At 72.3% G+C, this 57,671-nt stretch carries 50 protein-coding genes and 1 tRNA gene (1 of these 51 running past the window's edge); 24 read left to right on the top strand and 27 right to left on the bottom strand.

The window, feature by feature from the left end; genetic code table 11:
* On the bottom strand, positions 1–409 hold the 5' end (the start) of the coding sequence (locus LADH09A_RS19025; RefSeq protein ID WP_238646814.1) for a sensor domain-containing diguanylate cyclase. It extends 1,001 nt beyond the left edge of the window; 409 of the gene's 1,410 nt are visible here — the first part of the coding sequence; its start codon is at positions 407–409; the stop codon falls past the left edge of the window.
* 219 nt (positions 410–628) lie between these two features.
* Between LADH09A_RS19025 and LADH09A_RS19020 the strand changes: the two genes are divergently transcribed.
* A complete protein-coding gene (locus LADH09A_RS19020) occupies positions 629–1,408 on the top strand; it encodes a phosphodiesterase (protein ID WP_238646813.1) in 780 nt (259 codons plus the stop codon).
* Positions 1,409–1,419: 11 nt separating this feature from the next.
* Entirely contained in the window at positions 1,420–2,235 is an 816-nt protein-coding gene (locus LADH09A_RS19015; RefSeq protein WP_238646812.1) for a histone deacetylase, read from the top strand.
* Between the two features lie 78 nt (positions 2,236–2,313).
* Here LADH09A_RS19015 and LADH09A_RS19010 read toward each other — a convergent pair whose 3' ends face one another.
* Positions 2,314–3,111, bottom strand: coding sequence for an alpha/beta fold hydrolase (locus LADH09A_RS19010; protein ID WP_238646811.1), 798 nt, complete (start codon positions 3,109–3,111; stop codon positions 2,314–2,316).
* Between the two features lie 278 nt (positions 3,112–3,389).
* On the opposite strand from LADH09A_RS19010, the gene LADH09A_RS19005 reads away from it, so the two are divergent.
* Positions 3,390–5,096, top strand: coding sequence for a bifunctional metallophosphatase/5'-nucleotidase (locus LADH09A_RS19005; protein WP_238646810.1), 1,707 nt, complete (start codon positions 3,390–3,392; stop codon positions 5,094–5,096).
* Positions 5,097–5,614: 518 nt separating this feature from the next.
* Here LADH09A_RS19005 and LADH09A_RS19000 read toward each other — a convergent pair.
* On the bottom strand, positions 5,615–6,898 hold the full coding sequence (locus tag LADH09A_RS19000; protein ID WP_238646809.1) for an MFS transporter: 1,284 nt from the start codon (positions 6,896–6,898) through the stop codon (positions 5,615–5,617).
* A gap of 153 nt (positions 6,899–7,051) precedes the next feature.
* Between LADH09A_RS19000 and LADH09A_RS18995 the strand changes: the two genes are divergently transcribed.
* Complete coding sequence (locus tag LADH09A_RS18995; RefSeq protein WP_238646808.1) at positions 7,052–7,525, top strand: hypothetical protein; 474 nt, start codon at positions 7,052–7,054, stop codon at positions 7,523–7,525.
* 43 nt (positions 7,526–7,568) lie between these two features.
* Here LADH09A_RS18995 and LADH09A_RS18990 read toward each other — a convergent pair whose 3' ends face one another.
* The 6 genes from LADH09A_RS18990 to LADH09A_RS18965 form a co-directional block, all read right to left on the bottom strand.
* The gene (locus LADH09A_RS18990; protein ID WP_238646807.1) at positions 7,569–9,485 is read right to left on the bottom strand and encodes a hypothetical protein; all 1,917 of its coding nucleotides are present in this window, start codon (positions 9,483–9,485) and stop codon (positions 7,569–7,571) included.
* A 130-nt stretch (positions 9,486–9,615) separates the two neighbouring features.
* Positions 9,616–10,440 (bottom strand): class I SAM-dependent methyltransferase, encoded by an 825-nt coding sequence (locus LADH09A_RS18985; RefSeq protein WP_238646806.1) that lies wholly within the window; start codon positions 10,438–10,440, stop codon positions 9,616–9,618.
* A gap of 126 nt (positions 10,441–10,566) precedes the next feature.
* A complete protein-coding gene (locus LADH09A_RS18980; RefSeq protein WP_238646805.1) occupies positions 10,567–12,006 on the bottom strand; it encodes a hypothetical protein in 1,440 nt (479 codons plus the stop codon).
* The gene (locus LADH09A_RS18975) at positions 12,003–12,650 is read right to left on the bottom strand and encodes a SigE family RNA polymerase sigma factor (RefSeq protein ID WP_238646804.1); all 648 of its coding nucleotides are present in this window, start codon (positions 12,648–12,650) and stop codon (positions 12,003–12,005) included. Before LADH09A_RS18975 ends, LADH09A_RS18980 begins: the two co-directional genes overlap by 4 nt.
* Before the next feature lie 155 nt (positions 12,651–12,805).
* Positions 12,806–12,882 (bottom strand) — tRNA-Pro (locus LADH09A_RS18970).
* Between the two features lie 223 nt (positions 12,883–13,105).
* A complete protein-coding gene (locus tag LADH09A_RS18965) occupies positions 13,106–13,999 on the bottom strand; it encodes a metallophosphoesterase (protein ID WP_238646803.1) in 894 nt (297 codons plus the stop codon).
* A gap of 25 nt (positions 14,000–14,024) precedes the next feature.
* On the opposite strand from LADH09A_RS18965, the gene LADH09A_RS18960 reads away from it, so the two are divergent.
* Positions 14,025–14,480: a GatB/YqeY domain-containing protein gene (locus LADH09A_RS18960; protein ID WP_238646802.1), complete on the top strand. Its 456-nt coding sequence runs from the start codon at positions 14,025–14,027 to the stop codon at positions 14,478–14,480.
* A 117-nt stretch (positions 14,481–14,597) separates the two neighbouring features.
* Here the strand turns inward: LADH09A_RS18960 and LADH09A_RS18955 are convergent, their stop codons facing one another.
* Positions 14,598–17,021: a penicillin-binding protein gene (locus LADH09A_RS18955; RefSeq protein ID WP_238646801.1), complete on the bottom strand. Its 2,424-nt coding sequence runs from the start codon at positions 17,019–17,021 to the stop codon at positions 14,598–14,600.
* 407 nt (positions 17,022–17,428) lie between these two features.
* Between LADH09A_RS18955 and LADH09A_RS18950 the strand changes: the two genes are divergently transcribed.
* Positions 17,429–17,749 (top strand): WhiB family transcriptional regulator, encoded by a 321-nt coding sequence (locus tag LADH09A_RS18950; protein ID WP_238646800.1) that lies wholly within the window; start codon positions 17,429–17,431, stop codon positions 17,747–17,749.
* A 6-nt stretch (positions 17,750–17,755) separates the two neighbouring features.
* Here LADH09A_RS18950 and bagB read toward each other — a convergent pair whose 3' ends face one another.
* Genes bagB through LADH09A_RS18935 form a run of 3 tightly spaced genes read right to left on the bottom strand, consistent with a single transcriptional unit; the run spans position 17,756 to position 20,502 of the window.
* Positions 17,756–18,907: an ArsA family ATPase gene (gene bagB / locus LADH09A_RS18945; RefSeq protein WP_238646799.1), complete on the bottom strand. Its 1,152-nt coding sequence runs from the start codon at positions 18,905–18,907 to the stop codon at positions 17,756–17,758.
* A 54-nt stretch (positions 18,908–18,961) separates the two neighbouring features.
* A complete protein-coding gene (gene bagA / locus LADH09A_RS18940; protein ID WP_238646798.1) occupies positions 18,962–19,939 on the bottom strand; it encodes an ATPase BagA in 978 nt (325 codons plus the stop codon).
* Positions 19,940–19,965: 26 nt separating this feature from the next.
* Positions 19,966–20,502 carry an Rv0361 family membrane protein gene (locus tag LADH09A_RS18935; RefSeq protein WP_238646830.1) on the bottom strand — a complete coding sequence of 179 codons (537 nt, stop codon included), beginning with the start codon at positions 20,500–20,502 and terminating at the stop codon, positions 19,966–19,968.
* Positions 20,503–21,112: 610 nt separating this feature from the next.
* Between LADH09A_RS18935 and LADH09A_RS18930 the strand changes: the two genes are divergently transcribed.
* The 7 genes from LADH09A_RS18930 to LADH09A_RS18900 all read left to right on the top strand — a co-directional run bounded on the left by LADH09A_RS18930 (position 21,113) and on the right by LADH09A_RS18900 (position 29,205).
* Positions 21,113–21,595: a hypothetical protein gene (locus LADH09A_RS18930; protein WP_238646797.1), complete on the top strand. Its 483-nt coding sequence runs from the start codon at positions 21,113–21,115 to the stop codon at positions 21,593–21,595.
* 44 nt (positions 21,596–21,639) lie between these two features.
* Complete coding sequence (gene sp36, locus LADH09A_RS18925) at positions 21,640–21,795, top strand: Sp36 family protein (protein ID WP_088950574.1); 156 nt, start codon at positions 21,640–21,642, stop codon at positions 21,793–21,795.
* Entirely contained in the window at positions 21,792–22,253 is a 462-nt protein-coding gene (locus tag LADH09A_RS18920) for a RidA family protein (RefSeq protein ID WP_238646796.1), read from the top strand. The genes sp36 and LADH09A_RS18920 overlap by 4 nt, the downstream gene beginning before the upstream one ends.
* Positions 22,254–22,386: 133 nt before the next feature.
* A complete protein-coding gene (locus LADH09A_RS18915; RefSeq protein WP_238646795.1) occupies positions 22,387–23,223 on the top strand; it encodes an MBL fold metallo-hydrolase in 837 nt (278 codons plus the stop codon).
* Positions 23,220–26,885 carry an adenylate/guanylate cyclase domain-containing protein gene (locus LADH09A_RS18910; protein WP_238646794.1) on the top strand — a complete coding sequence of 1,222 codons (3,666 nt, stop codon included), beginning with the start codon at positions 23,220–23,222 and terminating at the stop codon, positions 26,883–26,885. The genes LADH09A_RS18915 and LADH09A_RS18910 overlap by 4 nt, the downstream gene beginning before the upstream one ends.
* Before the next feature lie 286 nt (positions 26,886–27,171).
* Positions 27,172–27,675: a hypothetical protein gene (locus LADH09A_RS18905; RefSeq protein WP_238646793.1), complete on the top strand. Its 504-nt coding sequence runs from the start codon at positions 27,172–27,174 to the stop codon at positions 27,673–27,675.
* Positions 27,676–27,705: 30 nt separating this feature from the next.
* A complete protein-coding gene (locus LADH09A_RS18900; protein WP_238646792.1) occupies positions 27,706–29,205 on the top strand; it encodes a serine/threonine-protein kinase in 1,500 nt (499 codons plus the stop codon).
* On the opposite strand, the gene LADH09A_RS18895 is transcribed toward LADH09A_RS18900, so the two are convergent.
* The gene (locus LADH09A_RS18895; RefSeq protein WP_238646791.1) at positions 29,189–29,524 is read right to left on the bottom strand and encodes a hypothetical protein; all 336 of its coding nucleotides are present in this window, start codon (positions 29,522–29,524) and stop codon (positions 29,189–29,191) included. The genes LADH09A_RS18900 and LADH09A_RS18895 overlap by 17 nt on opposite strands.
* Before the next feature lie 175 nt (positions 29,525–29,699).
* Between LADH09A_RS18895 and LADH09A_RS18890 the strand changes: the two genes are divergently transcribed.
* The 4 genes from LADH09A_RS18890 (at position 29,700) to LADH09A_RS18875 (ending at position 33,378) form a co-directional block, all read left to right on the top strand.
* Positions 29,700–30,641: a transporter substrate-binding domain-containing protein gene (locus LADH09A_RS18890; RefSeq protein WP_238646790.1), complete on the top strand. Its 942-nt coding sequence runs from the start codon at positions 29,700–29,702 to the stop codon at positions 30,639–30,641.
* Positions 30,638–31,828 (top strand): hypothetical protein, encoded by a 1,191-nt coding sequence (locus LADH09A_RS18885; protein WP_238646789.1) that lies wholly within the window; start codon positions 30,638–30,640, stop codon positions 31,826–31,828. The genes LADH09A_RS18890 and LADH09A_RS18885 overlap by 4 nt, the downstream gene beginning before the upstream one ends.
* A gap of 192 nt (positions 31,829–32,020) precedes the next feature.
* On the top strand, positions 32,021–32,368 hold the full coding sequence (locus tag LADH09A_RS18880) for a PadR family transcriptional regulator (RefSeq protein ID WP_238646788.1): 348 nt from the start codon (positions 32,021–32,023) through the stop codon (positions 32,366–32,368).
* Between the two features lie 80 nt (positions 32,369–32,448).
* Positions 32,449–33,378: a hypothetical protein gene (locus tag LADH09A_RS18875; RefSeq protein ID WP_238646787.1), complete on the top strand. Its 930-nt coding sequence runs from the start codon at positions 32,449–32,451 to the stop codon at positions 33,376–33,378.
* Between the two features lie 145 nt (positions 33,379–33,523).
* Here the strand turns inward: LADH09A_RS18875 and LADH09A_RS18870 are convergent, their stop codons facing one another.
* The 9 genes from LADH09A_RS18870 to LADH09A_RS18830 all read right to left on the bottom strand — a co-directional run bounded on the left by LADH09A_RS18870 (position 33,524) and on the right by LADH09A_RS18830 (position 44,430).
* Positions 33,524–34,687 carry an acyl-CoA dehydrogenase family protein gene (locus tag LADH09A_RS18870; protein WP_238646786.1) on the bottom strand — a complete coding sequence of 388 codons (1,164 nt, stop codon included), beginning with the start codon at positions 34,685–34,687 and terminating at the stop codon, positions 33,524–33,526.
* Positions 34,684–36,720 (bottom strand): ATP-binding protein, encoded by a 2,037-nt coding sequence (locus LADH09A_RS18865; RefSeq protein WP_238646829.1) that lies wholly within the window; start codon positions 36,718–36,720, stop codon positions 34,684–34,686. The genes LADH09A_RS18870 and LADH09A_RS18865 overlap by 4 nt, the downstream gene beginning before the upstream one ends.
* 14 nt (positions 36,721–36,734) lie before the next feature.
* On the bottom strand, positions 36,735–38,336 hold the full coding sequence (locus LADH09A_RS18860; RefSeq protein WP_238646785.1) for an acyl-CoA carboxylase subunit beta: 1,602 nt from the start codon (positions 38,334–38,336) through the stop codon (positions 36,735–36,737).
* Complete coding sequence (locus tag LADH09A_RS18855) at positions 38,333–39,529, bottom strand: acyl-CoA dehydrogenase family protein (protein ID WP_238646784.1); 1,197 nt, start codon at positions 39,527–39,529, stop codon at positions 38,333–38,335. The genes LADH09A_RS18860 and LADH09A_RS18855 overlap by 4 nt, the downstream gene beginning before the upstream one ends.
* The gene (locus LADH09A_RS18850; protein WP_238646783.1) at positions 39,526–41,202 is read right to left on the bottom strand and encodes an acyclic terpene utilization AtuA family protein; all 1,677 of its coding nucleotides are present in this window, start codon (positions 41,200–41,202) and stop codon (positions 39,526–39,528) included. The genes LADH09A_RS18855 and LADH09A_RS18850 overlap by 4 nt, the downstream gene beginning before the upstream one ends.
* On the bottom strand, positions 41,199–41,996 hold the full coding sequence (locus tag LADH09A_RS18845; RefSeq protein WP_238646782.1) for a TIGR03084 family metal-binding protein: 798 nt from the start codon (positions 41,994–41,996) through the stop codon (positions 41,199–41,201). The genes LADH09A_RS18850 and LADH09A_RS18845 overlap by 4 nt, the downstream gene beginning before the upstream one ends.
* Positions 41,997–42,033: 37 nt before the next feature.
* Positions 42,034–42,639: a TetR/AcrR family transcriptional regulator gene (locus LADH09A_RS18840; protein ID WP_238646781.1), complete on the bottom strand. Its 606-nt coding sequence runs from the start codon at positions 42,637–42,639 to the stop codon at positions 42,034–42,036.
* Between the two features lie 261 nt (positions 42,640–42,900).
* Positions 42,901–43,644 carry a metallophosphoesterase family protein gene (locus LADH09A_RS18835; protein ID WP_238646780.1) on the bottom strand — a complete coding sequence of 248 codons (744 nt, stop codon included), beginning with the start codon at positions 43,642–43,644 and terminating at the stop codon, positions 42,901–42,903.
* A 108-nt stretch (positions 43,645–43,752) separates the two neighbouring features.
* Complete coding sequence (locus tag LADH09A_RS18830; RefSeq protein WP_007466162.1) at positions 43,753–44,430, bottom strand: Crp/Fnr family transcriptional regulator; 678 nt, start codon at positions 44,428–44,430, stop codon at positions 43,753–43,755.
* A gap of 143 nt (positions 44,431–44,573) precedes the next feature.
* Here LADH09A_RS18830 and LADH09A_RS18825 point away from each other — a divergent pair, with 143 nt between their 5' ends.
* The 6 genes from LADH09A_RS18825 (at position 44,574) to LADH09A_RS18800 (ending at position 49,851) form a co-directional block, all read left to right on the top strand.
* Positions 44,574–45,236, top strand: coding sequence for an adenosylcobinamide amidohydrolase (locus LADH09A_RS18825; protein WP_238646779.1), 663 nt, complete (start codon positions 44,574–44,576; stop codon positions 45,234–45,236).
* Positions 45,237–45,292: 56 nt separating this feature from the next.
* Complete coding sequence (locus tag LADH09A_RS18820; RefSeq protein ID WP_238646778.1) at positions 45,293–46,471, top strand: CapA family protein; 1,179 nt, start codon at positions 45,293–45,295, stop codon at positions 46,469–46,471.
* 40 nt (positions 46,472–46,511) lie between these two features.
* Positions 46,512–47,300: an endonuclease III gene (gene nth / locus LADH09A_RS18815; protein ID WP_308194619.1), complete on the top strand. Its 789-nt coding sequence runs from the start codon at positions 46,512–46,514 to the stop codon at positions 47,298–47,300.
* Positions 47,297–47,920, top strand: a complete 624-nt coding sequence (locus LADH09A_RS18810; RefSeq protein WP_238646777.1) for a TlpA family protein disulfide reductase — start codon at positions 47,297–47,299, stop codon at positions 47,918–47,920. Before nth ends, LADH09A_RS18810 begins: the two co-directional genes overlap by 4 nt.
* Complete coding sequence (locus LADH09A_RS18805) at positions 47,917–48,609, top strand: NUDIX hydrolase (protein ID WP_238646776.1); 693 nt, start codon at positions 47,917–47,919, stop codon at positions 48,607–48,609. The genes LADH09A_RS18810 and LADH09A_RS18805 overlap by 4 nt, the downstream gene beginning before the upstream one ends.
* 63 nt (positions 48,610–48,672) lie before the next feature.
* Positions 48,673–49,851 (top strand): MarP family serine protease, encoded by a 1,179-nt coding sequence (locus tag LADH09A_RS18800; protein WP_238646775.1) that lies wholly within the window; start codon positions 48,673–48,675, stop codon positions 49,849–49,851.
* A gap of 13 nt (positions 49,852–49,864) precedes the next feature.
* Here the strand turns inward: LADH09A_RS18800 and LADH09A_RS18795 are convergent, their stop codons facing one another.
* The 4 genes from LADH09A_RS18795 to eccCa all read right to left on the bottom strand — a co-directional run bounded on the left by LADH09A_RS18795 (position 49,865) and on the right by eccCa (position 56,852).
* Entirely contained in the window at positions 49,865–50,572 is a 708-nt protein-coding gene (locus LADH09A_RS18795) for a phosphatase PAP2 family protein (RefSeq protein ID WP_238646774.1), read from the bottom strand.
* Between the two features lie 37 nt (positions 50,573–50,609).
* Positions 50,610–51,401 (bottom strand): phosphatase PAP2 family protein, encoded by a 792-nt coding sequence (locus LADH09A_RS18790; RefSeq protein ID WP_238646773.1) that lies wholly within the window; start codon positions 51,399–51,401, stop codon positions 50,610–50,612.
* A 52-nt stretch (positions 51,402–51,453) separates the two neighbouring features.
* Positions 51,454–52,794, bottom strand: coding sequence for a type VII secretion-associated serine protease mycosin (gene mycP, locus LADH09A_RS18785; protein WP_238646772.1), 1,341 nt, complete (start codon positions 52,792–52,794; stop codon positions 51,454–51,456).
* Between the two features lie 74 nt (positions 52,795–52,868).
* Positions 52,869–56,852 (bottom strand): type VII secretion protein EccCa, encoded by a 3,984-nt coding sequence (gene eccCa, locus LADH09A_RS18780; protein ID WP_238646771.1) that lies wholly within the window; start codon positions 56,850–56,852, stop codon positions 52,869–52,871.
* Between the two features lie 101 nt (positions 56,853–56,953).
* Here eccCa and eccD point away from each other — a divergent pair.
* A partial coding sequence (gene eccD / locus LADH09A_RS18775) for a type VII secretion integral membrane protein EccD (RefSeq protein WP_238646770.1) occupies positions 56,954–57,671 on the top strand: 718 nt, incomplete at its 3' end.

The following is a 57,671-nucleotide window of genomic DNA, read 5'->3' as shown; positions in this document are numbered from 1 at the left end:
GTTGCGTGGTCTCCCGCCACGGCTCCAGGTCGATCGGCTCGCTCCACTGCACATCGAGGACGCCGATCGCCCGGCCCGCCGGGTCCAGCACCGGTACGCACAGCTCGGCTGTCACGTCCGGGCGTACCGGCAGGTAGTCCGGGTCGACGGTGACGTCCGGGACGACAGCAGGGGTGCCGGTGTCGTACACCCGGCCGACGATGCCGGTCCGCGCCGGCACGGTCGCGAAGACCTGCCAGGCCCCGGTCGCCGCGACGCAGCGCAGGCGGTCGTGGACCGCGAGCAGGACGGAGATGGTCGCCGGGGTGTGGCGGGACAGTGCACTGACCGTCCACCGACAGGCCTCCGGCGCGCTCGACGCCATCGGCAGGCGGACGGTGACGTCACGGATGACTCGCTGATGATCCACTCGCACGTCGTTCCAGATAGGGGAGGAGCCCGGCGTCGCCGAGCCGCGCGATCAAGCGTACTTCCGGCTGCGCGGAGTCGATCAGCGTCGTACACATGTTCTATCCACAGGCTGTGGACGCAGCCTGTGGGCTTCGGGCTCCGCGCTGTGGGTCGCGGTCGGGCACCGCGAAACGGTGCCCGGCGATAGCGTGGAGATCCCGGCGCCGAGGAGCGAGCCATGATCATCGCCCAGCTCAGTGACCCGCACCTGACCACCGGCCTGCTCGCCGCCGCACCGGCGGCGGGGCTGCACCGTGCGCTCGGCCGGGTGCTCGCGTTGCGGCCCCGACCGGACTGCGTGGTGATCACCGGTGACCTGGTCGACCACGGGCGACCCGACGAGTACGCGGCACTGCGCGAGCTGATCGACCGGTTCCCGCTGCCGGTGCACCTCGTACCCGGCAACCACGACGACCGGGAGTCGCTGCTCGACGCCTTCGGGGGCACGCCGTGGCTCGGGGGCGGCTTCTCCGCCTACTACCACGTCGACCACGAGGCGGCGACGGTCGTGGTGCTCGACTCGCTCGTCGCGGGCAGCGACGGCGGCCAACTCGGCGAGGAGCAGCTCGGCTGGCTCGACGGGGTGCTGGCCGGGCGGCCCGAGGTGCCCGCCGTGGTCTGCCTGCACCACCCGCCGGTCGCGGTCGGTATCCCCGCAGCCGACTCCATCCGGCTCGCCGACGGTGACGCGCTCGCCGAGGTGATCGGGCGTCACCGGCACGTCGTCCGGGTAGCCGCCGGCCACCTGCACCGCCCGGTCACCACGGCGTACGCGGGCACGGTGCTCACCGTGGCGCCCAGCACCTGGAGGCAGAGCACGCTCACCATGAGCGCCGACGAGCAGATCGGTTGGGTCGACGAGCCGACCGCCTTCCTGCTGCACCTGGTCGAGCCGGGCGGCTGCGTGACACACACCGTGCAGGTGAGCCACTCCGCCGGCCAGACCTGCGGCTTCTGACGGCGCCCGACGTGAGGGTCTGGTACGTCGCGTACGGCTCGAACCTGCACGCCGCCCGGCTGGCGTGGTACATCGGGGGCGGCTGCCCGCCCGGCGGGAAGCGGACGTACCCGGGCTGCCGGGACCGCCGCCCACCGAGCCGGTCCTTGCCGCTGTCGCTGCCCGGCGGCATCTACTTCGCCGGTGAGTCCGGTGCCTGGACCGGCGGGATGGCCTTCTACGACCCGCACCTGCCGGGCGAGGCCGCCGCACGCGCCTACCTGGTCACCCTGGAACAGTTCACCGACATCGCGGCACAGGAGATGTACCGCCCAGTGGACGACACCGCCGACCTCGTCCCGGCGACCAGCGCGGCCATCGACGCCGCCGTGGCCACCGGGCGGGCGACGCTCGGCCCCGGACGGTACGAGACGCTGGTCTGCCCGGGCAGCCGCAGCGGCGTCCCGATGCTCACCTTCACCGCACCCGAGGGGGCGTCCGGTGTGCGGTGCCGGCCACCCGCGCCGACCTACCTCGCCATGATCGCCCGCGGCCTGCGCGAGTCGCACGGCTGGCCGGCCGAGCGGATCGCCAGCTATCTGGCCGTCCGGCCCGGTGTGGCGGACGCCTGGCCGCCGGAGGCGGTCGCGGCCCTGGTCAGCGATGCCCTGGCTGCGGAAACGTCGGCCACGGGGGCGTTGGCTGCGGGGGCGTTGGCCACGGAGGCGTCGGCCACGGAGGCGTTGGCCACGGGGGCCTTGGCCGGCGAGGTGCTCACCAGCGAGGTGCTGGCCGGCGAGGTGCTGGCCGGCGAGGTGCTGGCCCGCGAGGCGCTGCCCGACGCCTGAAGGCCGCGTCCTGCCGGCTCGGCGGCCGACCCCTGAATCACGCCGGCCCGGTGGAACGGTCGTGTGCCGGTGTGATCGTCAGCCGAGCAGAAACTCACGCAGCGCGGGAGCGAGCGTTGCCGGCGGCACCTCGTGGTAGTCACCGTCGAGGCTGATGGACCGGCCGCCGGGGATCGCCTCGGCCGCGGCCCGGCTGCCGTCACGCAGCCACTGTGGACTGCCGGTGCTGTCCACCGCGAGGGTCGGCGCGGTGATCGCGGCGAGCCGGTCAGCCGGGAGGCGCCCTCCCGCGCTCACGATGGCGTCGTACGGCAACGTGTGCGCGATGGCGGTCAGCGCGCCCCACACCGGTTGCGACCGCATCCCGGTGATCACCCCCGGGGGCAGCCCGACCGAGACGCTGAGGAAGGTCTCCACCGCGCCGTCCCGGTCGTCGGCGGCGATCAGCTCGATGAGCTGCGCGGTGATGTCTCTTCGCACGCCGGCGTGTGAGCCAACCTGAAACGGCGGCTCGAACAGGACCAACCCGGTCACCGGCAGCCCCCGCGCGGCGGCGAGGGCGGCCAGGATCGCCCCCGAGGAGACCCCGTAGGCAGCGGCGGAGCCACCCGCCGCCGCGATCAGGGCGGCCAGGTCGTCGATCTCGCGGTCGACCTCGTACGGCAGGGTGTCGCCGCTCTGACCCCGACCCCGGCGGTCGTACCCGAAGACGGTGAAATCCGGTGCCAACGCCGCACCCAGTGCGCGGCTCGTGTTGCGGTCGTTGAACGCGCCACCCACCAGGATGATCGGCGGCCCGGCACCGGACCGCTCGAACGCGATGGGTGTGCCGTCCGTCGATCGGACCTGCTCCACCACCGGTGTCTCCTCGCCCACGATGCCGCCTCCGTCCGCGTTGGCTGTCCCGTCCTTTCTAGACCCTGGAGCCGACACTGTCCGGCAGACGCACCAACCGGCGGTCGATCCCTGGTCGAGTCGTACCCGCAGCTCTGATGTGTTGCCTGGGTCGACCCGGCGGCGTCCGGATGAGAGGCTGTCGGGGCGGGCGGCCAACCCCAACCGCCGCCACTCGCGACCCTTTCGACGGCGCCGGCCGGCGGCCCGGTCGACCCAGAGGCCGGGCACCGCACGCGCCGATTCTCACAAGGAGATCCATGTCCATAACCAGGATGCGTCGGGCCGCTGTCGGCCTGACCGCGCTTGCGGTGGCCGCGTTCGGCGCGGTCGCCACGAGCCCTGAGCAAGCCGACGCGCGGCCGAAGCCGGTCGACGTCACCCTGCTGGCCCTCAACGACTTCCACGGCAACCTCGAACCGCCGAGCGGGTCCAGCGGCACCATCGCCGGGCAGGCCGCGGGTGGCGTCGAGTTCCTGTCCACCCACCTGGCCGAGCTGCGCGCCGCCGCCAAGAAGCAGAACACCATCACGGTCGCCGCCGGTGACCTGATCGGCGCGTCCCCGCTGCTCTCCGCCGCGTTCCACGACGAGCCGACCATCGAGGCGCTCAGCATGGCCGGCCTGGACTACGCCAGCGTCGGCAACCACGAGTTCGACGAGGGTGCCGCCGAGCTGCTGCGGATCCAGAACGGCGGCTGCCACCCGGTCGACGGCTGCGCCGACGGCACCCCGTACCGGGGGGCCGGCTTCAAGTACCTGTCCGCGAACGCCTTCAAGACCGCGACCGGCAAGCCGCTGATGGCGCCGTACGCCATTCACAAGGTGCAGGGCGTCAAGGTCGGCTTCATCGGGATGACCCTGGAGGGCACCCCGCAGATCGTCAGCCAGCAGGGCGTCGCCGGTCTCAGCTTCGCCGACGAGGCGGACACCGCCAACCGGTACGCTCGCGAGCTGCGCCGCAAGGGCGTGCAGGCGATCGTCGTGCTGCTGCACGAGGGTGGCACCCAGGCCGCGACCGGCGGGATCAACGACTGCGTCGGCATGACCGGGCCCATCGTGGACATCACCAACCGGATGGACCCGTCGATCGACGTGGTCGTCAGCGGGCACACCCACCAGGCGTACAACTGCGACATCAACGGCAAGCTGGTCACCAGCGCCAGCTCCTTCGGTCGCCTGGTCACCGACATCGACCTCAAGATCGACCGTCGGTCCGGCGACGTCATCTCCGCCGCCGCCAACAACGTCGTCGTCAGCCGGGACGTCGCCAAGGACCCGAAGCAGACCGCGCTGATCGACCGGTACAAGACCGTGCTCGGCCCGGTCGCCGACCGCCAGGTCGGCGTGACCAGCCAGGCGATCACCCGGAGCCAGGAAACCCTCTTCGGTACGAGTCTAGGTGAATCGCCACTGGGCAACCTGATCGCCGACGCGCAGCTCGCCGCCACCGACGACGAGCAGAACGCGGTCGCCGCCTTCATGAACCCGGGCGGCGTCCGGGCCGACCTCGACGCCGGCCCGGTCACCTACGAAGAGGCGTTCACCGTCCAGCCGTTCGCCAACAACCTGGTGACACTGGACCTGACCGGCGCGCAGCTCTACTGCGTCCTGGAACAGCAGTTCGTCACCAACCGGACGCTGTACCCGTCGGCCACCGTGGGTTACGTGGTCGACCCCAACGGCACCACCGGCACGGTGGCCGACCCGTGCGCCGGCACCCGTGTGGTCCGCGGCAGCCTCACCCTCGGCGGCACCCCGGTCGACACCGCCGCCACCTACCGGGTGACGGTGAACAACTTCCTGGCCGGCGGCGGTGACGGGTTCAGCGCCCTCACCGGCGGGACGAACCTGGTCACCGGCCTGATCGACCTGGACGCCTTCGTGGCGTACCTGACCGCCCAGTCGCCGGTCTCCGCGCCGACGCTGGACCGGATCCGTACCACCGCCGAGGTTCCCGCCGCCTGACGGCTTACCTCGCGCACGTCGGGCCCCGGAGCATCCGCTCCGGGGCCCGACCCCGTTCCGCGCTCCCGCGTTTGCCCGCTCCCGCGCGCGTGTTTGTCCGCGCGCGTGTTTGTCCGCGCGCGTGTTTGTCCGCGCGCGTGTTTGTCCGCGCGCGCGTTTGCCGCGCCCGCTCGGGGCAAGATCGCGCTCGAACATGGATGTAGTGGCATCGGCACGCGGGGATACCACTACATCCTGGATCGAGCGTGATCTTGGTGCGTGGCGAGATCAACGAGGAAGATCCGCGCAACATCAGGGATGTTGCTGTCTCCTGCGTGCCGCAGGCAGCAACATCCGGGAAGTTGCTCGGATCTTGGTGCGGGGTGCGGGGTGCGGGGTGCGTGCGGGGTGCGGCCTCGGCAGGGTGCGGCGCGGGGCGGTGCGGCCCGGGGAGCGGCGGGGTGCGGCGCAGGGCTCGGCGCGGTGGGCCGCACCCCACGGCGGGGGCAATGTCACGGGCCGTGCAGGATCGTTCGAGGTCAGGCGGGGGCGGGGGCCGGGGCGGGTGTCGCCGGGGTGGTCGTCGTTCGGCCGTCCTGCTCGGTGCTGAGCAGGCGGCGCAGGGAGAGCGCGACCAGTGAGGCGACCAGGCAGCCGCCGACCACCGTCGCCACCCAGACCATGCCGTTGGCGGCGCCGATGAGCGGGCCGGCGGTCACCGGACCGATCACACCGCTGACCCCGAAGATCATCGAACTCATGGCGTTGTAACGGCCGCGCAGCTCGTCGGTGGCCAGTGCGTTGGTCAGCGCGGGCATCACCGGCGAGAGCATCGTCTCGCCGAAGCCGAAGATCGCCGAGCAGGCCACCACGCACAGGGCGGCGAACAGGGCGCTCTCACCGCTGACCAGGCCACCCGCGCCGAGGACCAGCCAGGCGGCGGCGAACACCGCACCCACCACGGCCAGTGCCCGGGTGCGACTGCGCCCCTCGATCCGGCGGATCACCAGCAGTTGCGCGAGCACGATCATCACGGTGTTCGCCGCGAGCGCCCACGCCACCACCCGGGGGTTCACCTCGACGACCCGCACCGCGTACGCGGCGAAGCCCACCTCCACCTGCGCGTATCCGCAGGTGGTGAGGATCAGCCCGAAGATCACGAGTCGTCGGAAGGGGCGGTCGCGCAGCACGGTCAGGTAACCGCCGGCCGACGGCTCGTCGTCGCCTCGACGGCGGCCGAGCCGATGGCCCACAGTGGGCAGGGTGAGCAGGATGAGAGCCGGCAGCAGGTAGGTCACCGCGTCCAGTAGGTAGATCGTCTGGAAGGTGCCGGGCCGGTCGGTGTCGACGATCGCGCCGGAGGTCATGCCACCGATGCCGATGCCCAGGTTGAGCAGGGCGAAGTTCAGCCCGAAGACCCGTTGCCGCTCATCGTCGTCGGTCAGCGACGCGAGGATCGTGTTCTGCCCGGACCAGATCGCCGAGCTGCCGACGGCGATCACCGTCATCACCAGCAGCGCCGACCCGGTCGAGTTGACCAGCGCGAGCGAACCGGTGCCGACCGCCTCGATCAGCAGGCAGGGCACCACCACCCGACGCGCGCCGAACCGGTCGATCAGCGTCCCGCCCAGCGGTGACAGGGCCAGGGTGACCACGCCGTACCAGCCGATCACGAGCCCGGCGCGGGTGTCGGTGAGCCCGCGTACGTCGGTCAGGTAGATGAACAGGAACGGCAGGGTCAGGCCGCGCCCGATCGCCGACAGCAGGGTGCCGACAAGGATCCGGCGGGCTTCCGAACGGCGGGGCAGAGCACGGCGCAGCATGACCGGCATTCTGTTGGTCGGGTGTGACACCACGCGACTCGTTTTCCGCCGCGCCGCGCCTTCGTGCAGGCCGACGAGTGACTGAGCCCACGATGATCACCCGACCCCTCTCGCCGGTCCGTCGGTGTCCGCCGGGTCTGCGATGCTGACCCGATGACCGGCACCTGGCGACATCTGCCCGCTACCGCCCGCGCCATCGCCGTGACGGCCACCGCGGCCGTCGCCGCAGCCCAGGCACGCGACGGTCAGGCGTACGACGAGGTGGTCGGCAAGCTCGCCGCCGACGAGCGTTCCGGCTTGGTCCTCGGCGCGGTGGTCCGGTTGCTGTTGGAGGAGAGCCACCCGGACGGGCTGACCGGCGACGACATCCGCCAGGTGTTGACCCGTTGCGTACAGGGGGCGGCGCGGTGGCGTTCGGACGTCGACCCGCACGTGGTGCTCGTCCTGCTGGCCGGCGCTCTGGGGGTGTACGACCCGGAGGGCGACGAGTCACCGCCGGACGCGTCCGCCCTGGCCCGGCACGCCCCGCTGCTGGTGGCCGACCTGCTGGCGGGGACCAGCGTGCCGTTGGACGACTACCTGGCCGCCGCGTTCTCCGAGATCGAGCGCACCGAACGACAGGACTGACGGCTGGGGGCGACCACACCGGTGGCCGCCCCCGTCATACACGTCAGGCGGTCGGGGCCGCCACGTCGAAGTAGTACCAGTTGGGGTAGTCGCTGACCGTGCCGTCCGCGCGGACGGCGTAGACGGTCAGGTCCGTGAACCCGCTGGCGGTCGGCGCCCAGGTGATCGTGGCCCGGCCGTTCGCGTCGGCCGCCACCTCGGTCGCCTCGGCGTTGTTGAAGCTGTAACGGTAGGCCGTGGTGTCCGTCCAACCCGGCGGCGGAGAGAAGGTGAAGGTGCCCTCGACCCCCACCCCGCCGACCGGCGAACCGTCCGGCGAGTAGTAGACGTCGGACTTCACCCCGGGACCGGGATCGAAGTACGCGTCCCAGCGGCTCTCCGGCGACACGTACCCGTTGTCGCTACGGCTGCGGACGGTGAGTCGGTGCCCGTTCGGGTTCGTGGCGACGAAGCTGAAGAAGGCCGTCCCATCTTCCTGGGCGTCCCGCGTCTGCGGCTCTCCGCCGTCGAGGACGAACTCGTAGTCCCGGACGGTGACACCGGGAGCCGGGACGAACTTCAACAACACTTCCTGGCCCCACTCGGGCCGACCGCTCTGCACCTGCACCTGTGGCTCGCCCGAGGCGACGAAGGTGCTGTACGTCACGGTCTCCGAGACGTTGCCCGCGAGGTCGATGGCGCGCACGCTCAACCGCTGCGGGCCGGAGCGAAGCGGATTGATGGTCACGGTCGCCGACCCACCCGGGGTCTGCAAGCGCACCGCTCCGGGCTGGTCGAGCGGGTTGTGGCACTCCCACTGGCCGTGGTCACCGCTGGCCGAGCAGCCGTGGACGCCCAGGCCGAGCCAGGAGTACTCGAAGCCGGCGACGTCCTTGTTGCCGTTGCCGGAGAACGTGAAGATGCCCGGCACACCGACCGGCCCCCACTCGCCGGTGGTGTCCGGCGGGTAGTTGGACGATGCGACGGTGGGCGCGCTGGGAGCGGTGCGGTCGTGGGTGAAGAAGCACTTCTTCGACCAGGGCGAGTAGTCCGCGCCGTCGGTCACCCGGGCCTGCCAGACGTACGACTTCCCGTCGGTGAGGGTGCCCTCGGGCAGGTTGACGGTGTTGGCTCGGCCGGACTGGCCGTGCTCGCCGGTGAACACCTGCCGGGCCTCCGGGTTGGCCTTCGGCCAGATGGCGACCTCGGTCTTGACCGAGCGCTCGTCGTACTCGTCGGCGTCGGTGCCGACCGCCTGCAACGTGCTGGCGAACCCGCCGATGCGCGGGTAGGGGGCCAGTTGGGTGCAGGGCAGGCCACCGTTGTACAGGTGGGCGTTGTCGATCTGCGGCACCGAGTTGACCTGGGTGCTCAGCTGGACGCCGCGGTACGGGTGGAACCGCCGGCCGTAGGAGGCGTCGCTCTCGTGCTGCTCCGGCACCCGGATCTCGAAGGTGATGTACCGCTGCCGGTGTGCCACCGCGTCCTGCACCGCCGCGCCGACGTCGAACGTGATGATGGCACCGGGGCAGATCTGCGGAGGGGTGAGCACCTCGCCGAGCTTGGCGAGTGGTGCGGGCGGCCGGTTCCAGGTCGGAGTCGAGGTGACCGGCTTCGTCCGCCAGATCTCGACGTCCCGCTTGGTGCAGTCGGCGACGCTGCGCTCGTCGAGGAAGACCTTGGCACCGTAGATCTTCTTGCCCTCGTGGGCCGAGAGGTCGTACGTGGCGTACACCCGGGAGGTGTGGCTCTTGCCCGCGTCGTCCTGCCAGGTGCCGAGCGGAATGTTGGTGTTGCTGTCGATCGGGTACGCCTTCTTCGGCGTCGCCGAGTCGGTCCAGCCAATCTGCACGGCCGGCGGGTCGTCGTAGTGCGGCGCCGCGACGGCGGCGCTCGCGGTGGAGATGAGACTGAGCCCGCTGAGGCCGAGCGTCAGCGCGAGTGCGCTGACGACGGCACGGCGCGGCCTGGATCTGAGCACAGTGGATGGTCCTCCCCGTGTGTCATCCGCCTGCTGAACGGATGATCAGGCGCATCAAAGCGTGCGGGATTGCCATCCAGCAACCACCTTTCGGCTGGCTGGGCGGCTGGTCGGAAGGATCGAATCCGCGTCAGACCGGGTCCGCGGTCCGCCGTGCCACGACCTCCAGGTACTCCGCCGGTATCCGCACGGTGCCGTCGGTGGCCCGGTTGTGCGTGCGGGCCAGCTCCACCAGGTCGGCGTGCAGCTCCGCTCGTCGCTCCTCGGGCAGCGCCTCGAACGCCTTCAACGTCGGGCCGTAGTTGCCCCGGAAGAAGAGGGCGAACTCCTCCGGGGTACCGAAGCGGAAGACGAACTCCCGGCGTACCGCCCGAAGGTCACCCACGGCCCCGCCGAGCAACTCGCGGACCCGGCCCTCGTCGCCCCACTGCACCGGCGGGCGCAGCCCCGCCGGTGGCGGCACATGACGGCCCACCGTGCGGAACAACTCGCCGATGAAACCCTGCGGCGTCCACGACGCCAGGGCCACCGTGCCACCGGGCCGGCAGACCCGGACCAGTTCGGCCGCCGCCCGCTCCTGGTTCGGGGCGAACATCACGCCGACGACGGAGAGCACCGCGTCGAAGGCGCCATCGACGTACGCCAGACGTTCGGCGTCCCCGGTCACGAACGCGACCGGGAGGCGCTCCGCCTCGGCCCGCGCCTTGCCCCGGTCCAACAGTTCGGGTACGTAGTCGACGCCGGTCACGACGCAGCCGCAGCGGGCGGCGGCGATGGCGGCGTTGCCGGTGCCGGTGGCCACGTCCAGCACCCGGGCGCCGGCGGACAGGTCGGCCTCGGTCACCAGTAACTCGGAGATCGGGTGGATGAGCGCGGCAACCGCGCCATAGTCGCCGCTGGCCCAGGTGACCTGCTGGCGGGCTTTCACGGCGGTGAGATCGAGTGCGGTGGTCATCGGTGGTCTCCCTCGGACGCTTCGTTGTGCCACTGACGCTAGGTGTGGCGGCGCCTCCGGGGATCGGTAGAAACACCTATATTGGCTGGCAGATGGCCCTGCCGGCGCGCACCGGGTCCGACCGGGTCATTCCTCGTTCCAGGCGTCCATCTCGGGTGTCCGCTGTGCGTCCTGGTCGGCCACCTGCCCGGTGGCGAGCGTCCGACCGGACGCGTCGAGCGCCTGCACGACGAGGCCCGTCGTGGGGCGGGGCACGGTCATCGCCGCCCCGGAGCCACTGACCGCGGCCCTCGCCACCTCCTGCCCGTCGCGCAGGACCCGTACCGTGGTGGCGGCTGCCGGCGTCACCACCAGCAGGGGCTGCTGGCCCTCGCTGGCGGCGACGTCATCGCCGATGGGAACGGCCAGCACGCTGGCGGGATCGCTGGGGTCGTCCGTTACGGCGAAGGGGGTGCCGGAGCTGACCGCCCCGTCGGGCCACGGCTGAGCGGGAGTGATCGTCACCTCGCCGACCCAGCCACCGCCGACGGCGGGAGCGGCCAGGAACGTCACCTGGGCACCGTCCGCCGACGGGTCCCCGGCCGTGTCGGTGGGGACGCTCGCAACGTGCCCGCCCCACACCACGCTCGGAAGCGCGGTCAGTCGGTAGCCCTCCGACTGGACCCACCGATTCAACAGCTCCCGGGCGGGCTGCTTTTCGACCGAGCCCCGGGCGCGGGACATCGCGGTGGTGAGCTGGGCGTCGGTGACTGACGTTGACGCCAGCGACCCCGGCCCGAGCGTCACCTTGCGGGTCACCGCACCGCAGTCGACCCGCCACCACTCGGGTCGCTGGGTCTGCGACGTCCGGACCAGGTAGGAGCCGGTCGGCTCGGGAGTCCACTGGGAGGCCCCGTTCGACAGCGGTGCGCTGAGGAAGACACAGCCGGCAGGCGCGATCGCCACGTGGGCCGACCTGCCGGCAGCGGACGGATAGTCCACCGCCAGGCTCTCGTACGGCTCCAGAGCGTCACTGGTGCCCCGAGTCGCAGCGGTGCTGGCCAGTTTCTCCGCGCTGGCACCCTCCTCGGCGACGAGCCACACCGCGGCGCTGGGCCAGCCCGTGACCGGGTCGGGTTGGTCGCGGACGAAGGCGGCGAGCGCGATCCGTTGGCCGTCGACGTCATCGACGAACAGCACCTTCACCGTGCTCACCGGCACGGTCAGTCGAGGAAGTTCTCCCCGCCGCTGGGTCGCCATCAGGATGTCGGAGAGCTGACCGACGTAAACGCTGTCCCGGGCGACGGCACCGCGGGGCGGCGACTGGAGAAGCTTGTCCGACCAGGCCAGCACCGGTGCGATGGATTCGGTCGAGTCGGCCGGTGGCGGCTGCGTGTGCCGGCCCGGCCCCGCGACGGCGAAGGCAGCGCCGCCGACGGCGACCACGACGGCCAGGGTCAACCCGCCGAGGCGTCGCTGCCGCGCCCGCTGGTACCGCACCCTGGCCCGACCGTACGGATCCGGCTGTGGGGTCAGCGTCCTGGTCAGCTCAGCCAGGGCCCGGCTCAGATCCTCGTCGACACTCATCGTGGTACCCCCGTCATCGTCGTCGTCCCGGGTGGTGCTGGATCAGCTGCCGCTGATGTCGATGTCGGCGGGTCGGGTGCCAGGGCCAGACGCAGGCGAGCCAGTCCTCGCGACGCGCGGCTCTTGACCGATCCGACGGAGCAGCCCAGGGCGGCCGCAACCTCCGCCTCCGGCAGGTCGACCACGTACCGCAGCACGATCACGGCCCGGGTGCGCGGCGTCAGCGCCCGCATGGCCTCGTGGAGGGTGTGCCGTTCCGCCACCACGTCCGTCATGTCCCGGGTGGACCGGTCCGGCAGGATCGCCGTCACGACCTCGTGCACCCGGTGGCGACGCCAGCTGTTGATGTGCTGATTGATCATGACTCGCCGCAGATAGGGCATCGGATCATCGATCCGCCGCCACCGCCGCATCACCTTCACCAGCGCCGCCTGCACCAGATCCTCGGCATCCTGTGCCGACCCGGTCAGGTGGTACGCCACGCGTAGGAGATCCATGTAGCGCGTGTCGACGAACTCTCGGAAATGCTCGTCGTCAACTGCCATAAGCCCCCGCCTCGATTGGTTACCCAACACGACTCCGTCGAGGGCCGAAAGGTTGAAGGCTGGCGGGATGCGCGTCAGCTTTCGCCGGGTCCGGTACACGGGGCCTCGCTGGACCGCCGCCGGCACTCGATTCGTGACCGGAGTCGCACGGGGCACCGCGCCGTCTGATGCCGTGCGCGGAGACGAGGTGGGCAGCCGTCGCCGGAAACGAATCAAGGCCCCTCGGTGGAGGGGCCTTGACCTGCTGTTACCTCTGGTCGGGGTGGCCGGATTCGAACCGACGACCTCTTCGTCCCGAACGAAGCGCGCTACCAAGCTGCGCCACACCCCGAGGCGTGCCGACAAATAGTAGCCCACCCGCCCCGATGGTCAAACTCGGTACCCCCGCCACCCGGACCCCGTCCGGGTCAAGATCCGCACAACTTCCCCGATGTTGCTGCCTCAGCGCGGCGTAAGGCAGCAACATCCCCGATGTTGCGCGGATCTTGCGGCCCGCGGCCCGCGGCCCGCGCGGGCGGGCGCGGGGTGTGGCGGGTCAGCGGGGTGTGGGTGGGTCAGCGGGGGATGAGGGTCAGGATGCTGGCCTCCGGGGGGCAGGCGAAGCGGATCGGGGCGGTGGGGTGGGTGCCGAGGCCGGCGGAGACGTGCAGCCAGGAGTCCGAGCCCGGCCAGCGGTGCAGACCGCGCGCCATCGAGCGGGGCAGGCCGCAGTTGGTCACCAACGCACCGAAGCCCGGTACGCAGACCTGACCGCCGTGGGTGTGCCCGGCCAGCATCAGCCCGAAGCCGTCGGCGGCCATCTGGTCGAGCACCCGTGGCTCCGGGGAGTGCGTCAGCGCGATGGACAGGTCGGCCGAGGACGAGACCGCACCGGCCACGGAGGGGTAGTCGTCCCGCTCGATGTGCGGGTCGTCCACGCCGACCAGGTCGAGCTGCCGACCGCCGGCCTTCAGGGTGGTCCGGACGTTGTTGAGGTCCGCCCAGCCGGCGCCGGTGAACACCTGACGCAGCTCCTCGTAGGGCAGCTCGACGCCCTCGGTGTACTCCCGGTCGGGCAGGAAGTAGGTGAACGGGTTCTTCAGGACCGGCCCGGTGTAGTCGTTGGAGCCGAACACGAACGCTCCGGGAAAGTCCAGCAGCGGTTGCAGGGCGCGCAGCACCCCGGGCACCGCGCCCGGGTGCGCCATGTTGTCGCCGGTCACCACCACCAGGTCGGGGTCCAGGGCGGCCAGCGACGCGACCCAGCGCTGCTTACGCGCCTGGTCGGGCATCATGTGCAGGTCCGACAGGTGCAGCACACGCAGCGGCTCCGCGTCGGCCGGCAGCACCGGCACGTCGTACCGCCGCAGGGTGAACATGTTGCGCTCGATGAGCGACGCGTACGCGAGGGTGGCCGCGCCGACCGTGGCGGTTCCGGCGGCAAGCCGGAATAGTGTGCGCTTTCGCATGGCGTTCAGGGTAGTTTGACCGTCCATGAGCACGCTGAAGGACCGCCTCACTGCCGACATGCGTTCCGCGCTCAAGGCGCGCGACGAGCTGACCACCTCCACGCTGCGGATGGCCCTGGCCGCCGTCGGCACCGCCGAGGTCGCCGGCAAGGCCAAGCGCGAGCTCACCGATGACGAGGTGCTCGCGGTGTTGACCAAGGAAGCCAAGAAGCGCCGGGAGGCAGCCACCGCGTTCGCCGACGCCGGTCGCGCCGAGCAGGCCGCGAAGGAGTCGGCCGAGGGCGAGGTGCTGGACCGCTACCTGCCCAAGCAGCTCTCCGACGCCGAGCTGGCCGAGCTGGTGTCGGGGGCGCTCGCCGCGGGCGGCTTCACCGGCAAGGCCCAGATGGGCCCGGCCATGAAGGCGGCCCAGGCCGCGGTGGCGGGCCAGGCCGAGGGTGGTCGGGTGGCTTCCGAGGTACGCCGACAGCTCGCCCTCTGACCCCCCCGGCGGCACTGCTACCGCCGCCCCGGGATCGGTGGCGGTAGCGGTCATCCGGACAGACGAACGGGCGGGCACCCGAGGAGGGTGCCCGCCCGTTGTGTTCTGCTCGTCGGCTCAGCCGCCGGGACGACCACCGGGTCGACCGGTGTTGCCGGGCTGCCCGCCGCCACCGGTGTTGCCCGGTGTGGTGCCGCCACCACCGTTGCTGACCTGGATGGTGACCACGCCACCCTTGATGGTGCGCCCGTCCGGGCTGGTGCCGTGGGCGGTGCCCGCAGGGCAGGACGACTTGACCTTGGTGTCGGAGACCACCGGCTCGAAGCCGGCGCCCTTGATCCGGGACTTCGCCTGCTCCACCGGGATGCAGCTCACGCTGGGGATGCTCCGTTGGTCACCTTCGGAGATCTTCTGGCCCGGCGCCTCGAACTGGATCGCCTTCTTGCCCTTCATCGCGTCCCGCAGCGTCTCCCAGACCGGCGGGTTGATGCCGTCCTTCTCCGCGTGCTTCATCTTCACGTTGGTCTGCGGCCAGTCCGGGTCGGCCATGATGCCCGCGACCGCGTACTGCTTGGTCATCGCGACCAGTGCGGCGGTCTTCTCGGAGTCGGTGGTGCCGGACTTGCCGGCCACCGGGTAGCCGACGTCGCTGCGGACGTTGCCGGCGGTCGCTCCGGCGCAACGGGAGGACGACGACTTGTCACCGACCGGGCAGCGGGCCGCGTCCACCGCGGCGCGGGCCACGTCGGTGCTGAACCGCTTTTCGCATCGCGGGTTGGCGATGTCGAGCTTGTTGCCCTCCGGGTCGCGGATCTCCTGCACCGGGATCGGTTCGCAGTAGGTCCCGTCCGCGGCCAGGGTGGCGTAGGCGTTGGCCAGATCCAGCGGAGTGGTCTGCGAGACGCCCAGGGTGAACGCGCCCCACTGGTGCGCGCCCTTCTCCAGGGTCAGGTCTTCCTCGGACCGGAAGTTGATGCCCAGCCGCTTGGCGGCCTTGACCACGTTCTCCGCGCCGACCTGCTGTTGCAGGGGCACGAAGTAGGTGTTCACCGACCGGCCGAACGCGGTCCACATGTTGGCTGGGCCAGCCATGCTCTCGGTCGAGTTGGTGGGGCAGTAGAGGTTGGTCCCCGGGCAGGCCGCCGGGCCAGGCCGGATGATGTATTCCGATTTGAACTGCTTCGGCGCGTTGAAGGAGTAGCTGAGCGGGATGCCCTTCTCCAACGCTGCCACGATCGTGAACATCTTGAAGGTCGAGCCGGCCTGATAACCGGTGATGCCGTCGCCGCCGGTGAGCAGGGGGTTGACCGTCGCCGGGTAGTTGCCCCGGATCTTCTTCTTGCTCTTCGCGGGATCGCTGGAGATCTTGTTCTTCGGGTTCTTCGGGTCGTCCAGCTTGAACTGCCGGTTGACCGCGAGCGCCCGGACCCGGCCGGTGCCGGGCTCGACCACCGCGACCATGGCGGCTTCCTTGCTGTTCTCGCTCTTGGCCTTGCGGACCGCCTTGTCAGCGCCCCTCTGCGCCTGGACGTCGATCGAGGTCACGACGGTGTAGCCGCCGCTCTTCAGCCGCCGCTCCCGGTCGTACGAGGTCGAACCGAACGTCTCCTGCTGCATCCACCAGCGGTAGAAGTAGTCGCAGAAGAAGCCCCAGCTGTTGACGTTGGCGGAGACGCAGCCGTTCGGGGTGCGCTTGTCCTTCACCTCGAGCTTGGTGGCCTTGGCCGCGTCGGCCTCCTGCTGGGTGATGGCCTTGATCTCGACCATGTTGTCGATGACGTAGTCGCGCCGTTCCAGTGCGAGCGGGAAGCCCGCCTTGGTGGTCGGGTCGTTCGTCGTCGGGGCCTTGACCATGCCGGCCAGCAGTGCCGCTTCCTCGATCTTCAGCTTGCTCGGCGGCTTGCCAAAGTAGACCTGGCTGGCGGCGAAGATGCCGTACGCGCCGTTGCCGAACGAGGCGAGGTTGAGGTAGCGGGTGAGGATCTCGTCCTTGGAGAATTCCTTGTCGACCTGGAGGGCCAGCCGCATCTCGCGCAGCTTGCGGGCGCTGGTGTCCTCGGTCGCCGCGACCACGTCGGCCGGGTGGGTGGCCGAGTAGGCGATGGCCAGCCGGACGTACTGCATGGTCAGCGTCGAGGCGCCCTGCCGGCCGGAGCCCTCGGCCTGGTTGTTGACGAACGCGCGGGCGACACCGTTGATGTCGACGCCGTTGTGCTTGTAGAAGTCGTGGTCCTCGGCCGCGATGATGGCCTTCTGCATGTTGGGGGAGATGTCGGCGAGCTTCACGTCGCGCCGGTTCTCGTCGTACATCGTTGCGAGCGGTGTCTTGCCGTCGGAGGCCAGCAGGTAGCTGATCTGTGGCGCGCGGGCCACCGTCAGCTCCGTGGGCAGGTTGCCGAATGTCTCGGCGCCCGCCTTCGCGGCCAAGCCGGACATCGCCACCGCGGGGAAGGCCGCCGCAGCGACCACCACGCCGGCCAACAGGCCACACACGAGTAGCGATGCGGCGTTGGTCAGCACATTGTGGTCACGTTTCCGCATCCAGGTCACCTCGACAGGGTACGCGAGTAGGGAACGAGGGGCGCTGGGGCGTTCTTTCCCCATTTCCTGCGTGCGCTGCCCTCGTTGTGCTAAACGCACGACCCCCGGTACTTGGTTGCGTGTGACCTGGCGTGAGTCTCCTCTGATTCGGGGAGGGGGCGCAGCGTTATCGCTGACCTCGGCGGGGTAACCGGCGGTCGAAGGCCCGGGAAGCCGGGAGTGTCCGGAATGATGGATTTCGCCGACAACGTTGCGTAATCAGTCGACTACAGAGCATGATGGGGGCGGCGACAGCGCCACATGTCGTCCGCGCCGCCTTGGGGAAGGCAGGCCGGGCGATCGGGGGGAATTGCCGGCTGACGTGCATCGACGAGGTCGGTAGGTACTGCAAGGGGGGACGTGTACACATGGGCATGATCACTGACTGGCCGTCACTGGCGGCATGTCAGAACGGGGACCCGGACGCGTTGTTCGTACAGGGCGCCGAACAGAACGTGGCGAAGCGGATCTGCCGGAGCTGCCCAGTTCGGTACGAGTGCCTGGCCGACGCGCTGGACAACCGGATCGAGTTCGGTGTGTGGGGTGGCATGACCGAACGCGAACGGCGGGCGCTGTTGCGCCGTCACCCGCAGGTGACGAGCTGGCGCAAGATGTTCGAGGCCGCGATGAAGAAGAACAGCAAGGACAAGACCGGCAAGGACAAGATCCTCGTCAGCGCGGCCACCTGACACCGGTCACGGCCGGCTGATCGCCGCGCCGATCGTCCGCAGCCCGTCGACGTCATGCACGTCGGCGGGCTGTGCCGTCACCGACACCGCCGGCACCGCCGGGAACGCCTCGGTGAACCGCGCCGCGACCTGCTGCTCGCGTACCGCCTGACGAGCCAGCGCCGCGTGCGCCCGCAGCACGTCGGCGGTGGCCTCGTGCCCGCCCAGCTCGGTCAGCCGCTCGGCGGCGACCCGGCTCTGCTCGGCGTCCAGCTCCGGCACCGCCGGTCGGTGGACCCGGTTGAGCACCAGGCCGGCGAGCGGCATCCGCTCGTCCCGCAGACGACCCGCGAAGTAGGCGGCCTCCCGGACCGCGTCCGGCTCCGGTGCCGCGACCAGCAGGAAGGCCGTCTCCCTGGCCTGGAGGATGCGGTACGTCTGCTCGGCGCGCTGCCGGAAACCACCGAACATCGAGTCCAGTGCGGCCACGAAGCCGGACAGGTCGGTGAGCAGTTGTGCGCCGAGCACCTTCTGCACCACCTTCGAGAACATCCCGAACGAGGCCGTGACCAGGCTGAACATGCTCCGTCCGCCGCTGCGTGCCGGAGCCAGCAGCAGTCGCAGCATCCGGCCGTCGAGGAAACGGGAGAGCCGGGCCGGCGCGTCCAGGAAATCCAGTGCCGAGCGGGACGGCGGTGTGTCCACCACGATCAGGTCCCATTCGCCGCGGGCGTGCAGCTGACCCAGCTTCTCCATCGCCATGTATTCCTGGGTGCCGGCGAAGGTCGAGCTCATCGCCTGGTAGAACGGGTTCGCGAAGATCTCCGCGGCCTTCGCCGGATCGGTGTGCTGCAGCACCACGTCGTCGAACGTGCGCTTCATGTCCAGCATCATGGCGTGCAACTCGCCGCCACTGCTCTCGACGTCGATCCCCTTGACCTGGCGAGGGGTGTTGTCCAGCTCGGTCAGGCCCAGCGACTGGGCCAGGCGGCGGGCCGGGTCGATGGTGAGCACCACCGTGCGTCGGCCGTGGTGCTCGGCGGCCCGCAGCGCCAGCGCCGCGGCCGTGGTCGTCTTTCCCACCCCGCCCGCACCGCAGCACACGATGATCCGCACGCCGGGGTCGGCGAGGATCTGGTCGACGTCCAGCTGCGGCGCCGCGTCTTCGGAAGGCACCAATCGAGCGTATCGGGCCGCACGGGTCCATGCGCCTGTGCTGAGCTCAGGTGTGAGTCAATCGGCGCTGACGAGGGCCCGGGCCAGTGTCGTGAGGCCCGCCCGGTCCACCCCGTCGGGCAGCAACGGCAGCTCGACCATCGGCAGCCCCAACTCCACCAGCTCGGCGCGGAGCGAATCCTCCAGTTCGCGCCGGATGAGCTGGTCCCGAGCCTCGTCGTGCAGTCCGGCCACGGTGTCCCGATCGGCCGGCAGGCCGGCGGCGACCAGCCCGCGCCGCAGCTCCGCGGCGGTGACCGCCTGACCGGCGGGCAGTGGGGGCCGGGCGCCGTTGACGATCACCTTTCCGATGCCGAAGCCGAGCGAGGTCACGTCGGCGATCGCGTCCACCGTCTCCTGCACCGGCATCTCCTCCAGCAACGTGACCACGTGCACCGCGGTCATCGGGGAGCGCAGCAGCGCGGCGACCCCCTCGCTCTGGGTCTTGATCGGGCCCACCTTCGCCAGCCGGGCGGTCTCGGCCGTGACGTTGAGGAAGCGGCCGATCCGCCCGGTCGGCGGAGCGTCCAGCACCACCGCGTCGTACACGCGCCGCTGCCCGGAGGTGCGGGTGGTGGCCTCCTTCACCTTGCCGGTGAGCAGCACGTCGCGCAGGCCGGGCGCGATGGTGGTGGCGAAGTCGATGGCGCCGAGCTTGCGCAGCGCCCGGCCCGCCGCGCCCAGCTTGTAGAACATGTCGAGGTACTCGAGTAGCGCCTCCTCGGCGTCGACCGCGAGTGCGCGTACCTCGCCGCCGTCCGGCGCGTCGGCGAGGTGCCGCTCCTCGTAGGGCAGCGGGTCGATGCCGAACAGCTGGGCGATGCCCTGTCGCCCCTCGACCTCGACCAGCAGGGTGCGCCGGCCACCGGCGGCGAGCGCGAGGGCCAGGGCCGCCGCCACGCTGGTCTTGCCGGTGCCGCCCTTGCCGGTCACCACATGAAGGCGGGCGGACCATCCGGTACCGGCCGGCTCGATCGGCCGCTCAGCTGCACACACCCGTCGAGCCTATCCAGGCCCGGCGGTCACGCGACCTCGCAGACCCACCAACCCGTCTTCTGCACCACAGTGAAGCGCAGGTCCTGGTCGGCCACCTTCTCGTCGGAGGTGGTCATGGTGACCCGGGTGGAGACGGTGGCCCGGTCCCCGGTCTGGTTGTCCACCTTCGGGGTGGTCCACCGGAAACGCGGGTTCTGGTGCGCGGAGACGTACTTCTGCACCTCGGCGACCTTCGCGGCGATCTTCTCGTCGTCGCGGGAAGCGGCGCAGACCCGATCGGCAGCCTTGGAGGCGTCGCGATCCTTGTAGACCGCGGTGAGGAACTCGTCGACGGCGATCGCCGGTTCCTTGGCGCCCTCGCCGCTCTCGGCGTTGCGCAGGGTCAGGAACGCCACCACACCCCCGCCCACGCAGAGCACCATGATCACGACCAGTGCGATCGCCGCGATCAGCAGGCCGCGCTTCTTCTTCGGTGCCGCCGTGCCCTGGTAGGGCGGATATCCCGACGGCGGTGGCGGGATCTCGGGGCTGCCCGGCTGTGTCGGTGCCGCGGCCGACGCCAGGCCACCCGGCCCCTCGGGCTGACCGGCACCGTCAGCGCCGCCGGACGGGGCGGGCGGGGCCGGCTGGGACGGAACGGCCGGCTCGGCGGGGAGCGCCGGCTGGGCCGGGGATGCGGGGAGGGCGAGCCGCCCGTGCGGTGCGGCGGGGGCTGGCTGGGTGGGAACGGTCGGAGAGCCGGGCTGGCCGGCGGGATCCGGGTGGGCCGGCGGGTGAGCGGGTGGGCCGGCCTGGTCGCCGCTGGGCGGTTGGGTCATGGTCTTTCCCCCGTGGGTGCGGCGCCCGCCGCCACCCCTGGCGCCGAGCGTGATCGAGCGGGCGTCCGGGCGCTGCGCGACCGTCCGACCGGAAGGGTAGCGGTCGACAGGCGGATCGGCGTCGCCCTGCCATGCCGCGCAGCCCGCCGGTTTGGTCGATGATGAGCCGCGCTCAGCTCGGCAGCCCATTCCCCGACTGACGATCTGTCGCATATGTGACTGTTGGTGACCGGATGTGCGCGTCCTATTGGCGGGACTGCGGCCACCGACCTACCTTCGTCCGGTGCGGGGGCCGGAACGGACCAATGGGTTCGGACCGGAAGCATGATCCGAGAGGTACGACCGGAGGCAGTGCATGCGCGACGCGGACAACATCCCTCGCACCCAGTTCCCGACCAACGACCGGCCGCGCCGGCCCGGGTCCGTGGTCGAGACCGGCGGGCCCGTCGGCAGCCAACCGGTCAACGAACGGTCGTACCGCCGGATGCCGGAGCAGACGGAGGCCGCGCGGGCACCGAGCCGCCCCGCCGAGCGGGTTCGAGACGACGACGAGCCGGGCTTCGTGATCCACCTGCCGATCCGGGTGCCGAGTCTGACCGCGGCGACCGTGCTGGCCGGCCGGGTCGCGGTGTCCCTGGGCTTCCTGCCCGAGCTGGACGCCGGCGAGACCACCGTGTCCAACGCCGACGACCAGAACAACCGGCACCGGGTCTTCTGCGACCTGCTGCTGCCCGACCGGTCCCGCTGCCCGCAGGGATACGAGCACGAAGGGCGCTGCGGTGAGCTGCCGGCCGCGCCGGAGCAGCGTCCCGCGCCTCGCCCCGCCAGCGGACCGTAGGCTGTCCCTCGAACAATTCCGCACCGAGAGGGAGCCCTTCAGCGATGCAGAAGTGGGAATACTCCACGGTCCCGCTGCTGGTCCACGCGACCAAGCAGATCCTCGACAACTGGGGCGAGGACGGGTGGGAGCTCGTCGCCGTGATCCCGGGGCCCAACCCGGACCAGCTGGTCGCCTACCTGAAGCGGCCCAAGGCGTGAGCAACGGCCCGCACGCGAAACTCGCCGAGCTGGGGTTCGAGCTGCCCGAGGTCGTGCCGCCGGTGGCCAGTTACGTGCCGGCCGTGCAGTCCGGGCAGCACGTGTACGTCTCCGGCCAGCTTCCCATCGCCGAGGGCAAGTTGCTGGCGACCGGCAAGGTCGGCGCCGGGATCTCCGCCGAGCAGGCGAAGGATCTGGCCCAGCGGTGCGCGCTCAACGCGTTGGCCGCAGTCGACTCACTGGTTGGCCTGGAGAACGTGGTCAAGATCGTCAAGGTGACGGGTTTCGTGGCCTCCGCGCCCGGCTTCACCGGTCAGCCGGCAGTGATCAACGGCGCCTCCGACCTCTTCGGGACCGTCTTCGGCGAGGCTGGTCGCCACGCCCGCAGCGCGGTGGGAGTGGCCGAACTGCCCCTCGACGCCCCGGTGGAGATCGAACTGATCGTCGAGGTCGCCTGACGCGTCGCCATCGCCGGGCGACCGTGCTCAGGAGGGGCCCCTTCCTCGCCGTCAGGCGTCGACGGGGCCCTTCCTCCGGCTCGGGTGGGCAACGATCGTGGGGTGTTGCGGGCGGGGTCGTACCATCGCAGCCATGAGCGGGCACGTGACGGCACCGGCTGCGGCGCTTGCCGACGAGCTGCCGACCTGGGTGACACTGCTGCGTGCGCCGAACCCGGGGCCGATGACCCTCGACGGCACCAACACCTGGGTGCTGCGCGCCCCGTCGGCCGAGTACGCCGTCGTGGTCGACCCGGGGCCGGCGGACGAGGGACACCTGGCCCGGATCGCCGAGCACGGCCCGATCGGGCTGATCCTGATCACCCACGGCCACCCCGACCACACCGAGGGCTCCGCCCGACTGAGCGAACTGCTCGGCGGTGTGCACGTCCTCGCCGCCGACCCGGCGCACACCATCGGCGGTGAGCCGTTGACCGAGCCGGGCGAACGCCTCGGCGGGTTCGGCCTGGACATCGGTCTGCTAAGCACGCCAGGGCACACCGCCGACTCGGTCTGCTTTCTGGTCGAGCACGGCGACGAGCGGGCGGTGTTCACCGGTGACACCATCCTCGGCCGGGGCACCACCGTCGTGGCCCACCCGGACGGGCACCTCGGCGACTATCTGACCAGCCTGGAGCTGCTGTCCGCGTACACCGGGATCCCGGCGTTGCCCGGGCACGGCCCGGCGCTGGCCGACTGCGCCGCCGCCGCCGACTTCTACCTCGCCCACCGCCGGGCCCGGCTCGACCAGGTCCGGGCGGCGGTCGCGGCCGGCGCCCGCACGCCCGCCGACGTGGTGGCGGCGGTCTACGCGGACGTGGACCGCTCGCTCTGGTGGGCCGCCGAGTGGTCGGTGCGTGCGCAGCTGGAACATCTCGGTGTCGGCACCGGGGAATCTGCGCCGGGGGTCAGTGGGTTGGAGCACATGTGACCTGCCCCGTGTGTGGAACCGTCGCCGTTCCCGGCGCGCGGTTCTGCCACAACTGCGGTGCCGCGCTGCCGGCCGCCGCCACGTTGCCGGCAGCCGAGCGCCGGGTGGTCACCGTGCTCTTCGGTGACCTCTCCGAGTTCACCTCCTGGTCGGAGGACCTCGACCCGGAACGCGTCGGCGCGGTCACCGACCGGGTGCTCGCCGCGCTCGCCGGCGCGGTGAAGACCTTCGGCGGGCACGTCGACAAGCTGACCGGCGACGGGATCATGGCGGTCTTCGGCGCCCCGGTGGCGCACGAGGACGACGCCGAACGTGCCGTCCGGGCCGCCCTGTCCATGCAGCGGGCCGTCCGCCGGGTGCTCGACGACGAGCGGGGCGGCGGCGCGCCGCTCGGGCTGCGGGTCGGGTTGAACACCGGTGACGTCATCGCCGGCATCCAGGCCGCGATCGAATACACGGTCATCGGCGACACGGTGAACACCGCCGCCCGGCTGGCCGACGCCGCGGCGGTCGGCGCGGTCTACGCGGGCGGCCGGACCGCCGCCGCCACCCGACACGTGTCGTCCTGGCGGGCGCTGCGCCCGCTGCGGCTCAAGGGCAAGCGCGAGCCGGTCGAGGCGTACGAGCTGCTGGGCCTGCTGGACGCACCGGGCACCCGCTCGGGGCTGGGCGACGAGGCCCCGTACGTCGGCCGGGAGACGGAGATCGGCCGGGTCGCCGGCCGGCTCGCCGAGGTCATCGACCAGGGCGACCCCCGGGTGCTGCTGATGACCGCCGAGGCGGGCATCGGCAAGTCCCGGTTCGCCGCGGAGGTCGAGCGCCTCGCCGCCGGGTACGACGTGGGCGCCGGCCGGTACGCGGCGCACACGGGCGCGCGGGTGCTGTCGGTGCGGTGTGCCGCGTTCGGTGAGCGACGTCGGCTCGCGCCGCTGGCCGACCTGGTGCGTGCCGCCGTCGGCCTGCCCAGTGACGCCTCCACCGCACTGACCCGGCCGGCGGTGGACGAGAGGCTGCGGCGGCTCGGGCAGCGGCTCGCCCGCTCCGGCGGTGAGACCGCCCCGATCGCCGTCGAGCAACTGCTCGCCCTGCTCGGCTACGGCGAACTTCCGGCACACGGGGGCACCGACTCAGGCGAGTGGGGCGGGTCGGGGATCCCGGCCGCGGATGCCGAGGCGGTGCCGAACGCGGTCGCCAACCTGCTCAGTGGGCTCGCCTCGGAAGCGCCACTGGTGATCGTGGTGGACGACCTGCACGACGCCACCACCGAGACGATCAGTGCCCTCGGGCTGACCCTGTCCCGGCTCACCGGCCCGGTGCTGGTGCTGCTGCTCGGCCGACCGGAGCTGGTCCGTACCGCCGGCGCGCTGACCCGGGTCGCGGACGCCGAGGTGCACTCCCTGCCGCCACTGCGGGGTGCCGACGCGGCGCGGCTGCTCACCAGTTACCTCGGCGGCGGCAAGTTGCCGCAGGCCGACACGGACCGGCTGCTCGCCACCGCACAGGGCAACCCCTTCTACCTGGCCGAGCTGGTCACCCTGCTCATCGAGCGCGGAGCGCTCACCACGGAGTCGGCGCGCAGCGCGCGAGCGTCGGAGTCGGCGCGCGGTGGGCGCGTCCCGGCGGAGCGTCCCAGCTCCGGCGAACGCGACCAGAGCCCGTCGGCCGGTTGGCGGTTGGTGCCCGGGTCGCTGGGCAGCCGGCTGCTCTCCCGGGACCTCGCCGCCGTCCTCGCCGCCCGGATCGACGCGCTGCCGCCGGACGCCCGTTCGGTGCTGCGCGACGCCGCGGTCATCGGTGACACGGTGCCGACCGGGGCCCTGGAGGCGATGCGCGAGCAGCGCGCCGGCCGCGACGGCCGTCCGTCGGCCGTGGTCGCCGTGGAACTCGACCGGGCTGTCGAGGAGTTGCTGCAACGCCGGATGCTGCACCGCTCCCGCACCGGCTACTCGTTCGCGACCCCGCTGATGCGGGAGGCCGCGTACGCCGGGGTGAGCAAGGCGGAGCTGGCCGAGCGGCACGCCGCGCTGGCCCGCTGGGCGGCCCCGGCGAACGAGGCCGCCGCGGGTGCGCCGGGTGGGTTCACCGACGAGGCCCGGGACGACTTCGTGGCGACGCACGTCGAACGGGCTTCCACGCTCGCCGACGCGGTGAAGCTGCGCCCGGACGCGCCGGCCCGGGCGGTGGTCCCGCTCGGCGTCGCCGCGCTCGGTCGGGCCGCCCGCCGGTCGCTGTCCGCCGGTGAGCCGGTGCTGGCCGTCGAGTACGCCGAGCGCGCCACCGAGTTGGCTCGCGACGGCATGCCGGCGGCCGATCGGGTGGTGCACGCTCGGGCGCTGCTCCAGGTCGGCCGGGTCGGCGACGCGCTGGCGTACGCCGAGAAGATCGCCGCGAACGCGGGGGACGAGGTCACCCGGGTCAGCGCCCTGCTGCTCGCCGGGCAGGCCCAGGAGACCCTCGGTGACCAGAGTCGGGCGGTGACCGCCTGGCAGGAGGCGTTGCAGGTGGCCACGGCCGGCCAGCTGCCGATTCAGCGAGCAACGGCGATGCGCCGGCTCGGCATGGCCGACTTCGTGGCCGGGCGGCTGAGTCAGGCGAGCAGCCGGTTGGCTGCCGCGTACCAGGTCAGCCTCGGCGCGCAGGACCGGCGTGGGCAGGCCTGGTCGTTGCAGAACCTGGCCTGGGTGACCACCACCCGGGGTGACTTCGCCGGCACCGACGCGGTGCTCGGCCGGGCCGCCCGGCTCTTCGCCGAGCTGAAGGACCCGTACGGGCGGGCCTGGCTGCGCGGCACCACGGCGTTCGCCCGACTGCTCGCCGGCCGACTGCGCGAGGCGTGTCGGATGGCGCAGGTGTTCCTGCCCTTCGGGGAGCGGGTCGGTGAGGCGTGGGCGGTGGGCACACTGCGTGCGGTGGCCGCCTTCGCCACCGCCGAGCTGGGTGACCTGGCCGAGGCGGACCGGGAGGCCCGGCGGGCGTACCGCGAATTCGCCGCCGCCTCGGACGACTGGGGGCGCGGGTTCGCGCTGGTGGTCCGCGCGGTGGTGGCGCGTGGGCTGGGCGAGCCGGAGCACGCGGCGGACCTGCTCACCGACGCCCTGGCGTACGCGGAGCGGACCTCGCACCCGCTGCTCACCGGGATGGCCGGCGCGCTTCGCGGTTTCGTCGCGCTGGACATGGGCGACTGCGAGACGGCCGAGCGGGTGGCCCGCGCGGTGCTGACCGCCGTGGAGCCGCACAACCCGCAGGCCCCGGCGCAGGTGGCACCCCGGGTGCTGCTGGCGACGGCACGCCTGGCCGCTGGCGACTCGGCGACCGCTGTCGGGTTGCTCGCGCCGGTGGCCACGGCCGCCGCGAACGCACCCTCGCTGCTCTTCTCCCGTCGCCAGACGATGGCCCAGTACGCGGCGGCGCTGCTCGCCCACGGTCAGCGGGAGCAGGCGTTGGACTGGGCCCGGCGGGCGGTCACCGCGCCGGCCGAGGACGTCCGCAGCCAGGTGATCGCGGCCCGTGTGCTGGCCGAGGCGCTGGCGGCCTGTGGCCAGCCGACGGAGGCCCTGGCCAGCGCGGACGAGGCGGTCCGTCTGGCGTACGCGACCGAGCAGCGCAGCGAACGCGCCGCCGCCGACGCCCTCCGCGCCCGCCTAACCCCACCCCCAACCTGACCCCTGACCCCAACCCCCACCCCACCCCACCCCACCCCCGCCTGGCCCTCGGTGATCAAGAGGTTTGCGTCAGGAATCGCGCTCCCGGTGACCGAAACCTCTTGATCAACAGGGTGGGCGGCAGGGCGGGCGGCAGGGCGGGGGCAGGGTGGGGGGCGGGGTGGGGCAGGGACGGTGCGGTTTTTGCCGGTTCTGGGGATGTGGCGGTCGGGGGGAGCGGCTAGCGTGTCACCACCGTGTGCCGGTCCACAGTGGTGACCGTCGCCGTGCCTGGGGAGGCCCTTTCATGAAGCTGCCGCGTTCCATCGCGGGCTGGACCATCGCGGTCTTCGGCGTGTTGGCGCTGGTGATGGGCGCGGTCGGGCTGCTCTGGCCGGAGGCGCAGTTGCGCATGCTCGGCTTCGAGGTGCCGGAGACGCGCGCCGTCGGTGACCACACCGGCACGTTCCTCCTGGCGTCCTCGATGGCGGCGTTCAACATGGGGGTCTACTACCTGTTGGCCACGGTCACCGAGTGGCGGGCGTTCTACCGGTTCACCGTCGTCTTCCGGCTGGTCACGTTCACCGTGTTCACCATCGCGGTGCTGGCCGACATCGCTCCCGACCGGTTCTTCGGCGTGGCGGCCTGGGAGGGGCTGGGGGCGGTGGCCACCGCCGTCGGCCTGCGCCTGGATGCCCGCCGGGGCGCGCCGGCTGACGACGTGGTGACGTCCGACGGTGCAGGGGCGGTTGCGGGCGCTGAGGAGGGTACCGGTCCGGCCGGTGCCGCTCCGGCGGACGCGGTGCGCTGAGCCACCGGCCGGGTTGGGTATTTTCGAGCGGTGACCGACACCCCGACCGGCGGCTTGCGAGTTCCGATCGTGCCCGGTCTGACGGATTTGCGGGTCTTTGCCCGGGGTGGCTACGCGACCGTCTACCAGGCCACCCAGATCTCGGTGGGCCGCGAGGTCGCCGTCAAGGTGGAGAACCGGACGCTGGACAGCGAGCGGGATCAGGCCCGGTTCCTGCGCGAGGCGCGGGCTGCCGGCCGGATGTCGTCGCACCCGCACGTGGTGGACCTCTTCGACGTCGGGGTCACCGTCGACCAGCACCCCTACCTGATCATGGAACTCTGCGACGGCTCGTACGCCGAACGGATGCGCACGTCGCCGCTGGGGCCGGTCGAGGCCCGTGACCTCGGCATCAAGATCGCCGACGCGCTGGCCCACTCGCACGGCGCCGGCGTGCTGCACCGCGACGTCAAGCCCGCCAACATCCTCCACTCGCACTTCAACTCGGCCGTGCTCGCCGACTTCGGGCTGGCCGTGCTCGCCGAGCACCGGGACGCCTCGGTCACCCTGGAGGTGCTCACCCCGGCGTACGCGCCACCGGAGATGTTCAGCCACAGCCCGCCGTCGCCGGCCGTCGACGTGTACGCGCTCTGCGCCACCCTTTACGCGGTCATGCACGGCCGGCCGCCCCGCTGGCAGTCCGAGCGCAACCCCAGCCTGGTCACCGTGCTGGAGATGTTCAACCAGCCGCTGCCCGCCCTGCCCGGCGTACCGGACGAGCTGATCGACGTCCTGCGCCTCGGCATGGCCAACGACCCGGCCGAGCGTCCCTCCGCCCTCGAACTGCTCGACCTGCTCGCCAACGTGCCCCTCGGCTCACCGTCGGCCCCGGTCAGCGGTGCCCCGGTCAGCGGCGGCGTGACCCTCTCCGGCCCGTACGCGGCCAGTCAGCCGGTGCCCCGCCCGCCCATCGAGGACACCCAGCCGGTGGTGACCGGTGGCCGGCGCTGGCGGCGCTGGTTCCTCGGCGGCGCGGGGGTGCTCGCGCTCGCCGCCTCCGCCACCGCCGGGGCCTGGGTCGCCGATCGGGCGCCATCGCCAACCCCGAGCCCGTCGGTCACCCAGGTCGCCGCACCGGCGACCGGCCCGCTGCCGGGCTGTGTGACCGGCACGGGCTCGCCGACCGCGCTGCCCGAGGGTGCCCGCTGCCTGCCCGAGCTGGAGTGCTTCGGCCCGGTACGGATCCGCGGCAGCCGCGCCGAGGCGGCTCGGCTCCCCTGCGCCAGCCGGCACACCTGGGAGACGTACGCCGAGGGGATCCTCCCGGTGTCGCTGGTCGGTGCCGACTACGACGAGGTGATCGGCGCTGCGCCGGTGCAGCAGGTGTGCAGCGCCACGACGTTCCGGTTGACCACCGGAATCACCGAGCCGACCGGCTGGCACCTGGAGGTGCTACCGCCGGTCGACGGCAGCATCGACCGCACGTACCGGTGCCTGGCCGGGCGTGGCGTGGACGCGCTCGCCGCGCCCACCCTCACCGGCCGCCGCTGAGCCCGTTCGACCCGCGTCGCCGGTCACGTACCGCACGCAACGCGGCCCGGCTGTCCAGGGCGTCGAGGGTGTCCGCGTCGATCCCGTACGGCATCAGCTCGGGCGGCCCGATGGACGCCGGACGCTCCGCCGGCTCCGGGTCGTCGGCCTGACGGGCAGCGGAGACGGCGACCCCGGCCACCATGGTCAGCAGGACGCAGAGTAGCGCCAGGACCACGCCGACGAGATCCTGTCGGCGCCAGATGACCAGCATGACCAGCGGCGCGAGGGCTCCCAGCGCCGCGAGCACCGCCACCGTCCGCGCATCGGGTCTGGGCAATCGACTCACCTGTCCAGCATGTCGTCACGGGGCCCGCTGTCAACCGCAGAGCCGACCGCCGCGCCGACCAACGTCGATCTGACGGCCTGCCGACATGGCCTCCGACGTCCACACTCGCTGGACAAGAGCCGCTACTCTCGGTGTCCCGCAGGCTCTTCCGGCAGCGAGGTCGCCCATGAACTCAGGCAGTTCGCAGTCCCGGCTCCGCTCGGTCGCGTCGACGCTGGCGGTGGCCCTCACTCTCACCCTGGCCGCCGCCGCTGGTTGCGACAGCCGGCAGGAACCGGAACTGTCCTCGGTGCAGGAGAAGATGCGCGAGACGCACATCTACGGCCAGTCGAAGTTGCGCATCGGTGTGGCCACGAACGAGCCGCTGATGGGTGAGCTGCGCAACGGCCAGCACGTCGGGTTCGACGTCGAGATCGCCAAATACATCGCCGCCTCGCTCGGCTACGAGGGGGACCAGCGGCTGGAGTTCGTTCCGGTGGCCACCGAGGAGCGGATCCCCGCGCTGCAGGGCGGCACGGTCGACCTCGTGGTGTCCAGCTTCTCCATCACCGAGGAGCGTAAGAAGGTGGTGAGCTTCGCCGGGCCGTACTTCGTCACCACCCAGGAGGTGATGGTGCCGACCCGGCTGAGGGGCAAGATCAGCACCATTGAGGACCTCCGCAACCCGGACTACAAGATCTGCACCAGCGGCGGTTCCACCTCGGAGGCCGAGCTGGGAGGTCACCAGGTCAAGGTCCTGGTCGTGAAGACCGTCGGTGACTGCGTCGCCGGCATCCGGGCGGGCCGCTACGACGCGGTCAGCTCCGACGAGACGATCCTCGCCGGCTTCCTGGCCCGCCACCCGAAGGAGTTCGAGATCGTCGACATGCCGTTCGGCACCAGCGAGCTGCTGGGCATCGGCGTGCCGATCGGTGACCCGGCACTGCGCGACCTGGTCGCGTTCTTCCTGCAGAAGAGCTACCAGCAGGGGCGCGACGAGCAGGCGAGCCCGTGGCAGACCTCGTACAACCGGACGCTTGGTCCGTGGCTCAAGGCCGAGAAGCGCCAGCCGCAGCCGCTGGAGGTGCCGAAGCTGGTCGACTTCGACGACAAGGCGCCCGCGAAGTGAGCGCGGCGACCACCGCCGCCGGCGGTGACGGCCCGGTCCCGCCGCCCCGCAGCCCCGTGCCGGACACCGCAGCCGGGCCGACCATCGACGGTACGGGGCCTGCGTCGCCGGCCGGGGTGGACGGTGTCGACTGGCCGGCCGGTGTGCCGGTCGCGGAACCAGTCGAGCCGATCGTCGCCGACGTCGAGCCCGGGCGGGTCCGCTGGGACCCGGCGGAGCGACGCGCTCGCGCCAGTCAGTCGTTCTGGACCGCCGCGGTGGGCGTACCGGCGATCTTCTCGGTGCTCCGCCTCGGGGTGGAGGCGGGCGGCGAACTCCAGACCACACTGCTGTTGGTGGCGAACGTCGGGCCGGTCAACCTGCTGGCCGGTTTCCTGACCACGGCAGCCCGGCTGCTCTCGACCGGACTGGTCGCCGTCTTCGCGCTCGGCGCGGTGCTGGCCGTCAGCGCCGACCGGCTGCCGCCGGGCACCCGTCGTCGTCCGCTCTTCGCCCGTTGGGCCGACATCACGCCGGCCTGGGTGGTGCTGGCCAGCTTCCTGCTCGCCCTGATCACCTGGCCGCTGCTCTACCTTCCGCTGCTGCTGCCGGCCTTCGTGGCCGCGTTCCAACTCCGTTCCGCGCGCCTGCACGAGCGGGTGGTGCCACGGCTGCTGATCATCGTCGCGCTGCTCGCCGGGTACGGCTGGCTGATGCTGCCCACCCTGCGGGAGGCGGTGCAGCAGGGCGGCGAGGAGCTGGTGCTGGCGCTCATCGTGGTGCCTCCGCTGCTGGCCCTGTTCATCGCCGGGCCGCTGCCGGGTGTGGTGATCCGTCCGCTGGCGTCGGTGACCGAGGTGGCGGTGCTGGCCACGCTGATCTGGGCCGCGGTGCCGGTGATCAGCACGCCGGTGTTGCCGCTGACGGTCACCACCGTGGGTGAGGAGAACGGGCCGACCGAGGACGTACGCGGGCACGTGGTCACCACGGACGACGTCAACATGGTGATCCTCCAGGAGCAGGGCGGAGTCCGGTACGTCCCGGTCGGCCTGGTCCGCGCGCAGGTGCTTTGCCCGAGCGAGGAGGAGCTGCCCCGCCACCAGCTGCGCATCCACGACTTCCACGTCGAGGATTCGCTGTTGGAGGGCATGGGCCGGCGGGTCCGACCGGTGCACCGCATCGATGCCACCTGTCGTACGCCGGGCTGACCCGGCCAACCGGCGGCTTCGTCGCCTACGGTTCCCGGCGGTTGGCCCGCACGAGGGTGACGGTGGCCAGTGGCACGCTGACCGCGGCGAAGGCCGCCGGTCCACCTCTCCGGCGCGGCGGGCCGGTAGACACGACGCGGATCGTGGCGGCGCGCTGGGCGTATATACAGTCGGACGGTATATGCTGCCGGGATGGCGAAAGCGTCCCTACACGAATCCACCTACCTGATCCTCACCGCGCTCGTCGAGGCTCCACGGCACGGCTACGCCGTCCTCGAAGAGGTCCGCCAGATCTCCGATGGGCGGGTCGACCTGCGCGCCGGCACCCTCTATGCGGCCCTCGACCGACTGCGGACCGAGGGCCTCATCGACATCGAGCGCGAGGAGCAGGTGCAGTCCAGGTTGCGCCGCTACTACCGGCTCACGGTGTCGGGAGCGCAGCGACTCGCCGAGGAGTCGGCACGGCTGCGGAGCAACGCCGACGCGGCGAGCGTGCGACTGCGCCGAGCCGGCCTCATCTTCGATGGCGGTGCGGCATGACGTTGGAACACGGTTACCGGCGGCTGCTGGCCTGTTATCCCCGCGCCTACCGTCGGCAGTACGAGGACGAGCTGATCGGGGTGCTGCTGGACGACGCGTCACCGGGTCAGCGCAGGCCTGTGCCGCGAGACGTGCTCGCCCTGCTCGGCGGGGCGTTGCAGGCGCATGTCCGCCAGGCTGGTGCGCGATTCTCGGGCGATGCGTGGCGGGAGGCGGCACAGGCGCTCGGCCTGATCGCCGCGTTGATGTTGTTCGTGCGGGATGCGCGCGTTCCGGTGCTGCACACCGCCATGTTCGCGGACAGCTACCCCTATGGGATCGGTGAGAAGTTCGTCTTCTGGCCGATTGGTCTCGTGGCGTTGCTGTGGCTCACCGTGGCGGTGTCGGTCGTGTTCGGATGGGGCCGGGCAGCAGCCGCGATCGCCGTCGGCGGCGCGACGTTCGAGGTGGTGCGGGTCGCCGAGGATTACGGGCAATATTCCACGGTGTTCAATCTCTGGCCCGCCGTGCTCGCCGCGATGGTTCCGCTGGTGCTCGCCGTCCGTGCTCCCCGTTCCGTGACGGCTTCCCTCGCGCGCTGGCGGCTCGGCACGCTGGCGGCGGCGACGCTGGTCAGCGTCGGTGCTCCAAGCATCGCGCTGCTGACTGCTGTCGATGACTCGACGACTCCCATCGACGGTACGTTGATCTTCACCTTCGGCGTCGGCCGGATCGAGGCGATCCTGCTGACCGCGGGATACCTGCTCTTCGCCCTCGTCATCCTGTCGACGCCGGCGGTGTTGCGGCGACGCCTGCTCGCGCTTGTGGTTCCGGTGGGCGTCACGTTGGTGCTCACCCGGGTGGGGCTCGGCACCACGGGGAGGTTCCTGCGGCGTTCCAGCCACGACGGTGTCCTCGATGCGCTCACCCTGGCGCAGTGGCTGACGCTGGTGCTGGCGCCCGCGCTGCTCTTCGCGGTGGCCGTGACCATCCTGCACCGCCGGGAGCGGTCGGGCCCACAAGGCGCGTGAGGAGGCCGCGCGTCACGCGGCCGAGCGGCTGATCGACTCGGCTTCCTGGAAATCGGGGTGTCACTGGCTCTCGGGCACCCCGAAATTCAGGAAACCGAGTCGATCAACGGCCGGGCGGGCCGGCTCGGCCCGCCCGTCGGCGGGGTCAGTACGACTTGTCCTGGCCCAGGACGTGTTGCGCCACGAAGTTGAGGATCATCTCCCGACTGACCGGGGCGATCCGGCCGGCCCGCACCGCGCCGAGCAGGGTAGCCACGCCGTACTCGGTGGTCATGCCCGCCCCACCGAGCACCTGGACGGCGGTGTCCACGGCGAGCGCGGCGGCCTCCCCGGCCGCGTACTTGGCCATGTTGCCCGCCACTCCGGCCTCCAGGTCACGGCCGGCGTCGTACAGGGTGGCCGCCTTCTGGATCATCAGGCGGGCCAGTTCCACCTGCACCGCCGCGTGCGCCAACGGGTGCGACACCCCCTGGTGGGAGCCGATGCTCCGACCACCCCAGACCTTGCGGGTGGACGTGTACTCGCTGGCCCGCTCGATGGCGTACCGACCCGTGCCGGCCCCCATCGCGGCCACGGTGATCCGCTCCGGGTTGAGCCCGGCGAAGAGGGCCGGCAGCCCGGCGTCCAGCGACTCACCGAGCAGCGCGTCGGCGGGCAGCCGCACGTCGTCCAGGTAGAGCAGGAACTGGTTCTCCGGGGACACGATCTCCATGTCCAGCTTGGACCTGGTCAGCCCGGCCGCGTCGGTCGGCACGAGGAACAGCGCGGGCTTGAGCTTCCCGGTGGAGGAATCCTCGGTCCGGGCCACCACCAGGACGTGATCGGCCTCGTCCACCCCGGAGATGTAGCACTTGCGGCCGTTGAGCAGCCAGCCGTCGCCGTCGGGGCGGGCCACCGTGCCGAGCCGGTGAAAGTTGGAACCGGCCTCCGGCTCGGTGATCGCGAAGACGATCTTCTGGGACCCGTCGGCGAGGCCGGGCAGGTGCCGTTTGCGCTGCTCCTCGGTGCCGTGCCGACTCAGCACGGTGGCCGCGATCGCGGGGGAGACCACCAGCAGCAGCAACGGGCAGCCCGCAGCCGCCAACTCCTCGCACACGATCGCCAGCTCGGTGATGCCGCCGCCACCGCCGCCGTACTCGGTGGGGATGTTGACACCCAGGTAACCGAGCCGCCCGGCGTCGGCCCAGAGTTCGGTGGTGTGTTCGCCGGCCTTCGCCTTCTCGACGAAGTAACCGTGGCCGTAGCGACGGCCCAACGCGCGCACGGCGTCGCGCAACTGGTCCTGCTCGGGGGTGAGGTCGAAGGTCATCGGGGGTCCTCCTCGGGGTTCGACGTCGCCAGGTCGCCGGCTGCGGGGGAGCCGTCGATGACGGCCAGCACGGCGCCCGTCCGGACCTGACCGCCGGCCGGCACCGGCAGTTCGGCGACCACACCGTCGGTCGGGGCGAGCACGGGATGTTCCAGCTTCATCGCTTCCAGCGTGAGCAGCGGTTCGCCGGCCGAGACCCGCTGACCGACCTGCACATGCACCCGGGTCACCGCGCCGGGCAGCGGCGCGAGCAGCGACCCGGCGGCCACCTCCGCCGTTGGCAGGGGGAGACGCGGCAGCTCGACCAGGCTCGCCGCCCCGTCCGGGCCGTCCACGAAGACCGCCGACCCCACCCGGTGTACGCGGTACGCGCACCGCACCCCGTCGACGTCGAGCACCACCCGCTGCGGGCTGGCCTCGACCAGCGCCACGCTGGGTGCTGTCGGCGGCTCGGCGGAGTTCTCAACCGCTGACGTACCGGACCAGTCGGCCAGCCCTCCGGTCCGGTCCAGCCGGTAGCGGATCTCGATCTCGGCACCGTCCGGCCCGGCGAAGCGGGTGGTCTGGGGGACGGCGGGAACGTTTCGCCAGCCGGACGGGAGCCCGGACAGCACCGGTGCCGTCGCCCGACGCTGGGCAGCCGCAGCCAGAGCCGCGGCGAGAGCGGTGATCGGGAGACGGTCGGCGGGGAGCAGTGGGGCGAAGACCTCCGGGTGCCGGTCCAGGAATCCGGTGTCGATCTCCACGGCGGCGAACGCGGGGCTGCGCAGCACGCGTACCAGCAGGTCCCGGTTGGTGGTCACCCCGTGCAGCTCGGCCCGGGTCAACGCGGTGGACAGCATCCGGGTCGCCTCGGCACGGGTACGCCCCCAGGCGACCAGCTTCGCCAGCATCGAGTCGTAGTGCACCCCGACCACCGAGCCGGCCACCACACCGGAGTCGAGCCGCAGACCCGGCCCGGCCAGCCCGCCGAACTCGGCCGCCACCGCCGGGGCCGTGAACCGGTGCAGAGTGCCGGTCGCCGGCCGCCAACCCGCCCCGGCGTCCTCGGCGCAGAGACGCACCTCGATCGCGTGCCCGGCGCTGACCGGCAGGGTCGCCGGCAGCGGCTCCCCCTCGGCGACGAGCAGTTGCAACCCCACCAGGTCCAGGCCGGTGCACAGCTCGGTGACCGGGTGCTCCACCTGGAGGCGGGTGTTCATCTCCAGGAAGAAGAACTCACCACCCGGGGCGAGCAGAAACTCCACAGTGCCCGCGCCCAGGTATTCGACAGCACGCCCGGCGGCCACCGCCGCCTCGTGCAACGCCGTGCGCACCCGCTCCGGAACGACAGCCGGCGCCTCCTCGACGATCTTCTGATGCCGGCGCTGGATCGAGCACTCCCGGTCACCGAGGGCCACCACCCGACCGTGGGTGTCGCCGAAGATCTGCACCTCGACGTGCCGGCCGCGCTCGACGTACCGCTCGATGAAGACCGTGCCGTCGCCGAACGCGGCAGCCGCCTCGCGGCGCGCGGACGCGACCGCCTCGGCCAGCTCCGCGGCGTCCCGGACGATGCGCATCCCCCGCCCGCCGCCGCCGGCGGACGCCTTCACCAGCACCGGGAAGTCGGAGATCCCATCGGTGTCGGTCCAGCTCGGCAGCATCGGCACGCCCGCGTCGGCGAGCAGTGCCTTCGCCGCCAGCTTGTCGCCCATCGCGGCAATCACCTTGGCGGGTGGGCCGACCCAGGTCAGCCCGGCATCGGTCACCGCCGCCGCGAACTCGGCGTTCTCGGCGAGGAAGCCGTAACCCGGGTGGACGGCGTCCGCGCCGCTGCGCCGGGCCGCCTCCAGGATCAGATCGACCCGCAGGTACGTCTCGGCCGGCGTGGCCCCCGGCAGCCGGACCGCCTGGTCGGCCTCGCCGACGAACGGCTCGGCGGCGTCCGCGTCCGAGTGCACGGCGACCGTCTCCACGCCGAGCGCGCGGCAGGTCGCGAAGACCCGACGCGCGATCTCCCCCCGATTGGCAACGAGCAGTTTCCGAATCATCATCAGTTCGCCCCTCACATCCGGAAGATGCCGTAGCCGTCGGCACCCTTGACCGGGCCGTTGTGGATCGCCGAGAGGCAGAGCCCGAGGACGGTCCGGGTGTCCCGGGGATCGATCACGCCGTCGTCGTAGAGCCGGCCGGAGAGGAACAGCGCGCCCGACTGGGACTCGATCTGCTGCTCGACCATCATCCGCATCGCCGCGTCGGAGTCCTCGTCGTAGTCGCGCCCCCGTGCGGCGGCCGCCTGCCGGGCCACGATGGACAGCACCCCGGCGAGCTGCGCCGGGCCCATCACCGCCGACTTGGCGTTCGGCCAGGTGAACAGGAACCTCGGCTCGTACGCCCGGCCGCACATGCCGTAGTTGCCGGCCCCGTACGAGGCGCCCAGGTTCACCGTCAGGTGTGGCACCGTCGAGTTGGACACCGCATTGATCATCAACGCGCCGTGCTTGATGATGCCGCGCTGCTCGTACTCGGTGCCGACCATGTAGCCGGTCGTGTTCTGGAGGAAGATCAGCGGGGTGTCGGCGGCGTTCGCGAGCTGGATGAACTGGGCCGCCTTCTGCGCCTCCTCGCTGAACAGCACCCCGCGGGCGTTGGCCAGCACGCCCACCGGGTAGCCGTGCAGCTCACCCCAACCGGTGACCAACGCGGTCCCGTACGCCGGCTTGAACTCGTCGAAGTCGCTGCCGTCCAGGATCCGGGCCAGCACCTCACGGGGATCGAACGGCACCTTCAGATCGGCGCTGGCGACGCCGAGCAGCTCCTCCGGGTCGTACTTCGGCGGCTGCGGCACCGCCGTGCGCGGCGACGGGCCGTGCTTGCGCCAGTTCAGCCGGCGGACGCACTGCCGGGCCAGCCGGATACCGTCCCGCTCGTCCTCGGCCAGGTAGTCGGCGAGCCCGGACGTGCCGGCGTGCATCTCCGCGCCGCCCAGCGACTCGTCGTCGGTGACCTCGCCGGTCGCCATCTTCACCAGCGGCGGCCCGGCCAGATAGACCTGCGAGCGGTCCCGGATCATGATCACGTGGTCGGACATCCCCGGCACGTACGCGCCACCGGCCGTGGCGTTGCCGAAGACCACGCTGACCGTGGGGATGCCCGCGGCCGAGAGCCGGGTCAGGTCACGGAACACCCGACCACCCGGGATGAAGATGTCCGCCTGGGTGGGCAGGTCCGCCCCGGCCGACTCGACCAGGTTGACCATCGGCAGCCGGTTGGCCAGCGCGATCTCACCGGCCCGCCGGGTCTTCGCCAGCGACCACGGGTTGACGGCGCCGCCGCGTACCGTCGGGTCGTTGGCGACGATCAGGCATTCCACGCCCTCGACCACGCCGATGCCGGTGACCACGCTGGCCCCGACCGGGAAGTCGGTGCCGAACGCGGCGACCGGCGACAACTCCAGGAACGGGCTGTCCGCGTCCACCAGCAGCTCGATCCGCTCCCGAGGGAGCAGCTTGCCGCGCTTGTGGTGCCGGGCCACGTACTTGTCGCCACCGCCGGCCCGAGCCTGCCCGAGCGCGGCGTCCAGCTCGCCCAGCCGCTCCAGCAGGGCCTTCCGGTTCGCCGCGTACCCGGGCGCTGTCGGGTCGATCGCGCTGTCCAGTGTGCTCACAGACCCATGCCCTTCGCGATGATCTCGTTCATGATCTCGGTGGTGCCGCCGCCGATGCCGAGAATCCGCGCGTCCCGGTAGTGCCGCTCCACCTCGGCGTCGCGCAGGTAACCGAAGCCGCCGTGCAGTTGCAGCGCCTGGTCGACGACCTGGTCGCAGGCGGCCACCGCCACGTTCTTGGCCATGGCCACCTCGGTCACCACCGGCTCGCCGGCAGCCACCCGGTTGGCCACCTCGTGCACGTACGACCGGGCCGCCTCGGCCCGGGTGTGCATCTCGGCCAGCCGGTGCCGGATCAACTGCCGGCTGGCCAGCGGACGCCCGAAGGTCTCCCGGTCCCGGCACCAGCGCACGGCCAGCTCGACGCAGCGCTGCGCGGTCGCGTACGCCTGGGTGGCCAGCGAGAGCCGCTCCGCCGCGAAGTGCTGCATGATCGCCAGGAAGCCGGTGTTCTCCGCGCCGACCCGGTTGGTAACCGGCACCCGCACGTCGACGAACGACAGCTCGACCGTGTCCGAGCAGTGCCAGCCCAGCTTGTCCAACCGGCGCCCCACCGTGAACCCGGGCAGCCCCTTGTCGATGACCAGCAGGGTGAGTTCGCCGCTGCCGGGGAAGTCGGTGCAGACCGCCGTCGTCACGAAGTCGGCCCTGTGCCCGCTGGTGATGTACGTCTTCGACCCGTTCACCACGTAGTGGTCGCCGTCGCGGCGGGCGATGGTGCGGATGCCGGCCACGTCGGAGCCGCCGTCCGGCTCGGTGATCGCCAGTGCGCCGATCATCGTGCCGGCCAGGGTGGGCCGGACGTACCGTTCGATCAGGCCGTCGTCGCCCGGCGGCGAGGTGCCACCGAGCCGGCCGCCCAGCGAGCCACCGGTGCGTGCACCGGCCGCCGCGACCATGTGCGGCAACGCGATGCCGTGCGTGAACAGGGCTGCCACCAGCCCGGACGAGCCGCCGGAGCGGATCACCTCCTCGGTCACGATGATCGAGTCGAGCAGGTCACCGCCGCTGCCGCCGACCGATTCGGGGAAGCCGATGCCGAGCAGGCCGAGCTTCGCGGCGGTGGCATGCAGCGCCAGGGGCACCTCGCCGGCCCGTTCCCATTCGTCCAGGTGCGGCAGCACCTCACGGGTCACGAAGGCGCGGGTCAGCTCCCGCAACTGCCGCCGCTCCGGGGTGTCCACGATGCTCATCGCGCCACCCCCGTCGGCGCGTCGGCCGGCAGGTCGACGATCCGGGCGCGCAGCAGCTCACCGAGCGCCTTGGCCTGCGGGTCGAACCGGGTGGACGCGGCCACCCCCGCACCGAGCAGACCCTCGATCACGAAGTTGACCGCGCGTAGGTTCGGCAGGTCGTAGCGCCGCACCGACAGCGACGCGGTCTCCGGCAGCAGCTCGGCCAGCCGGTCGACGGTCAACCAGGCGCGCAGCCACGCGTACGCCTCGTCGTTGCGCGCCCACACGCCGAGGTTGGCGTCCCCGCCCTTGTCCCCGGAGCGCGCACCGACCAGCTCGCCCAGCGGGCCGCGCCGGGTCGGGCCGTCGTGGGTCGCGTCGCCGCCCGGGGCTGTCTCGTCCGCCGCAATGGGCGCGGTGCGGATCGGCGGGGCGATCGGGACCCGTGCGCCGCCGGGCAGCACCGCGACGTGCGACACCGCGTCCTGCGGCACCACGTCGGCCGTGAAGACGCCGTACGGTGTCGCGTCGCCCGGCAGCGTGGTCAACGTGCAGCCCGGGTACGAGGCCAGGGCCAACTCCACGGCAGCGGCCGAGAAGGCCCTGCCGGCCCGAGCCTTGTCGCCGTGGCGCAGGTGGACGTGGAGCAGGGCGCTGGCCGCCTCGGTGTCGGCGGCGTCCGGGTGGTCGGTCCGGGCCAGCACGAACTCCAGCCCGTCCTTGCCGACCGCCTCCTCGACCTGCCCGCGCACCAGCGACGCCTTCGCCTCGATGTCCAGGCCGCAGAGGACGAACGTCATCGAGTTGCGGAAGCCGCCGAGGTTGTTGACGCCCACCTTCAGCGTGGCCGGCGGTGGTGTGCCCCGGACGCCGGAAACCCGCACCCGGTCCGGCCCGTCGGGGCGCAACGTCACCGTGTCCAGTCGGGTGACCACGTCCGGTCCCAGGTACGCGGGCCCACCGACCTCGTAGAGCAGTTGTGCGGTGACCGTCTCCACGGTGACGGCGCCACCGGTGCCCGGATGCTTGGTGAGGACCGTCGAGCCGTCGGCGGACACCTCGGCGATCGGGAAGCCGGGCCGGTGCCCGCCGTCGGGCAGCTCGGTGAAGAAGCTGAAGTTGCCGCCGGTGACCTGCGCCCCGCACTCGACGAGATGCCCCGCGACGGTCGCCCCGGCCAGCTGGTCGAGGTCGTCGCGGCTCCACCCGTAGCGGGCGATGGCGGGGCCGACCACCAGCGATGCGTCGGTGACCCGGCCGGTGACCACCACGTCCGCGCCTCCGTCGAGGCAGGCCGCGATCCCGAACGCGCCGAGGTAGGCGTTGGCGCTCAACGCGTCCGGGCGTTGGATCGTGTCGCCCTCGACGTACCCCACCCTGGCGGGCAGGCCCAGTCGGGCGGCCAGGGCGCCGATGGCCGCGGCGAGCCCGGCCGGGTTCAACCCGCCGGCGTTGGTCACGATCCGCACCCCACGGTCGAGGGCGGTGCCGAGACAGGTCTCCAGTTGACGGAGAAAAGTCTTCGCGTAGCCCAGGCCGGGGTCGCGCAGCCGGTCCCGGGCGAGGATCAGCATGGTCAACTCGGCGAGGTAGTCACCGGTCAACACGTCCAGCTCGCCGCCGTCGAGCATCTCCTGCCAGGCGGTGAACCGGTCGCCGTAGAAGCCGGAGGCGTTGCCGATCCGGATCACGCTCGTACTCCGTCCGCGCCGGCCGGCTCACGGCCGGCACCCGGCGGGCCGGCGAACGCCTGCGCCACGTCGAGCCATTCGTCGGCGACCGGGCCGGTGGCGACCAGGGCGAGGTCCGCGCGGTGTCGGCGCTGGGTGACCAGCAGGCAGAAGTCCCTGGCCGGGCCGGTCAGCCGGTCAGCGGCGTCCGTCGGACCCCAGCTCCACGTGTCGCCGTCGGGCCCGAGCAGCTCGACCCGGACCGGCGACGTCGGTGCCGCCCGGCCGTGGGCGGCGAAGCCGTGCCCGAGGGTACGCACACCGAGGTGCGCGACGTGCCGGAGCCGGTCACTGGCGGGGCGGACGACGCCGAGCGCGTCGGCCACGTCCTCACCGTGTGCCCAGGTCTCCATGATCCGCGCCGTCGCCATCGAGGTGGCGGACATCCGGGTGCCGTACCAGGGCAGTTTCTCGCCGGCCGGAACGGCGGTCAGCGCGTCGGTAAGTGCGGTTCGGCCCGCCCGCCAGCGTTCGAGCAGCTCCACCGGCGGGGCGAGGAACTCCTCGGCGCCCGCGTCGACCAGCCGGGTCGCGTCCGGGGCGGTGGTCACCGTCGCGTAGAACGCCTCGGGATCGGTGGCCGCCAGCAGCGCCACGTGGTCGGTCCAGGCGAGGTGGGCGATCTGGTGCCCGATGCTCCAGCCCGACGCCGGGGTGGGCCGGGCCCAGTCGGTCGTCGGCAGCGGAGCCACCAGGGCGTCCAGCTGGCCGGACTCGGCGGCCAGATCCGCGATCAGGTCGGTGAGGTCGACCATGGTGCCTCCGGTCGGTGGTGGCCGGTGCGGCCGGCGGTCAGGGCGTGAGCAGGGTGGCGAGCTGGCGCTTCCAGGTGGTCAACAGGGCGGTACGACGGGCCGAGTCGTCGCTGAGCAGGTTGGCCACCCCGAGCCCGCGCAGCAGGTCGAGGGTGGCCTGCACCGCCTCGCGTACGCCGGGTCGACGCTCGTCGACGCCCAGCAGGGCAACGGTGAGGCGGTGCATCTCCCGGCCGACCGTCGCCTCCAACGGCACCAGGGCGTCCCGGAGTTCCCGATCGGTGCGGGCGGCGACCCAGAGTTCGAGAGCGGCCACGAACAGCGGCCCGGTGAACGCCACAGCCAGCAGGTCGACCACCCGGTCCAACCGCTGCGGGCCGGCCGGCAGAGCTTCGGCCTCGGTGCGCAACTCGGCGGCCCGCCGCTCGGCGAGATGGGCCACGGCGGCCGTGACCAGTGCGGCCTTCGTCGGGTAGTGGTGCAGCTGGGCCCCGCGCGAGACACCGGCCCGCGCGGCGACGACGGTCGTCGTGGTGCCGGACCAGCCGTGCTCGATCAGGCAGTCGACGGTCGCCTCCAGCAGCCGGGCCTGGGTGGCGCGGCTGCGTTCCTGCTGGGGGACGCGCGTCGATGCGGGGGACACGCGAACAGCCTGCGGCCTGAGAAACAAACAGTCAAGACTGACTTTTTCTGTGCACTCGGTGCGGGCGGAGCTGGGCGCGGCCCTGTACGGCGGCCCCTGTAGAGCTGCCCCACGGACGGGGCAGGTGTCGTGGTGACCGGCGGAGGCTGCCCTGCCTTCAGGTGAAGATCTGGGGCAGCTCTACCGGCAGCGAGGACCGTTTCCCGCGCCTGAGCCCGGAGCGTGGACCAGAGGGCTGGCCGGTCGAGGCCGACCCGACCGTCAGCGGCCGTCGCGGGGGCCGAAGACGGCCAGCGCGTCGGCGTCGCTGTGCTGGGAGCGCAGGTACTCGTCGGCCCACGCGGCGGCGTCGGGGAAGGTCGACTCCGCCGCCACCCGGGCGCACGCCGCGTCCACGTCTAAGGCGGTGCGGCGCAGCTGGACGCCCGGCCCGAGCAGTGCCCACCACGCGCCCGCGCCGCCGTACGGCATGCCGACGCTGCCCGGGTTGACCACCAGACGTCGATCGACCAGCCGGGTGAACGGCATGTGGGTGTGGCCGCAGACCACCGTCGAGACCTCGGCAGGGAGGCCCGCGAACACCTCCGCCCAGCGCGACATCCGGGAGTCGACGAGCACGACCTCCTCGTCGTCACGGGGGGTCGCGTGACAGAACAGCGTCGGCCCGAGGCCGTCGATCTCGACCGTCGCCGTCGCGGGCAGGGCCGCGAGGCGGGCCACCTGGTCGTCGCGGAGCTGCCCGGCGGCCCAGTTCGACACCTCGATCGAGGCGGGTCGGCCGGCGCGGGCCTCGACCAGCTCGCGTTCGCAGTTTCCACCCACCCAACAGACCCGGTCACCGAGGCCGGCGAGCACGTCCAGCACCTCGACCGGCTGCGGGCCGGCCGCGATGTCGCCGGTCAGCACGATCAGGTCGGCGGTGGCGACGTCCGGCTCGGCCAGCACGGCCTCCAGTGCCGGGAGTACGCCGTGGATGTCGGAGAGCACCGCAACGCTGTTCGCCATGGCCCCACCCTCACCGCCTCGGCCGCCCCGAGCCAGCATTTCTGCGACGGGCAGACGAAACGTCCCCGCCGTCCGTCGGTGACGGAAGGCGGGGACGCGACGTACCGGTCAGACGCGGGCGCGACGAGCCAGGCGCTCCGGGTCCAGGATGATGATGCTCTTGCCGTCCAGCCGCAGCCATCCGCGCGAGGCGAAGTCGGCCAGCGCCTTGTTGACCGTCTCCCGGGAGGCGCCGACGAGCTGGGCGATCTCCTCCTGGGTGAGGTCGTGGGTCACCCGCAGGACACCGCCGTCGCGGGTGCCGAACCGCCCAGCCATCTGGAGCAGGTTCTTGGCGACCCGGCCCGGCACGTCCGTGAAGATCAGGTCGGCGAGCGAGTCGTTGGTCCGACGCAGCCGCCGGGCGAGCACCCGCAGCAACTGCTCGGCGATCTCCGGACGGTTGTTCAGCCACGGCCGCAGCGCCTGCTTGCGCAGTCGCACCAGCCGCGTGTCGGTCACCGCGGTGGCGGTCGCCGTACGCGGGCCAGGGTCGAAGAGCGACAGCTCACCGACCATGTCCGACGGCCCCATCACCGCGATCAGGTTCTGCCGGCCGTCCGCTGCGCGGCGACCAACCTTGATCTTCCCGGACAGCAGGATATAGAGGCTGTCACCGGGCTCGCCCTCATTGAAGACGATCTCGCCCTTGCGGACCTCGATCGTCTCCATCTCCTTGGCAAGCGCCTCGGCAGCTTCCGGGTCAACACCCTGGAAGATCCCGCTGCGGGCCAGTACCTCGTCCATCGCGCACCTCCGCTTACGCGTGCCGTCCGTCGGCCGGGTCCGCCGTCCGCTGATCCCCTCGCGCGCCGCCAAGTCTAGGCGCACGTGAGCATGAATCAGAGGTCGCCCCTGGAATCTTGATCGGTGGGCGTAACCTGCCCGACGTGCTGAGCGAGCCGACCCTGACCAGCCGCGCCGAGGATGGGCGGCACATTCCGCTGCTCGTCTGGCGCGCGGAAGTGCCCCTGCGGGCGGTCAGCAGCGGCCCACTGGGCGGTGGCATCGGTGTCCGGCGCTGGGTGCTGAACGCGACCGTACCGATGTCGTACGACCGGGCTGACCCCGCCGCGCACCTGACGGCCCTCGCCGCCGACCTGGCCCTCGACGGGCCCGGGGTCGGTCTGCTGACCGGCGTGGACGTGGGCGAGGTGGTGGCACGCACCGACACCGGAGTGCGGGCCTGGGCGACGGTCGGGCTCGGCACGCCGGTGCCCGCGGCCGCGCCCGGCCCGGCCGGGCTCGTCCAGCGGGTCGGCACGGTCAACATCGTGGTGTACGTGCCGGCACGGCTCGCCGACTCGGCACTGGTCAACGCGGTGGCCACGGCAACCGAGGCGAAGACCCAGGCGATCAGCGAGCTGGGACTGCCGGGAACCGGCACACCAACCGACGCGGTCACCGTGCTCTGCCCGGTGGACGGGCCGGAGGCCGCGTACGGCGGCCCGCGTTCCCGTTGGGGTGCTCCGCTGGCTCGCGCGGTGCACGCGGCGGTGCTCGCCGGCGGTTCCCGGGCGGTCGTGCCCTGGTCGGACCAGCTGACCAGCTGAATATTCGACCGATCGGCTGTCGTCGGCGCGTTTGTCGACCGGTAGGGTCGCGGACGATGTACGCTCCCGCCTCTCTTGCGTCCCGCCCGCGTCGCCGCGTCGCCCTCGGCCTCGCCGCGCTGCTGGCCGCCCTGCTCGTCGCCGGCTGCTCCGACTCGGGCGGCGATGCCCCCGTGTGGCAGCCCGGCGCCGGTGGCGGTGGCACGGGCGCTCCGGTGACCACGGCCGGCCCGGATGCCACCGGGAGCGCGACCCCCGGTGCGGTCGGCGCGATCTCGCTCTCCGCCACCGGCGACATCATCATGGGCAACGCGCCGAGCCGACTGCCCGCCGCCGGCGGCAAGGGGTTCTTCACGTCGGTCACCGAGGCTCTCAAGGCCGACCTGGTGATGGGCAACCTGGAGGAGCCGTTGACGGTGGACACCGGCACCGGCAAGTGCGGGGCCAACTCCACCCGCTGCTTCCAGTTCCGGGCCCCACCGGAGTACGCCGCACACCTGCGTGACGCCGGTTTCGACGTGCTCAACCAGGCCAACAACCACGGCTACGACTACGGGCCGAAGGGCTACGAGAACACCCAGAAGGCGCTGGAGAAGTACGACCTGGAGCACACCGGCGCCCCGGACCAGATCACCGTCGTCGACGTCAAGGGCGTCAAGGTGGCCGTGGCCGGCTTCTCGTCGTACGTCTGGTCCAACAGCCTGGTCGACATCGCCAAGGCGAAGACGGTGGTCGCCAAGGCCGCCACCATGGCCGACCTGGTCGTGGTGCAGGTGCACATGGGCGGCGAGGGAGCGGAGAAGACCCGGGTGAAGCCGGGCACCGAGATGTTCCTCGGCGAGAACCGGGGCGACCCGGTCAAGTTTTCCCACGCCATGATCGACGCCGGCGCGGACCTGATCGTCGGGCACGGGCCGCACGTGCTGCGCGGCATGGAGTTCTACCAGGGGCGGCTGATCGCGTACAGCCTGGGCAACTTCGCCGGCGGCGGCAACTCGCTGAACAACGACGGCCGCCTCGGCTGGGGCGGGGTGCTGAAGGTGTCGCTCAAGCCGGACGGCACCTGGGCCGGCGGCTCGTTCACCTCGACGTACATGAACGACGCCGGCAAGCCGACGATGGACCCGGACGACCGGGGCCTGGGCCTGATCACGGAGCTGAGCCGCGCCGACTTCCCCAAGGCCGGTGCCCGGCTCGACGGGCAGGGCAAGATCTCGCCGCCGGCCGGCGGTTGACCCGCCGGGAACGTCCGGGGCGCGACGTAGGCTGACCGTCGTGACCGATAGTCCTCCCGGCGCCAGCGAGACCGACCTCGGGCGCACCCGTCGTGCCCGCAAGATCGGTCGGGTGCTGACCGAAACGCATCCCGACGCGCATTGTGAGCTGGACCACTCCAACGCCCTGGAGTTGGCCGTCGCCACCATCCTCTCCGCGCAGTGCACGGACAAGAAGGTCAACGAGGTCACCCCCAAGCTCTTCGCCCGCTACCCGAGCGCCGCCGCGTACGCCGGGGCCGACCGGGGCGAGATGGAGGAGCTGATCCGGCCCACCGGCTTCTACCGCAACAAGACCGACTCGCTGCTCAAACTCGGCCAGGCGCTCCTCGACCGGTACGACGGCCGGGTCCCGGGCCGACTCGTCGACCTGGTGACGCTGCCCGGCATCGGCCGCAAGACCGCCAACGTGATCCTCGGCAACGCCTTCGACGTCCCGGGCATCACCGTCGACACGCACTTCCAGCGGCTGGTCCACCGGTGGCGGCTGACCACCGAGACCGACCCGGTCAAGATCGAGCACGCGGTCGGCGCTCTCTACCCGAAGCGCGACTGGACGATGCTGTCGCACCGGATCATCTTCCACGGGCGACGGGTCTGCCACGCCCGCAAGCCCGCCTGCGGGGCGTGCACCCTCGCGAAGCTCTGCCCCTCGTACGGCACCGGGCCGACCGACCCGGCAGCCGCCGCCAAGCTGCTCAAGGGCCCACGGGCGCGTGATCTGGCGGTGGCGGCCGGGGTCGACCCGGAGCTGGTGCCCGCGCAGGCGATCGCCGCGGAGGTGCCGTGAACCGTCGCCTCGCTCTGCTCGTCCTGCCGCTGCTGCTGGTCGTCTCCGGCTGCACCGCAGGTAAGGCCGACGACGACCCGGCCCCCCGGCCGGCCGCCGCTGAGCGACCGTCGCCGTTCCGGGACTGCTCCACGCTCGGCACCGCGCCCACGTCGACCGCCCCCACCCCGACCGGCACGACGGCCGCCGTCAGCGGGCAGGCACTGCCGGAGCTGACGCTGTCCTGCTTCACCGGCGGCGCTCCCGTCGCGCTGCGGGACGTGGCCGGGCCGGCGGTGATCAACGTCTGGGCGTCCTGGTGCGGGCCGTGCCGCAAGGAGCTGCCCGCCTTCCAACGGCTGAGCGTGCGGGCCGCCGGCCAGCTCCAGGTGCTCGGGGTCAACACCCGCGACAGCCGGGCCGGTGCGCAGTCCATCGGCGAGGACTTCGGCGTACGGTTCCCGATCCTGGTCGACCAGGGCGACGCGCTGCAACGAGAGCTCGAGCGCAACGCCTTCCCGCTCACCCTCTTCGTCGACGCGCAGGGCCAGATCCGGCACATCGACGCGACCGGCGCGCTCGACGACGCCCAGCTCGCCAAGCTGGTCCGCCAGCACCTCGGCCTGGCGGTGCCGGCGTGACCCGTCGACCGCCCGAGTGGATCGAGCCGCTGCTGACCCGGCTGGGCACCGCCCGCGCCGAGGACTTCACCCGGCTGACCACCCCGGCCGAGGGCGGCCGGGAGAGCGCCGTGCTGGTGCTGCTCGGTGAGCAACCCGGAGTCGGCCCCGACGTGCTGGTGCTGCAACGGGCCGCCACCCTGCGCAACCACGCCGGCCAGCCGGCCTTTCCCGGCGGCGCCGCCGACCCGGAGGACGCCGACGTCCGCGCCACCGCGCTGCGCGAGGCGAACGAGGAGGTCGGCCTCGACCCGACCAGCGTGACCGTGCTGGCCGAGCTGCCGAAACTGTGGATCCCGGTCAGCGACTTCGTGGTCACCCCGGTGCTGGCCTGGTGGCACGACCCGCACCCGGTGCACCCCCGGGAGCCGGCCGAGGTGGCGCACGTCGCCCGGCTGCCGGTCAGCGAGCTGGTCGACCCGGCCAACCGGATGCGGGTCCGCCACCCGAGCGGCTGGGTCGGGCCGGCGTTCTCGGCGCGGGGGATGCTCGTCTGGGGCTTCACCGCCGGGGTGCTGGCCACCCTCCTGGAGATGGGCGGCTGGGCGCGCCCGTGGCCGCGCGGCCGGGTGGTCGAGCTACCGCCGAGCGGGGCGACACCGGCGCCCTCCGCGGGCACCGACGACGCGGACGAGACCGCCCTGCGCTGACCGCACGGTCACCTTCAGCAAGCGATGGTCATCCGGGGGGCGCACTGCCCGTACGCTTGACCCGTGTCCGTCGTGGATCTCGTCCTCCTGCTGCTCATGCTCGTGTTCGCGATCAGCGGATACCGCCAGGGTTTCGTCATCGGCATCACATCGCTGTCCGGCTTCTTTTTGGGTCTGCTGCTGGGCCTCCAGCTCGGGCCGTTGTTCGCCCGGCAGTTCGTGGACGCCGGCACCCGCGTGCTGATCTCGCTCGTGGCGATCTTCGGGCTGGCCGTGGTCGGGCAGGCGCTGGCCGGTTGGCTCGGCTCGCACCTGCGCAAGACCATCACCAGCGACGTGGGCAAACGGGCCGACGACGTGGGTGGTGCGCTCGTCTCGCTGCTCGCGGTGCTCCTGCTCGCCTGGCTGGTCGCGGTGCCGCTCGGTTCGTCCTCGGTGCCCTGGCTCGCCGCCGCGGTGCGCAACAGCGCGCTGATCTCGGTGGTCAACCGGGTCGTGCCGGAGCAGGCCCACCAGTTGTCCACCGCCCTGGAGGACACCGTCGACACCGACGGGTTCCCGGACGTCTTCGGTGACCTCACGCCCACCCGGGCCCGACAGGTCGACCCACCGGACCCGGCACTGGCCGGCTCGCAGGTCGTGGTCAACGGTCAGCGGTCGGTCGTCAAGGTGCTCGGCTCCGCGCCCAGCTGCTCGCGCCGCATCGAGGGCTCCGGCTTCGTGTACGCCGACGACCGGGTGATGACCAACGCGCACGTCGTCGCCGGCACCCGCTCGGTCGCCGTGGAGCTGGGCGGTGAGCGGTACGACGGCAAGGTGGTGGTCTACGACCCGGACCGAGACCTGGCCGTGCTCCTCGTGCCCGGGCTGCCCGGCCCGTCCCTGCGGTTCGCCGCCGGAAACGCCGGCAGTGGCTCCGACGCGATCGTGCTGGGCTTCCCGCTCGACGGCCCCTACAACGCGCAGTCGGCGCGGGTCCGCGACGTCGACCGCATCAAGGGCCCGGACATCTACTCCTCCGGCGACGTCACCCGGGAGATCTACACCATCCGAGCCCTGGTCCGCAGCGGCAACTCCGGCGGCCCGCTGCTCTCCGCCAACGGGCTGGTGCTCGGCGTGATCTTCGCGGCGGCGGCCGACGACCCGAACACCGGCTTCGCGGTGACCGCCGCGGAGGCCCGCCCGGTGGCGTTGGCCGGGGCCGAACGCAACCGGCAGGTCGCCACCGGCGAATGCACCTGAGGGCGGCGCGAGGTCAGCCCCGGGTCGACAGCGCCGGTCGCCCCACGGTCGGCAGCTTCGCCCGCCCCCACCTCACCCCTCGGTCGAGGACGGCACGAGCCATGATCACGACGCAGGTGCCGCCGTTGAGGAAGGACGCCACCACGTCGCTCGGGTGGTGCATCCCCCGGTACATCCGAGTCAGCGCCACCCCCAGCGGCACCGTCAGCAGCAGACTCCACCAGGCGACCTTCGCCCCGGTGCTGCGCACCCGCAACGCCATCAGCACGGCAATACCGACGTAGAGCGCCACCGCCGCCGAGGTGTGCCCGGACGGGAAGCTCGACGTGGGCGGCGAGACATCCATGTGCTCCACCGCCGGCCGCCGCCGGTCGATCGCCAGCGTGGTCAGCAGGAACACCAGCGCCTGGGCGGTCACCGCCGCGCACAGGAACAGCGGCTCCCGCCAGCGCTTGAGCCAGAGCCGCAGCGCCAGCGCCACCAACACCGTGACCACGACGATCATCTGGGTGCTGGCCAACGTGCTGAACACCAGAGAGACGTCGTTCCAGCCGCCGGTGCGGTCGGCGGCCAACTCCCGGTTCACCGCGTCTTCCGCGGTGAACGGCCAGGTCCGGGCGAACACGCGGGTGACCAGCACCCCGAGCAGCACCATGAGGCCGAGCAGGAGGGAAACCGGCAGCAGTACCCGCCGGACAATCTGAAGCGCGGTCTCGGACATGTGCCGGCCAGTACCCTGCCCACCTCGTCGGCACGCCTCAGGCCGCTCCGGGATGCCGCTCCACTTCGGGAGCGACGCCGTCGCGGGTCGGCCGGACCGGCCGGAGACCGGTGTGCGCCCGCCAACTGGTGAACGCGGCGGTGGTCGCCGCCAGCACCGCCACACCGAGCAGCCAACCGCCCAGCACGTCACTGGCGAAGTGCACGCCGAGCGCCACCCTGCTCAGCCCGGTGACCACGGTGAGCAGCAGCGCGGCGGCCCAGAGCGCGACCCGCGCCGCTCCCTGCCCGGCGAACGGCAGGAACACCAGCAGCAGCACCCCGGCGGCCAGGGTGGCGTTCGACGCGTGCCCAGAGGGGAACGAGTAGCCGGCGGCCCGTGCCACCGGGTCCAGCAGCTCCGGCCGGTCCCGACCGACGAGCAGCTTGAGCAGCGGGCCGATCAGCCCACCGACCACCATGGTGGTGGTCGCCCAGAGGGCCAGCCGACGGGCGCCCCGACGCAGCAGCCAGATCACCAGGAGCAGCGCGGCGGCGCGCAGCGGCATCGGGGCGAACACCTCCGTCCAGATCCGCATCACCGTGACCCAGGCAGGGTGGTCGAGCGCATAACCGTGCAACGCGCGGGTGACCGCCGTGTCCAACCGGTGCAGCGGAGCCCATGTGCCGAGCACCAGCAGTGTGAGCAGCGCGAAGGGCACCAGCACCAGGAACGCCGCCGTCGCGGCCAGGGTCAGCCGCAGACCCAACGCGTGGTCCGGGTCGAGTCGGCGCCGCCGCCAGGACGGCTGGCCGACGGGGACGAGGGTGGGCGGCTGATGCGTACTCATGTGTCGGTTCTACCCGACCGGCCGGTCGGTCAGGCCTGACGGTGGGCTGAGATCAGCGGGTGCGCTGTCGAAGTCGGCGCACCAGCAGGGCACCGCCACCGGCCAGGGCGACGATGAGCACAACTCCGGTCCACAGTTGCCCGGGGGCCGAAGTGTCCTGGCCGCCCGCCGCCCGGGCCGTCCACCTGGTCTGCTGGCGGGGCGCGGCGAGACCGAGCGGGTCGCTGCCGGCGCCCGCCACCGGGTCGCCGTCAGCCGAGCCGGGGGCCGGGCCGAAACCCGTCACGCCCGGCGACGTCTGGTCGTCCAGCGGGTTGGCGGTCACCGGCGGCACCTGAGCGGTCAGCGCGGCCACCGGGTCGACCACCCCGTACCCGAAACGGTCGTCGCGCCCGGTCGGGCCGAGGTCCCGGGCGGTGGCCAGCAACCGGTTGACCACCTCGCCGGCGGGCATCCGCGGGTAGCGGGACCGGACCAGCGCGGCGGTGGCCGTCACCAGCGGCGCGGCGAAGCTGGTGCCCTGCACCCGCCAGTAACCGTCGGGAGACTTGGCGCCGACGAGCCCGCTGGCGGGAGCGGTGAGCACCGTCGCCTGGCCGGTGATCGACCCGGACCACAGGTTGTCGCTGCTGCGTTCGAGACCGGAGACCGCGATCACGCCCGGCTCGCGGGCCGGGTACCAGACCTTGGTGCTGGTCGAGGTCGCCAGGTTGCCGGTGCAGGCGATCACGACCACGTCCCGGACGAATGCGTAGTCCAGGGCCGCGGCCAGGGCCGGGCTGTCACCGCTGCCGCCCAACGACAGGTTGATCACGCGGGCGCCGTTGTCGACGGCCCAGCGAACCCCCTGGGCGACGATCAACGCGTCGTCGTAGCGGTTCTGCTCGTCGAGCACCCGGACCGGCAGGATCCGGGCGTCCGGTGCCAGGCCCACCACGCCTCGTTTGTCGTCGCTGCGCCCGGCGATCAGACCGGCGACCGTCGTGCCGTGCCCCACCGGATCCGGCCCAGCCCCACCCTCGGGGCCGACCAGATCCTTGCCGGGCAGCACCTGGCCGGCAAGGTCGGGATGATTGCCGTCCACTCCGGAGTCGACCACCGCGACGATCACGCCCCGGCCGGTCGAGCTGCGCCAGGCCGTCTCCGCCCGCAACTCGTCGAGCTGCCACTGCTCGTCGCGAACCTGATCGGTGCGGGTGACGGCGTCACCGGGAGCGAACGCCATCGGCGCGCCGGCGAGCTGCCCGCCGTTGGTGGGCGCGGCGACGGGCGCGGCCGCCGCGGTCGGAGCCACGACAGCGAGCACCGCGGCCACACCGAGCAGAGCCCGGCCGGCCGTCCGGCGGGCCACTGACGGGCCGCTGTGCCGAACCCCAGTCACATCCTCAGCCATTCATCCCGACGGAACCATGACGATCGGAGATTACCGGTTTCCCCACCTGTCACGGGAAGAACCGGCGAGTCAGGTCATGGTGGCGGAAGTTGTGCCAGCTGAACGAGGCGTACGCCCTCTCGCCGGGTGACCAGTCGGCCACGGCCCGGCGGCAGCGGGCCGGGGCGCACCGGCCCGACGAGTGCGCCCTCGTCGGGGCTGCCCGCCATCACCAGACCGGCAGTGGACAGCTCCCGCAGCCGCTGCACGATCGGCTCGTACTGGGCGCGGCCCGCGCCACCGGAACGACGGGCCAGCACCAGGTGCAGCCCGACGTCGCGGGCGTGCGGCAGGTGCTCCTCCAGCGCCCGCAGCGGGTTCGACGGACCGGACGCCACCAGGTCGTAGTCGTCCACCAGCACGAACAGCTCCGGCCCGGTCCACCAGGAGCGGTCCCGCAGTTGCTGCGGGGTGACCTCCGGCCCGGGGGCCCGCCGCTCCAGGTAACCGGCGGCCGACTCGACCAGGTCGGCGGTGTGCGCCGCGGCGGTGCCGTAACCGATCAGGTGCGGGGTCTCGATGGCGCCGAGCAGGCTACGCCGGTAGTCGACCAGGATCACCCGGGCCTGCTCGGGAGTGAACCGCGTGGTGATCGACGTGGCCAGCGCGCGCAGGAACGAGGACTTGCCGCACTCCGAGTCCCCGAAGATCACGAAGTGTGGCTCGGTGGCGAAGTCGAGCAGCACCGGGCGCAGGTCCGCCTCCGCGATCCCGATCGGCAACCGCAGCCCGGTCGTCGCGGCGACGTCCAGATCGGCGTACGGCAGCACGGGCGGGAGCAGCCGAACCCGGGGCGCCGGAGGCCCCGCCCACCCGTCGGCGACCCGTTTGACCAGGTCTGCGGTGTCCCCGTTGGCGGCGCCGAGCTGAGGTAGCGCGGTGAGGAAGTGCAGCCCCTCCGCGGTCACGCCCCGACCCGGGCGCTCCGGCACGTTCGCGGCAGCACGCCTGGCCACGAGCGAGTCGGACGGGTCGCCGAGGCGCAACTCCAGACGGGAGCCGAACAGGTCCCGGATCGCCGGACGGAAGTCCAGCCAGCGCAGCGCGGTGGCGACCACGTGCAGCCCGTACGACAGACCCCGGGTGGCCAGGTCGGTGACCAGGGGTTCCAGGTCGTCGTACTCGCCCCGGACGGTGCTCCAGCCGTCGATCACCAGGAACACGTCACCGAACGGGTCGGTGCCCGGCTGGTTGGTCGTTCCCGCCGCGGCGCGGCGCTGCCGGTACGTGGCCATCGACTCCACGCCCAGCTCCGCGAAGCGGCGTTCCCGATCGGCCAGCAGGGTGGTCATCTCGCCGACGGTGCGCCGGACGGCGGTCGGGTCGGCCCGACCGGTGACCCCGCCCACGTGCGGGAGGTCGCGCAGTGCGGCCAGCCCGCCGCCACCGAAGTCCAGGCAGTAGACCTGCACCTCGGCCGGTGTGTGGGTGAGCGCCAGCGCGCAGATCAGCGTGCGCAGCACGGTGGACTTGCCGCTCTGCGGCGCGCCGACCACCGCGACGTGCCCGGCGGCGCCGTCGAGCGCCAGCCAGAGCAGGTCCCGGCGTTGCTCCAGCGGCTTGTCGACGACGGCCAGCGGCACGCCGAGTGCGCCGTGCAGCTCCGGGTTGCCCACGGTGAGGCCGCGTCGCGGGTCCACCTCGACCGGGCCGAGCAGCTCGTCCAGGGTCGGCGGCTGACCGAGCGGCGGTAGCCAGACCTGGTGCGCCGGTGGGCCCTGCCCGACGAGCCGGTCCACCAGCAGGTCGAGCAGTGTGCCCCCGCCCTCGTCATCGGCCACGACGGGCACGACCGGGGTGGTCGGCTCGGGCACCGGCACGACGTGGGTGGTGAAGGTGAGCAGCCGCGCGCCGCCCTCGACGGCCACGCCGGCCGGCGCGGTCCGACGGCGGACGGCGCCGGAGACGTACGCGGCCTTGAACCGGGCCAGCGGGTCGGTGCCGGCGCGCAGGTAGCCGTGGCCCGGCGAGCGGGGCAGCTCGTGCGCGTCCGGTACACCGAGCACCGTGCGGGACTCCAGCGCGGAGAAGGTGCGCAGGCCGATCCGGTACGACAGGTGGGTGTCCAACCCGCGTAGCCGTCCCTCCTCCAGTCGCTGACTGGCGAGCAGCAGATGCACACCGAGGGACCGGCCCAGCCGGCCAATCTGCACGAACAGGTCGATGAAGTCCGGCTTGGCGGACAGCAGCTCGGAGAACTCGTCACAGATCAGCAGCAGCGACGGCAGCGGGGCCAGTGGGCTGCCGGCCGCCCGGGCCCGCTCGTAGTCGCGCACGCTGGCGAAGTTGCCGGCGCGCCGCAGCAGCTCCTGGCGGCGGACCAGCTCCCCGTTGATGGCGTCGACCATCCGGTCGACCAGGGGCAACGCGTCGGCCAGGTTGGTGATCACCGCCGCGGTGTGCGGCAGCCGGTCGAACGAGGCGAAGGTGGCACCACCCTTGAAGTCGACCAGCACGAAGTTGAGCTGCTCGGAGCTGTGCGTGGCGGCCAACCCCAGCACCAGCGTGCGGAGCAGCTCGGACTTGCCGGAACCGGTCGCCCCGATGAGCAGGCCGTGCGGGCCCATCCCGTCCTGGGCGGACTCCTTGAGGTCTAGCTCGATGGCACCGCCGTCGGTGCCCACCCCGATCGGCACCCGCAGCCGCTCCCGCGCCGAGCGCGGCAACCAGCCCTGCTCGGCCGTGAAGCTCTCCGGGTCACCGAGACCGAGCAGCTCGGGAAGGCCCAGGTCGGCCTGGAGCGGGGCGTCCGGCCCGCGTGCCGCACCGGCGAGCCGCAGTGGCGCCAACCGTCGCGCGACCGCCTCGGCGTCGGCAAGGTCGAGCTGGTCGGCGATGCCCACCTCGGCATGCCCGTCGGACGACCGCGAGTGCAGTCGCCGGCCGTGCAACTCCAGCAGCAACGCGTACCGGTCGAGCAGCCGAGGCGGCGGAGTGTCCAGGTCCAGCACGGTGACCGCGTCGATGCCGCCGTCACCGGTCAGGTCACTGGCACCGGCCAGTTCACCTCCGTCGAGGACCACCACCACGTGCGGGCCGTCGGTGGCCGGGCCGGCCGGACTGAACCGGGAGCGGCTGCCCAGCACGTCGGCCAGCAGCCCTTCCAACTCGGCGGCGGAGCTGGTCACCAGTCGGACCGGGCCGAGCGCGTCGGTGCGGCTCGGATGATGGGCGTGCGGGAGCCATTTCACCCACTCCCAGCAGGCGCGGCGTTCCGGTCCCGCGCACACCGCGACGAGCAGCTCGTCGGGGGCGTGGAAGACCGCCAGCTGGGTCAGCACGGCCCGGACCAGCGCCTGCGCCGCCGGGTCGCCGGTCGGTGGCCCGCTGGCGGCCGGGGTGCCACCCCCGGTGCGGCCGGCGGGCCGGACGTGCACCCGGGCGAAGCTGCGCAGCGACAGCGCCACCGGCAGGTCCGGCACCACGGAGTACGCGTCCAGGAAGCGGCGCAGCGCGCCGGCGGTCATCGGCTCCAGCTCCTCCAGTGGCCGGGTGACCGGCGGGACGAGCGGCGTGGCCAGGGTCTGCGGCCCGACGGCGACGCGTACCACCGCGAAGTCCGGGTCGGCGGGGCGCCGCTCCCACACCCGGTGGCTGTCCACCGTCGACCAGAGCCCGCCCGGGTCCGGGTGCCGGTAGAAGAGCCCGGCCCGCTGCTGACCGGCGGTGCGCCGCACCCGTCGCCGCAGTGTGGCCAGGTGCCGCAGGTACTCCCTGCGGGCGGCCATCATCTCGGACTTCTTCGGGGTGCCGGAGGCGCTGCCCCAGGACGTCACCAACATCGCCAACGAGGAGAGCCCGAACATCCCGCCCACCACGTACGAGTAGGCGCCACCGCCCCGGCCGAACATCATCGCCATCGCCACCGTGCCGCCGAGCATCGGCAGCAGCATGAGCATCTGCTGCCACCGCCCGCCGGCCACCACGGGAATCTCCGGTGGCGCCTCGACCGGCAGCTCGCCGCCGGGGATCTCCGGCGCTGGTCGACGTGGCGGACGCTTGATGACGACGGTGGACACTCGGCCTCCTGACAGCGCTGGGTAACCCGAGCCGGACTCATGGTAGGTAAAGTCCTGTCGTCCGCGCAGCCTCCGATCCCCCTCGATATGGAGACCAGTCGATGACTACCGGGCTGGCCCGCGTCACCATCAGCGCGCCGCAACGACGGGTGGACGTCGCCCTGCCGGAGCAGGTGCCCCTGGCCGAGCTGCTGCCCGACGTGCTCCGGCACGCCGGCGTCGGGCTGGCCGACGACGGCGAACAGCACGGCGGCTGGGTCCTTCGCCGCACCGACGGCGCGTTGCTGGCGACCGCCCAGGCGCTGCTGCCCCAGGGCGTCCGCGACGGCGAGGTGCTGCACCTGGTGCCGGCCCGCGCGCACTGGCCCGAGCTGGAGTACGACGACGTGGTCGAGGCGATCGCCGACGGTGCCCGTCGCCGGGGCGGCGCCTGGTCGCCCACCGCCACCCGCGCCGCCGGTCTGGCCGGTGCCGCCGTGCCGCTCGCCGTCGGGCTGCTCGCCCTGCTCGCCGGGGGCCCCACGCACCGGGCCGGCTGGCTGGCGGCCGCCGTGGTGGCGCTGCTGCTCACCGTGGCGGGTGCGGTGGCCTCCCGCGCCAACGGCGACGGCACCGCCGGGGCGACGCTCGGCGGCTACGCCCTGCCGTACGCGTTCACGGCCGGCGCCCTCGCGGTCGGCTCCGGCGACCCGGTCGCGCCGTTCGGGCCGGCCCGCTGGGTGGGTGCTCCCGAACTGCTGGCGGGCTCGGTGGCGCTGCTGCTGGTGGCGCTGATCGGCCTGCTCGGGGTGGCCAGCCGGCTGCGGGTCTTCGTGGCCG

It is taken from the genome of Micromonospora cabrerizensis (assembly GCF_022230955.1).
GTDB classification, from domain to species: domain Bacteria; phylum Actinomycetota; class Actinomycetes; order Mycobacteriales; family Micromonosporaceae; genus Micromonospora; species Micromonospora cabrerizensis.
Note: the sequence above shows the minus strand (reverse complement) of the source record. Positions and strands in the feature narration are given on the sequence as shown.

Excerpts from the sequence above, each read along its gene's own strand:
- LADH09A_RS19020 (WP_238646813.1), top strand. The coding sequence starts at position 629 with ATGATCATCGCCCAGCTCAGTGACCCGCACCTGACCACCGGCCTGCTC.
- LADH09A_RS19005 (WP_238646810.1), top strand. The coding sequence starts at position 3,390 with ATGTCCATAACCAGGATGCGTCGGGCCGCTGTCGGCCTGACCGCGCTT.
- LADH09A_RS19000 (WP_238646809.1), bottom strand. The coding sequence starts at position 6,898 with ATGCTGCGCCGTGCTCTGCCCCGCCGTTCGGAAGCCCGCCGGATCCTT.
- LADH09A_RS18995 (WP_238646808.1), top strand. The coding sequence starts at position 7,052 with ATGACCGGCACCTGGCGACATCTGCCCGCTACCGCCCGCGCCATCGCC.
- LADH09A_RS18985 (WP_238646806.1), bottom strand. The coding sequence starts at position 10,440 with ATGACCACCGCACTCGATCTCACCGCCGTGAAAGCCCGCCAGCAGGTC.
- LADH09A_RS18980 (WP_238646805.1), bottom strand. The coding sequence starts at position 12,006 with ATGAGTGTCGACGAGGATCTGAGCCGGGCCCTGGCTGAGCTGACCAGG.
- LADH09A_RS18965 (WP_238646803.1), bottom strand. The coding sequence starts at position 13,999 with ATGCGAAAGCGCACACTATTCCGGCTTGCCGCCGGAACCGCCACGGTC.
- LADH09A_RS18960 (WP_238646802.1), top strand. The coding sequence starts at position 14,025 with ATGAGCACGCTGAAGGACCGCCTCACTGCCGACATGCGTTCCGCGCTC.
- LADH09A_RS18955 (WP_238646801.1), bottom strand. The coding sequence starts at position 17,021 with ATGCGGAAACGTGACCACAATGTGCTGACCAACGCCGCATCGCTACTC.
- LADH09A_RS18950 (WP_238646800.1), top strand. The coding sequence starts at position 17,429 with ATGGGCATGATCACTGACTGGCCGTCACTGGCGGCATGTCAGAACGGG.
- LADH09A_RS18930 (WP_238646797.1), top strand. The coding sequence starts at position 21,113 with ATGCGCGACGCGGACAACATCCCTCGCACCCAGTTCCCGACCAACGAC.
- sp36 (WP_088950574.1), top strand. The coding sequence starts at position 21,640 with ATGCAGAAGTGGGAATACTCCACGGTCCCGCTGCTGGTCCACGCGACC.
- LADH09A_RS18915 (WP_238646795.1), top strand. The coding sequence starts at position 22,387 with ATGAGCGGGCACGTGACGGCACCGGCTGCGGCGCTTGCCGACGAGCTG.
- LADH09A_RS18905 (WP_238646793.1), top strand. The coding sequence starts at position 27,172 with ATGAAGCTGCCGCGTTCCATCGCGGGCTGGACCATCGCGGTCTTCGGC.
- LADH09A_RS18890 (WP_238646790.1), top strand. The coding sequence starts at position 29,700 with ATGAACTCAGGCAGTTCGCAGTCCCGGCTCCGCTCGGTCGCGTCGACG.
- LADH09A_RS18880 (WP_238646788.1), top strand. The coding sequence starts at position 32,021 with ATGGCGAAAGCGTCCCTACACGAATCCACCTACCTGATCCTCACCGCG.
- LADH09A_RS18870 (WP_238646786.1), bottom strand. The coding sequence starts at position 34,687 with ATGACCTTCGACCTCACCCCCGAGCAGGACCAGTTGCGCGACGCCGTG.
- LADH09A_RS18865 (WP_238646829.1), bottom strand. The coding sequence starts at position 36,720 with ATGATTCGGAAACTGCTCGTTGCCAATCGGGGGGAGATCGCGCGTCGG.
- LADH09A_RS18855 (WP_238646784.1), bottom strand. The coding sequence starts at position 39,529 with ATGAGCATCGTGGACACCCCGGAGCGGCGGCAGTTGCGGGAGCTGACC.
- LADH09A_RS18845 (WP_238646782.1), bottom strand. The coding sequence starts at position 41,996 with ATGGTCGACCTCACCGACCTGATCGCGGATCTGGCCGCCGAGTCCGGC.
- LADH09A_RS18835 (WP_238646780.1), bottom strand. The coding sequence starts at position 43,644 with ATGGCGAACAGCGTTGCGGTGCTCTCCGACATCCACGGCGTACTCCCG.
- LADH09A_RS18830 (WP_007466162.1), bottom strand. The coding sequence starts at position 44,430 with ATGGACGAGGTACTGGCCCGCAGCGGGATCTTCCAGGGTGTTGACCCG.
- LADH09A_RS18820 (WP_238646778.1), top strand. The coding sequence starts at position 45,293 with ATGTACGCTCCCGCCTCTCTTGCGTCCCGCCCGCGTCGCCGCGTCGCC.
- LADH09A_RS18795 (WP_238646774.1), bottom strand. The coding sequence starts at position 50,572 with ATGTCCGAGACCGCGCTTCAGATTGTCCGGCGGGTACTGCTGCCGGTT.
- LADH09A_RS18790 (WP_238646773.1), bottom strand. The coding sequence starts at position 51,401 with ATGAGTACGCATCAGCCGCCCACCCTCGTCCCCGTCGGCCAGCCGTCC.
- mycP (WP_238646772.1), bottom strand. The coding sequence starts at position 52,794 with ATGGCTGAGGATGTGACTGGGGTTCGGCACAGCGGCCCGTCAGTGGCC.